We start from the raw sequence: 48,330 nt of genomic DNA, 5'->3' as shown, positions 1-48,330 counted from the left end.
GCACCGGAGTGGTGGGCGCCGGGGTGGTGGGCGCCGGAGTGGTGGGCGCGGGCGACACGATGGTGCCGTAGCGCACGGAGTAGTGCGACACCGCTTTGCCCGACGGGTGCGTGATGGTGAGGGTGTGAACCGGCTTCCCGAGATCCGCCGTGACCGGTCCGTTGCCCTGCTGAGCACTGCCGGCCTTCACGCAGTAGCCGACGATCATCTTCCCGGCAGGGGCGTGGACGGTGACCGCCATCGGGTCGCCCTTGGTGTCGATCTTCCCGGACGAGAGCGGGGCGCACACCTGGTCCGTGCTGGGCGCCGCCACCGAGGTGGGCGCGAGACTGACGACCGGGACGACGACGGCGGCCGCCGCGAGGGCGGCGAGCGGGGCGATGCGGTTGCGCACGAAGGTCTTCTTCCGAAGGAGGGAGCTTGGTGGAAGAAGCGTCGCAGCGGTCTCGGCCGATCAGGCCTCTGTTGAGGGAACCTTGTGGCGGGAGGGGACAACCTTGTGGTCGTCTTGAGGAACGGCAGGCCCGCCGAGGTGCCGGACGTCCGGGATGAAGGCTGCGGCGAGCGCGGCGAGCAGCATGACGACGCCGATGACGGCGAAGCCGAGGGTGTAGCCGCGCTCCTCCGGGATGCCGCTCGGCAACACGTGGGCGGTCACGATCCCGGCCATGACGGCCGACCCGACGGCGCCTCCGATGGTGCGGATGTTGGCGTTCATCCCGTTCGCGACGCCGGTCTGCTCCGGCGGCACCGAGGCGATGACGACGCCGGCGAGGCTGGAGAAGATCAGGCCGGAGCCGAGGCCTTGGACGGTCGTGGCGGCGTACAGCTGCCAGGTCTCGTCGTGGAGCAGGGCCATGGAGAAGTACGTCGCCGCCGCGGCGAGCGCGCCGGTCACCACGACCACCCGGGCGCCGAGCGTCCGCACGAGCCGGGCGGTGACGAACCCGACGAGGAAGCTCGCGACCGCGGAGGGGAGCAGCAGCCACCCCGACTCCGAGATGGTCGCGCCGAAGCCGTAGCCGGCCTCCTCGGGGGTCTGCAGGAACTGCGGCAGGAAGCCGAACGACGCGAACATGCCGAAGCCGACGAAGCCGGAGACGAGGTTGGTCGTCCACACCCCGCGCCGGCGCATCATCCGCATGTCGATCATCGGCACCGGTGCGCGCGTCTCCGTGCGGACCCAGGCGACCAGCAGCACGACCGCAGCAGCGAGCAGGCCGAGGACGCGGCCGGACGCCCAGCCCCACGCGTTGCCCTTGCTCAGCGCCAGCAGCAGCGAGACGAGCCACCCGCTGAGCAGCAGCGCGGGCAGCACCGGCAGCCGGGCGGCGGTGCGCACGGGCGACTCGGGCACGAACAGCAGGGCGGCGACGGCGGCCGCGGCGGTCGCGAACATCGGGAGCAGGAACAGCCAGCGGTAGCCCAGCCCGTCCACGATCGGCCCGGCCACCACCACCCCGATGCCGAAGCCGGCGGCGGTCAGCGAGGCGATCACGCTCAGGGCGGTCGGCATCCGTCGTCCGAACTCGTCGCGGATGATGCCGAACGACAGCGGCAGCACGCCGCCTCCCGCGCCCTGCACCACGCGCGCCGCGATCAGCCAGCCGATGCTGGGCGCGAAGGCCGCCATGAGGGACCCGACGACGAGCGCGCTCATCGTGATGACGAGCATCCGCACCTTGCCGACCACGTCGCCGATGCGGCCGAGCAGGGGAGTGCAGATCGAGGCGGAGAGCAGGTACGCCGTCAGCACCCAGGTGACGGTCGCCTGGTCGGTGTCGAGCTCGACCTGGATCCGGGCGAGGACCGGCACGATCAGCGACTGCAGCAGCGAGAACGACGCCGCGGCCGTGGCCAGCACCGCGAACGTGATCGCGGGCCGGGAGCGTGGTGCTACGGGTCAGCCCAGCTTGAGCGTGGCGGTGATCCGGGTGCCCTCGGAGCGGTCGATCTGGAGGCTCTGGCAGATCGACTCGACCAGCGCGAGGCCGCGCCCGCGCGGGGCGTACATGTCGACCTGCGTCACGGTCGGCTCGGCCTCGCTGCCGTCGTCGCGCACGCAGAGCGTCAGCATGCCGTCCTGCACCCACCAGGAGACGTGGATGGCGTCGTCGTCGGACCGGCCGTGCTCGACGCCGTTGGTGACCAGCTCGCTGACCACGAGCGCCGCGTCGTTGACGATGCGGTCGGGCACGCCCGCCTGCGTCAGGAAGTCGTGGAGCTGGTGCCGCGCCGCGGTGGCGGCGGCCAGCTCGAAGGGGAGCCGGTAGGACCGGACGTCGCCGGTGCTCATGCGGTCCGGTAGGGCATCGCGCACACGTGCAGCACGCGCTGCGCGACGGACCCGTCCTCGGCGACGAGGTCGAGCTCGGCCCCGGCGTTCCTCATGTTCTTGTGGGCGGTGGCGAGCACGCCGATGGCGAGGCTCGGCATGAAGTCGACGTCGCTGAGGTCGACGACGAGGGTCTCGGCGAAGTCCTGGCTGTACTTCTGCAGGACGTCGCGGAACCGGGGGCCGGCGAGCTCGTCGATCGTGCCGCTCACGCGCACGGTGCGGCTCTGCTCGTCATAGTCCGCACTGAAGGGTCGGTCCAACACCCGGTCATCGTAACGGAGGCGGTCGCCGGCCGGGTCGGCCGTGCCCCTCGGCACGCGCGGGGGTCAGTGGAACCGGATGGCGAGGACGGTGGTGTCGTCGTCCTTCTCGCCAGGAACTGCCTCGACGAGGCGGTCGATCCACCGGTCGAGCGGGTCGTCGCCGGGGCCGGTTCCGCCGGCCTCGCGCAGCAGGTCGAGGGCGGCCAGCAGGTCCACCTCGCGCCGCTCGACGAGGCCGTCGCTGAACATCAGCAGCGTCGAGCCCGGCGGCACCTCGACCTCGGCGGCGCGGGCGTGGCCCTCGCCGAGGCCGAGCAGGGGTCGCGCGGTGACGGGCACGTCGCGTGCGGTGACGCCGTCGAAGAGCAGCGGGAGCGGGTGCCCGGCGCTCACGAGCTCGACCCGTCGGCTGTCCGCGTCGACGACGGCCACCAGGGCGGTGGCGACGCGCTCGTCGATGAGCGACGACATCAGCTGGTCGAGGCGGTCCAGGCAGGTGCCGGGGTCGTCGCCGGCGAAGAGGTAGGCGCGCATCGCGGTGCGGATCTGGGTCATCGCCCCGACCGCGCTGACGCCGTGCCCGGCGACGTCGCCCACCACGTAGGCGACGCGGCCGCCGCCGACCTCGACGGCGTCCCACCAGTCCCCGCCGAGCTGGAAGGTCGAGGCCGGGAGGTAGCGGGCGACGACGTCGATGCCTTCGACCTCGGGCAGCTGCTCGCGAAGGATCGAGCGCTGGAGGGACTCCGCGACCGCGATCTGCTCGCGCGAGCGCTGGAGCATGAGGCCGTTGACGTGGGTCTGGAGCGCTGTCGCAGCGTCGGCCTGCCAGGCCTCCCACGGGGCGCTGTGCCCGCGCACGACCTGCTGCCACTTCTCGAAGGACTTGCGGGGGGAGAGGCGGACCTCGGGCCCCTCCTGGGCGGCGAGCAGCTTGTTGGTGGGGTCGCCGCCCCAGTCGACGACCTGCTCGAGCTCGGGCCGCAGCCACAGCAGCCAGCTGTCGGGGCCGGCGGCGATGCAGAGCGCCCCGGCGGCTACGGGCGCGTGCTCGGCCAGCGCGGGGTCGAGCACGGCGAGGTGGTCGCTGGCCACGACGTCGCCGGTGGGCCGCAGCAGCAGCCGGGCGATGCGGCGCACGACGTCGCCGTCGGGCACCTGGCCGGCGGTGTGCAGCTGCTCGTCGTGGCAGAGCGCGACGCCGCCGGCGTCCATGAGGCGCAGCAGGTCGGGGTCGGCGACGAGCCCGTCGAGCGGGGCGTCGCTCGACGCGGAGAGCCGGGCGGTCATCTTCGCCAGCGTCGACTGCGCGGCGAGCGCGGCCTCGCGCTGGTCGGAGCGCTCCCGCTCGGCGACCATCTGCGAGGCGACCTGGCCGAGGAACTCCGCCGCGGCGCGGGCGTCCTGGCTCGGCCGGTGCGGACCGGAGTAGTGGTGGCAGGCCACCAGGCCCCACAGCTCCTCGTCGACGATGAGCGAGACCGACATCGAGGCGGTGACGCCCATGTTGGAGAGGTACTCGACGTGGATCGGCGACACGCTGCGCAGCGTGGAGTGCGACAGGTCCAGCGGCGCCTCGGTGGCCGGGTCGAGCACCGGGTGGAGCGGCACGGGGGTGTAGCCGATGTCGGCGATGAGCCGGGTCCAGTTGGCGGTGTAGAGCCGCCGGGCCTGGGCCGGGATGTCGGTGGCCGGGTAGTGCAGCCCGAGGAACGGGTTGAGGTCCTCGCGGCGCTCCTCGGCGACGACCTCGCCGTTCCAGTGCTGGTCGAAGCGGTAGACCATCACCCGGTCGAAGCCGGTGATCGAGGAGACCTCGCGCGCCAGCTGGGCGGTCAGCTCGTCGACGGTCGTCGACGCGGCGAGGCGGCCCATCGCGCTGCGCGCGGAGCGGTACGACATCGGGAGGGCGCGGCCGCGCTCGAGCGACTCGATCTCGACCACGAGGCGGTCGCCGGAGGTGTGCACGCCGACGTCGACCGTGCTGCCCGCCAGCGCGCCACCGCCGTCGGCCGGCAGCAGCAGCGTCAGCGGCTCGCGGGCGGTCGCGAGCTCCGCGTGGTGCTGGATCGCGCGGGTGGCGCCGTCGCCGACGAAGTCGGCGAGGGGACGCCCGAGCGCCTCCGCGAGGGGGACGCCGAGCAGCTCCTCGACGTTGGCGGAGACCATCACGGTGGTGCCGGTGGCCGGGTCGACCGCGAGCAGCACGCCGTGGGGTTGGATCGCGCCCGGGATGTGGATCGGCTCGCGGTCGCAGTTGTTGAGGTCGACGCGACCGTACGCCGGGGTGTGCGGCGACACCGTCTCGGTCACGCGGGCTCCATCGGCAGTCGCAGCAGGTCGGGGCCCACTTTACCCGTCGGCGACCCGCGCCGGGCTCACCCCTGCCGGTCTGCTCCCGCGGCCTCCTCGGCCACCGCCGCGAGCACCTCGTCGAGCCGCTCGGCCAGCTCGCGCGGGCCCTCGACGACCTCGACCGCCCCGGCCTCCCGCAGCTCCGCCGCGCTGACCCCGCCGGTGAGCACCCCGACGAACGCCACGCCGGCAGCGTGCGCCGACTCGGCGTCCCAGACGGTGTCCCCGACGGCGAAGGCATGCGTGGCGTCGACCCGCTCGAGGCTGACCGAGAGCAGGTCGGGCGCCGGCTTGCTGGACTCCGCCTCGTCGCCGGCCAGCGTCGAGCGGATCGCCGACGTCCCAGGGACGAGGTCGAGCAGGCGGTCGGTCAGCTCGCGCTCCCCGGAGCTGGCCAGCACGACCCGGAGCCCCGAGGTCCGTAGCGCCTCCAGCAGGTCCTCGGCGCCGTCGAGGGCGACGATCTCGCCGAACCGCGCGTCGAAGTGGTGCGCGTGCCGCGCGCGGACGTCGTCGCCGACCGACCGCTCGACCCTGTCGTCGGTCACCTCCGCCACGAGCCGGTCGCCACCCATGCCGATGGCGCGGTGCAGCCGGTGGGAGGCGACGTCGACGCCCACGTCGCGGAAGGCGGCCCGCCAGCAACCGACGTGGACGTAGACCGAGTCGACGAGCGTGCCGTCCAGGTCGAGGACGACCGAGTCGGGGCGCTCGGGACGGCCGGGGGAGTCAGGGGTTCGCGTGGTCATCTCATGCACGGTGCCCCGCCAGGCGTGCCGGCAGTCAGGCGCGGACCCGAGCGGCCGGGCCGTGTGCGAGCCCCCACGGCGGGGGTACCGCACGAGGACGCCGCTCCCCGCGGCGTACGCACCGCTCGACCACCGGGAGGGAACCCACGTGAGCGACGCCAGCACCGGCCAGGACACCCCGCACGCGGAGGAGCGCAAGCTCGTCGACCTCATGGACGACATGCCGATCGCGATGATGACGACCGTCGACGCCGAGGGACGGCTGCGGTCGGTCCCGATGGCGCGGCAGGAGGTCGAGCCGACCGCGGACCTGTGGTTCATCACCGCCCGCGACACCCAGCACGTGGAGGACCTGCGCGCCCGGCCGCAGGTCGGGCTGACGTTCTCGGCCCGCGACTCCTGGGTCGCCCTGCGCGGGACTGCCACCGTGGTCGACGACGAGGCGAAGCTGCGCGAGCTCTGGAACACCTTCGCGGAGGCCTGGCTCCCCGGCGGCCCGGAGGACCCGCAGGCCGTGCTCATCCACGTCGCGGCGGAGCACGGGGAGTACTGGGACAGCCCCGGCGGCAAGGTCGCCTCGCTGATCAGCTTCGCCAAGACCAAGCTGACCGGCGACACCTACGACGCCGACACTGGCGCCGTGGACCTGTAGCCCGGACCGCCGCGGTCACCGGCCCCGCACGGACGACGAGGCCCGGCGCTCGTGGAGCGCCGGGCCTCGTGCCGTCCGGACGTCGCGATCATCCGGGAGAGATGTGCCGGCGGTCGTCTCCGCAGCCACCAGGGTCTGCGTAAGGCCCCTACGGATGAACCGCCGGCACCCAGGAAGTACCCGGGCGCCGCGACGGCAATCACATCCGATGTCGTTTTCACCCCGACGGGTGAGGGGCCGAGCCGCCGGCGAGCGGACGGGTCAGACAGAGCCGGGGGTGCCGTGCTCCGGCACCGCCTCGAAGAACGGCATGCCGGTGATGACGAGGACGCGGTGGGCGATCGTGCCGGGCGTCGCGACGAGGGCGAGCTCCGCACCGTTCTCCTCCGCCTGGCGCAGGCCGGTGGCCAGCACGCCGACCGCGACGCTCGGGAGGAAGTCGACGTCGCTCAGCTCGACGGTCAGCGGACGGCGGTGCTCGTCGGAGTGCTCCTTGATCGCGCTGCGGAGCGCGGCGACGGCGTACTCGTCGATGGACCCGCCGAGGGTCAGGACCCCATCGGCGTGGGAGGACGAGAATGGCCGTTCGAGCATGGCCCGACCTTATCCGTGGGGCGAGCGGTCCCGAAACCGATGTCCTCACCCCTCGGGGTACTTCGTGGGGCGCGCGGCGGCGGCGTAGTCCGTGACGTTGCGCAGGTGATCGGGCGAGATCCGCCTGCGGAACGTCACGGACTACCCCGGCGGAGCGCTCCTGCCTGTGGACGACACAGGTTTCCGGGGCAGCGGGGCCGGTCACCGGGGCGGCATGACGCTGTTGACCGACGGGCGCCCGGCGCCACCCACGCAGGTGGACCTCCCGATCACGGACGGACCGGGCACCGGGTTCCGCGACTGCCGCGGTGTCTGGCACCGGCTGGACCGCGAGGACGACGGGAGCCGGGACTGATGCTGCTGCCGAAGGCCCGCGGGACGCTCAGCGAGCAGCTGTTCACCGCGCTCCGCGAGGAGCCCGGCACCGCGGTCGTGCTCGACGCCGCCGTCGCCGACGACGCCGAGGACCGGGCGATCGCCCTCTGGGCGTCGTACGAGCTGCACTACCGCGGCTTCGAGGACGTCGACGACCGCTGGGAGTGGAGCCCGGACGTGCTACGCGTGCGGGCAGGCCTCGAGGAGGTGCTCGAGTCCGAGCTGCGGGAGCGGTACGACGCGCACCGGCCCGAGCGCACCAGCGACCGCGTCGAGGACCTCGCCAAGGACCTCTTCGACTACATCGCCGCGCACGACGGGCCGTCGATGGCGCGCTACGTCCAGACCGACGCGACCGAGGCGCAGACGATGGAGCTGCTGCGGCAGAAGTCGGTCTACCACCTCAAGGAGGCCGACCCCTCCGCCTGGGTCGTCCCGCGGCTGCCCACCGGCCCGAAGGCCGCGCTGATGGAGCTGCAGTTCGACGAGTACGGCGACGGCAACCCCGCCCGGCTGCACCAGCACCTGTTCGAGCGCGGCCTCGAGGCCGCGGGCCTGCGGTCGGAGTACGGCGCGTACGTCGACGAGGCGACCGTGCCGGTGCTGGAGTCGAACAACGTCCAGTCGTTCCTCGGCCTGCACCGGCGGCTGCGTGCCGCGTCGCTCGGCCACCTGGCGGCGTTCGAGGCGACCAGCTCGATCCCGTCGCGCCGGATGGCCCAGGGCCTCGAGCGTCTCGGCTTCCCCGACGAGATCGTCGAGTACTACCGCGAGCACGTCGAGGCCGACGCCGTCCACGAGCAGCTCGCCGTGCGTGACATCTGCGTGCCGCTCGTCGAGATGGAGCCGACGCTGGCCGACGACGTGTTCCTGGGCGCCTTCGCCTGCCTCGACACCGAGGACCGACAGGCCCGCGACCTGCTCGAGCGCTGGGGGGTGGACGCGTGAGCGCCCAACCTGCCGACCAGCCCGCCGACCCGACGTCCGACGTCACCGCCGGTCGCCCGGTGGTGGAGGAGCGGCCCACGATCGTGATGTGCCCGGAGGGCCCGATGCTGCTGCGCGGTGACGCGGTCATCGAGGACGCTGAGGGCAACCGCCACCGCACCACCCGCCCGGTCAGCGCGGTCTGCCGGTGCAACAAGTCCGCCACCAAGCCGTGGTGCGACGGCACGCACAAGCTGCTGCCGAAGAAGCTGCGGCCCTAGCGAGTCCGGTAGATCTGGCCGCTGGTGGGGAAGTTTCATCGGCCGGCCGACAAACCTCACGGTGGGCCGATGAAGCTTCATCGGCCCACCAGCAGCTTCAGCGGCCAGCCGATGAAGCTGTCGACTGGCGGCGTCGCTGCGAGGCGGGCTCAGGCCCGGACGAACCGGGCGACGACCCCGCGCTCGAAGACACGGGTGGAGTCGAGGGTGAGGCCGCAGCGCGCGGCGACCGAGCCGGCGAGGGCGTCGACCTGCTCGACGTTGCCCAGCTGGAGCAGCAACGAGGCGCCGGGCAGCAGGTGGGCGGCAGAGACCTCGACGCAGGCGATCGCGACGACCAGGCCGTCGACGCCGCCGTCGATCGCGAGGAGCGGGTCCTCGGGGAAGCGCCCGGTGTCCGCGGCGGGGACCCACGGCGGGTCGGCGACGACGAGCGCGTAGCGCTCGTCGGTCGGCACCATCGTGGCCAGGTCGCCGTTGCGGACCTCGACCCGGTCGGCCAGCCCGGCCGCGGCCGCGTTCTGCAGCGTGTACGCGCACGCGACGGGGTTGGCGTCGACGCAGACCAGTCGCCGGTCGCCGTCGTGCACCGCGAGCAGGCCGATCTGGCCCGCTCCGGAGCACAGCTCGAGCACCGGTCCGGCCGGCGCGTCGGTCAGCAGCTCGGCTGCCCACTCGGACTGGCCGACCGTCCAGGGGCGGGGGCGCAGGACGCGCTCGTCGAAGGTGATGGTCAGGGGTCCGAAGGCGACCTGCTCACCGACGGCGGTGCCGGGGTGGTTCACCGCAGCGTGCCCGTCAGCGCGGGCACGGGGACGAGCTCCGAGGTGGGCTGGTCGGGTCCGGTCGAGGTGTCGTCGCCGCGGAGGATCCCGATGAGGAGGAACGTGCCGCCCACGAGGACCACCAGGGCGAGCACGGCGGCGGCGATCAGGTAGCGGGCACGCCGGTTGTCCACCGGCTTCTTGTCGGTCATGACGGCTCCCCGTCTCGGCACAGGCACATGCCCGCCCTGTGTCCCGAAGCCGCGGCGGCCATGCGGTGCCGTCCGCGCGCGGGGGCGTCCCGGCGTACCTGTGGTGGGATGCACTCATGACCGAGCTGACGCGCCCCGTGCGCATTGCCATCGTCAATGACTACGAGCTGGTCGTTGCTGGCATGGCGGCACTGCTGCAGCCGTACGCGGACCGGGTCGAGGTCGTCGAGCTCGACAGCCGCACGCCGGTCGTCAGCGACGTCGACGTCGTGCTCTACGACTCCTACGGGCAGGTGCAGGGCGACCGGATCGACATCGACGAGCTGCTGCGCGGGAGCGACGCGCGGTTCGTGATCTTCAGCTGGAACGTCCAGCCCGACCTGGTGCGGCGCTCGCTCGAGAACGGTGCGGCGGCGTACTTCTCGAAGGCGGTCAGCGCCGAGGACCTCGTCGGGTTGATCGAGCGGGTGCACCGCGGAGAGACCGTCACGCCGGAGGAGACCACGGCGGAGGACGCCGGCGAGTTCGGGCGCTGGCCCGGCGAGGAGCTGGGTCTGAGCCAGCGCGAGTCCGAGGTGCTGGCCCTCATCACGCAGGGGTTGTCGAACCAGGAGATCAGCGAGCGCGCCTACATCGGCGTCAACACGGTCAAGACCTACATCCGCACGCTCTACCGCAAGATCGAGGTCAACCGGCGCGCGCAGGCGGTGGCGTTCGGCATCGAGCACGGCTTCCAGCCCGACCGCGTCCGGCACGTCGACGGCCGGACCCAGCGCGAGGGCTGAGCCTCGGGACCGGGCCCGGCCGACGGAGGACGCAGGAGCTGGACGAGGGCTCAGCCCGAGACGCGGCCCTCGACGACGTACGCCAGGCGGCGCAGCGACTCGACGTTGCGCCAGCCGAGCTGGAGGTCGCGCAACGGCTTGGGCACGAGCCGACCGGGACCGTCCTCGACGTCCTCCTCGATGGTCACCTCGGTCTCGGTGCCGACGGCGGCGAGGCGCAGCCGAACCCGCGCGGTGCCGGCCGGCCAGCCGCGCGCCTTCAGCTCCAGCAGCGAGGGCGGTCGCGCCTCGAGCACCTCGGTGTTGTCGTCGATGAGCAGCGGCCAGGTGCCGACGGAGTGGTGCAGCTTCGCGCCGACCTGGGGCCAGTGCTCGTCGACGTCGCGCATCCGCGACGCGCCGACCACCCAGAGCGGGTAGAGCCAGCCGTCGCAGAGCACCTCCCAGACCTGCTCGGGCGTGGCGTGGATGAGGCGGGTGTTGGTGCTCACGGGCGGAACACCACCTTGACCATGCCGTCCTCCTTGGCACGGAACTTGGCGTACGCCTCGGGTGCGTCGTCCAAGGGGAGGTGATGGGTCGCGAAGTCCTCGGTGCCAAGGGGGTCGCCGTCGGTGAGCAGCGGCAGGATGTCGTCGCTCCAGCGACGCACGTTGGCCTGGCCCATCCGCATCTGCACCTGCTTGTCGAAGAGCTGGAACATTGGCATCGGGTCGGTCGCGCCGCCGTACACGCCGGACAGCGAGACCGTGCCGCCGCGGCGGACGCAGTCGATCGAGGCGTGCAGCGCGGCGAGGCGGTCGAAGCCCGCGTTGAGCATCAGCGGCTCGGCGATGGCGTCGGGGAGCAGGCCCACGGCCTTGATCGCCTTCTCGGCGGCCGGGTTGCCGTGCGCCTCCATGCCGACCGCGTCGATGACGGAGTCGGCGCCGCGACCGCCGGTGCGGCTGCGGACCTCCTCGGCGAGGTCGTCGACGGCGTCGAGGTCGATGGTCTCCGCGCCGCGGGCGCGGACGCGCTCGAGCCGCTCGGGGACCCGGTCGACGACGATCACGCGGTGGCCCTCGTGCATCGCGATGCGCGCGGCCATGTCGCCGATTGGTCCGGCGCCCATGACGAGCAGGACGCCGTCGTCCGGCAGCTCGGCGTACCGCACGGCCTGGTAGGCCGTCGGCAGCACGTCGGAGAGGTAGAGGAAGCGGTCGTCGGAGGGACCCTCGGGCACCCGGATCGGCAGCGTGTCGGCGAACTGCACGCGGAGGTACTCGGCCTGGCCGCCGGGGACCTGGCCGTAGAGCTTGCTGTAGCCCAGGAGGCTCGCGCCGGTGCCGTGCTCGCGGTTCTGCGTCGTCTCGCACTGGCTGTGCAGGCCCTGCGAGCACATCCAGCAGGTGCCGCAGCTGACGTTGAACGGCACGACGACCCGGTCGCCGACCTTGAGGTCCTTCACGCCGGGGCCGACCTCCTGGACGACGCCCATCGGCTCGTGGCCGACGACGTCGCCCTTGGTCATGAACGGCGAGAGCGGCTCGTAGAGGTGGAGGTCGGATCCGCACAGCCCCGTCGAGGTCACCTTGATGATCGCGTCCGTCGGGTCGACGATCGTCGGGTCCGGCACCTCGACCACCTGCATGTTCTGCGATCCCTGCCAGGTCACTGCTCTCATCCGGTGCTCCTCCTCGCCGGCCGCGCGGGCCGGTTCGTCCGTGGGTGCGTCTCGACCGTCCGGTGACCCGCGGCGTCACCGGCCACACGGGGCGTCCGCGGGTCGGTGGGGGAGAGCCGCTCTCGTCCTTTGGGGTGAGATCGCGGACCGCGCCGCCGGGGCACCAGCGGACGGTGACGCTCCTCGACCCTGCCCCGGCGACCTCGGCTCGCCGTCGCCACGCGCGCGCGGAGCGACCCGTGACGGTGGCTTCCGTGCCGTCCGGGCACGTCTACGTCCGGCACCTCGCGCCCGAGGCGGGCCCCGGCCCCCGGCGGTTGCCCGACCCGCGGCCGAAGGGCCGTCCGGCCGATTCGCAGGTCTGGTGGCCGCCCGCGATGCTCAAGGCCGACTGGGTGCGGGAGCACGACTTCGACCTGCTGCACCTGCACTTCGGGTTCGACGCCCGCAGCCCCGAACAGCTCACCGAGCTTGTGCGCGCGCTGCGCGAGACCGGCCGGCCGCTCGTGCAGACCGTTCACGACCTGCGCAACCCCCACCACGAGGACCGCACCCTGCACGACGCCCAGCTCGACGTCCTGGTCCCCGCGGCCGACGAGCTCGTCACGCTCACGCGCGGCGCTGCCGAGGAGATCGAGCGCCGCTGGGGCCGGACCGCGACGGTGGTGCCCCACCCGCACGTCGTCGACCTGCGCACGATGGCGATCGCGCAGGACACCCGTGCCCGCCGCCGCACCGACGCCTTCCGGGTCGGTCTCCACGTCAAGAGCCTGCGCGCCGGGATGGCGCCGATGACGATCCTGCCGGCGCTGGTCGAGACGGTCGCCGCGCTGCCGGGCGCGGTGCTCCAGGTCGACGCGCACCACGACGTGATGGACGAGGACGGCGCACGCCGCGACGACCGGCTGGCGACGTGCCTCCGTGGTCTCGAGCGCGACGGCCTCGTCGACCTGCGCGTCCACGACTACTTCACCGACGCCGAGCTGTGGGCCTACCTCTCCTCGCTCGACGCCTCGGTGCTGCCCTACCGCTTTGGCACCCACTCCGGCTGGCTCGAGGCCTGCCGCGACCTGGGCACCACCGTCGTCGCGCCCACCTGCGGCTACTACGCCGACCAGGGGCCGGTGCTGTCCTACGTCCACGCCGAGGAGTCGTACGACGCCGACACCCTCGCGCAGGCGGTCCGCACCGCCTACGAGACGCGGCCGCGGCTCGGTGCCTCGATCGACGAGCGTCGTCGGCAGCGGGCCGAGGTGGCCGTCGCGCACGACCGGGTGTACGCCGCGGCGCTGGAGAAGGCGGGTCGTCGGTGCGCATCTGCCTGATCGCCTCGAGCCGGTTCCCGGTGGCCGAGCCGTTCGCCGGCGGGCTGGAGGCCATGACCCACGCCCTGGCACGCGAGCTGGTGGACCGCGGTCACGACGTGTCGCTGTTCGCAGGACCCGGCTCGGACCCGGCGCTGCCGGTGGAGCTGCTGGACCTGCCGGAGTTCGAGCCGAGCGAGGTCGCGATGGACGACGTCAACGCGCCGTCGCGGCACTGGATGACCGAGCACCACGCCTACCTGTCGCTGATGCTCTCGCTCGCCGAGGGCGAGGACCGCACGTTCGACGTGGTGCACAACAACAGCCTCCACCACCTGCCGGTCGCGATGGCCCGGTCGCTCTCGGTCCCGGTCGTGACGACGCTGCACACCCCGCCGCTGCCGTGGCTGGAGTCGGCGATCGCGCTGGCGCCGGACGCCTCCTCGTTCGTCGCGGTCAGCCGTGCCACCGCGCAGGCGTGGGCGCACGTCGCGGAGGCCGCGGCCGTGCACAACGGGGTCGACGTCACGTCCTGGCGGCCCGGACCCGGCGGCGGCCCGGCGGTGTGGACCGGTCGCCTGGTGCCGGAGAAGGCGCCGCACGAGGCCGTCGACGCCTGCCGGCTGGCGGGCGTGCCGCTGCTGCTGGCCGGGCCGATGTCGGACCCGGCGTACTTCGAGGAGCAGATCACTCCCCGGCTGGGGGAGGGGGCGACGTACGTCGGCCACCTCGACCACGCCGCGCTCGCGGGTCTGCTGGGGCACGCGTCGGTGGCGGTAACGACGCCGGCGTGGGACGAGCCCTACGGCCTGGTGGCGGCCGAGGCGATGGCGTGCGGCACCCCGGTGGCGTCGTACGCCCGCGGCGCGCTGCCCGAGGTCGTGGCTCCGGAGGCCGGCGTGCTGGCGCGGCCGGGGGACGTCGAGGACCTGGCGCGGGCCGTGCTGGCCGCCCGCGGGTGCGACCGGGCCGCCGTCCGGCGCCACGCCGAGCTGCACTGCTCGCTGACCCGGATGACCGACGAGTACGAACGGCTCTACGCCGACCTGGTCGACCGCGCGCTCGCTGCATGACCGGGGTCGGCTCAGGGATCGGCTACTACGTCCACCACGTCGGCCGCGGCCACCTGCACCGCGCCGGCTCGATCGCGGCGGAGCTCGCCCGCGGCGGGGTGGAGGTCACCGGGCTCTCGACGCTGCCGGAACCTGCCGGCTGGCCCAGTCCGTGGGTGCAGCTCGCGCGCGACGACGAGGGTGTCGACCCCGCTCGTGACGCCGTGACCGCCGGCGGCCGGCTGCACTGGGTGCCGCGCCACGCCGCGGGCCTCCGCGACCGGTCGGCCGCGATCTCGGCATGGATCGGGGCCACGGCGCCCCGGGCGATGGTCGTCGACGTGTCGGTCGAGGTGTGCCTGCTCGCCCGGCTGCACGGCGTGCCCGTCGTCTCCGCGGTGCTGCCCGGCGTCCGCGACGACGCACCGCACCTGCTCGGCGCCGACGTGGCCGACGCCCTGCTGGCGTTCTGGCCCGCCGAGGCGACGGCGCGCGGCATGGTCCGGCCCGCGGCGCTGGCCGATCGGGTGACGGCGGTCGGTGGCCTGGCGCGGTACGCCGTCGCGGATCCGGCCCCGCGCCGGAAGGGGGCGCCGCGGGTCACCTACCTGGCCGGCTCCGGCGGTCACGACCTCGACCCGGTGCTCCTCGCGGAGGCCCGGAGGGAGACGCCCGACTGGGAGTGGACCGTGCTCGGCGGCACCGCACCCTGGGTCGACGACCCGCGCTCCGCGATCGCCGAGGCGGACGTCGTCGTCACCCACGCCGGGCAGAACGCGCTCGCCGAGGTGGCCGCGCTGCGCCGGCCCTGCGTCGTGGTGCCCCAGGACCGCCCGCACGACGAGCAGCACACCACCGCGCGGGTGCTCGACGCCGGTCCGTGGCCGGCGGTCGCGCGCGAGACGTTCCCGGTGACCGGGTGGGCCGCGCTGCTGGACGAGGCGCGCGGGCTCGACGGCGCCGCGTGGGCCGGTTGGTGTGACGGCGGTGCCGCCGCCCGCGCCGCCGAGGTGGTACGCCGCGTGGCCCTCGGGGGAACCGGGTGAGCATGCCCGGCACGTCCAGGACGGCGGGTTCCGTCGTCGACAGGTCTCCCGCCGGCGGTGGCCGCCCGGTGCGGGTCGGCGTGGTGACGGTCGCCCACGGCCGGCACGAGCACCTGCGCCACCAGCACCGCGCGCTGGCCCGGTCCGACCGGCTGCCCGACGACTACGTCGTGGTCGCGATGGGCGACCCGGAGATCACCTCTCGTGTGGTGGACGGGTTGCCGTCGCGGGTGGTGCCGATCGCCGTCCCGCCCGACGGCCGGCTCCCGCTGGCCGCCGCCCGCAACCGCGGCGCCCGCGAGGTGATCCATGCCGGCGCGGACGTCGTGGTCTTCCTCGACGTCGACTGCCTGCCCGGGCGCGAGCTCGTGGCGGCGTACGCCGACGCAGCGCAGCGCGGGGCCGGGGTGCTCTGGTCCGGCCCGGTCACCTACCTGCCGCCCGGGCGGGGCGGGGCGGACCTGGACCGGCTCGACGAGCTCGACGACCCCCACCCGGCGCGGCCCGCGCCTGCACGCGGGGAGCTCGTCACCGGCGCCAACCCGGACCTGTTCTGGTCGCTGTCGTTCGCGGTCTCCGCCGAGGGCTGGGCGCGGGTCGGCGGCTTCTGCGAGGAGTACACCGGCTACGGCGGCGAGGACACCGACTTCGGCCGCTCGGCCGTCGCCGCCGGGCTCGACCTCGGCTGGGTCGGCGGCGCCCGGGCCTACCACCAGCACCACCCGGTCGAGAGCCCGCCGGTGCGCCACCTCGACGACATCCTGCGCAACGGTGCGCTCTTCCACGAGCGGTGGGGGGAGTGGCCGATGCGGGGGTGGCTGTCGGCCTTCGAGGAGCAGGGGCTCGTGCGGCGCACCGCCGACGGGTGGGCGCGCGCCTGAGGCGGGTGGGTACCGACCCCGCATGGCGAACCCCACCGACGACCTCCGCTCGCTCGTGCTGGTGTGCACCCTGAAGAAGGGCGGCGAGGACTCCAGCTCCGAGCTCATCGGCACCCAGGTGCTCGACCGGCTGGCGGCCTACGGCGCGCCCGGCGAGGTCGTGCGCGTCGTCGACCACGACGTGCGCTTCGGCGTCACCACCGACGAGGGCGACGGCGACGAGTGGCCGACCCTCCGCGAGAAGATGCTCGCCGCCGACGTCCTCGTCGTCGCCACGCCGATCTGGCTCGGCCAGCCGTCGTCGGTCTGCAAGATGGTGCTCGAGCGCCTCGACGCCGAGCTCGGCGAGACCGACGACGAGGGGCGGATGCTGACCTACGGCAAGGTCGCCGCCGTCGCGGTCGTCGGCAACGAGGACGGAGCGCACCACGTGGTGGCCGAGTGCCTCCAGGCGCTCAACGACACCGGCTTCTCGATCGCCGCGAACGGCAGCACGTACTGGGTCGGCGAGGCGATGCAGGCCGTCGACTACGCCGACCACGACGAGACGCCCGAGAAGACCGCCGGCACCAACGACACCGCCGCCAAGAACACCGTCCACCTCGCCCGGCTGCTCAAGGCCGCGCCGTTCCCCGCCTGAGCCGTCGGGCGGTTCGGGCGGTTCGGGCGGTTCGGGCGCAGGAAAGGCAGGGAAGCACCAGCATCCCAAGTTCACTTGGGATGCTGGTGCTTCTCTGCCATCGCGATGGCCGAGGAGCGGGCACGAAGGCCGGGGAGTGGCGCCTCCGGGCTCGACCCGACCCGGACTCGGGACCGGCTCAGCCGCGCAGCTGCGGGAGCACCTCGGCGCCGTAGGCGCGGATCATGTCGAGGTAGTTCGGGCCCATGTTGGCGACGTACACCTCGTCGTAGCCGGCGTCGACGTACTGCTGGAGCTGCTCGACGTGGCGGGCGACGTCCGGGCCGGCGACGATGCTCTCGGCGGTGGACTCGCGGGTGACCAGCTGCGAGGCCTGCTCGAAGTGCTTCGGCGAGGGCAGCACCTGGGCGAGCTCGCCGGGGAGGCCGGCGTTGGCCCAGAGCCGGTGGGCGTGGTCGACGCCCTCGTCCTCGGTGGCAGCCCAGGCGACCTTGACCCCGCCCTGGGCGGGCTTGCCGCCGGTGGCGTCCTTGAACTCCGTGATCGAGTCGGCGTCGGGAGCGGTGCTGATGAAGCCGTCGCCGATCGCCTTCGCGGTCTGCAGCGCCTTGGGCCCGAAGGCGGAGACGTAGACCGGCACCGGCTGCTCGGGGAGCGTGTAGAGCCGCGCGGTGTCGACCGAGTAGTGCTTGCCCTGCCGGGTCACGGTGGCGCCGGTCCACAGCTCGCGCATGACGTCGACGGCCTCCTCGAGCATCTCGAGGCGTACGTCGAGCGAGGGCCACGGCCCGCCGAGGATGTGCTCGTTGAGGGCCTCGCCGGTGCCGACGCCGAGGGTGAACCTGCCGTCGAGCATGACCGACGCCGTGGCCGCGGCCTGGGCGACGACCGCCGGGTGCACGCGCACGGTGGGGCAGGTGACCGCCGTGGTCACCGGCAGCGAGCAGGCCTGCGACAGCGCGCCGATCACCGACCAGACGAACGCGCTCTCGCCCTGCTCGTCGTTCCACGGGTGGAAGTGGTCGCTGATCCACAGCGCCTCGAAGCCGGCCTCCTCGGCGGCGACGGCCTGCTCGACGAGCTGCTGCGGCGTGTACTCCTCGCAGGACAGGAAGTATCCGAAGCGCATCTGGGGGTCTCCTCCCGGGTCGTGGTGGGGCGGGGGAGAGGTACCCCGGGACCCGTGCCGGCACCCGGCTCTCCGAGGGGTCGGTGCTTGCGACCCGCTCCGGTGGGCACCGGACCCGGAGCGCGGATCCCCCGCCGCGCGAGGACGGTCCCCCCGCCGTCCGTGCCGTGCCCGACCCTGCCCGGAGGCCCGGATGGAGCTGCTCGACGACCGGTACGAGCTGCGCGCCCTGCTCGGACGCGGCGGCTCGGCCGAGGTGCACCGCGCCTGGGACCGCGTGCTGCAGCGCGAGGTGGCGGTCAAGCTGCTCCTCGCGCCCAGCGCGCCCGAGGAGGACACCACCGCACGGTTGCGGTTCGCCTCCGAGGCGCGGGTGCTGGCCCGGCTCGACCACCCCGGCCTGGTCCGGCTCCTCGACGTGGGTACGTCGGCAGGCCGGCCGTACTTCGTGCTCGAGCTGGTCGACGGCGGCACCGTCTCCGCCCTCCTGGCCGCCGCGCCGCTGGACCCGGCGCTCGTCGCGCGGGTCGGTGCGCAGGTCGCCGACGCCCTGGCGCACGCGCACGCCCGCAACGTCGTGCACCGCGACGTCAAGCCTGCGAACGTGCTGCTGACCGCCGCCGGCGACGCCAAGCTCGCCGACTTCGGGATCGCGCGCCTGCTCGGGGAGGGCGTCGGCGTGACCCGCACCGGTCACACGGTCGGCACCATCGCCTACCTGGCGCCCGAGCAGGTTCGCGGCGAGGGTGTCGGCCCGGCCGTGGACGTCTACGCGCTCGGGCTGCTCCTCCTCGAGGCGCTGACCGGCGCCCGGGCGTTCCCGGGGACGTCCAGCGAGTCGGCCTTCGCGCGGCTGCACCACGGCCCGACCATCCCGCTGTCGCTCCCGTCCGGCTGGCCGCGGCTCCTGGCCGCGATGACGGCCGGCGACCCCGGCGAGCGACCGCCGGCCGCGGCCGTCGCCACCGCCCTGCGCGCGCTTGCGACCGGCCGCCCGGTCACGGCACCGCTGCCCGGGCCGGCTCCGACCGTCGACACCGCGACCGCCGAGCCGCTCACCCGGTCCGTCCGGCTCGCGGGCGCGCCCGCCCGGCGGCGTACGGCGCGGTGGGTGGGGGTGGCGGCTTCGCTGGTGGTCGGCGCGGTCGCCGGGATCGGGACGATCGGGTCGCCGGAGCCGGCCGTCAGCGACGACGGGCCGACGCGGTCCGTGCCGGCGCGCATCCAGCCGGCGTCGGTGCTGTCGCGCGCGCCCAGCCCGGAAGCCGACCGCGCCGAGCGGGATCCGGCCCCGGCTGTCGCGGGACGCGACGCGCGCGGCGGGCCCGGACGCGAGGCCGGGAGCAAGGCAGAGCCTCAGGCGAAGGACCAGGCGAAGGACCGGGCGAAGGGTGGACCGGGGAGCAAGGCGAAGGGGAAGTCGAAGGGGAAGGCCCGGGGCAAGGCGAGGGGCCACCACAAGGGCGGTGGCAAGGGCGGTGGCCGCGGACGCGGTCACCGTTGAGCGCGAGTGACGGACGTCACGAGCGGTCACTGGTCCGTCATGGGAGAGGGAGATCGGATGACCAGTGGAGCGAAGACGAACGAACGACATCGGCACGACCCCGGTCTGTGTCCGCGCTGCGGGGAGGCAATGCTCCCGCGGCTGACCGGGACGGCGCGGTCCGTCGGCGAGGACGGGCCACTGTGTGCGGAGTCGCCGGTCCGGATGACCTGCCCGACCTGCGGCTGAGCGTCGGCCGGTCAGATCACGCGCCGGGCCAGACCACGGGCCACCCGTGCCTCCGCGTCGGACACGGCGCGCTGCAACCGCGTGAGAGGAAGGCGTTCGATCCGTAGGTCGACGGTCGGCTTGCTCCGGGCGCCCAGGCTCTCCTTGAAGCGCTCCAGGCTGCGTACCTCGCCCGACTCGCCGAGGTCGTAGTCGGCACGACCGGCCTCGCAGGCATGCTGGATCGCGAGGTGCTGCAGGAGCAGGTTCGCGCGCAGCGGGCCCGCGACCGGCTTGTGGCTGTAGCCGCGCCAGTAGGCCGCGTGCCGACCGTGGGCGAGGGTGATGATCGCCGCGACCGGCTCGCCGCCGGCGGAGGCGACCCAGGTCCGGCACCCATCTCCCAGCGCGGACGTGACGGCCGTGAACTTCGCCAGCGGTTCGCGGCGGCGAGCGAGGGCCAGCGCGAGGACTCGCGACACCCCCGATTCCTCGGCGCGGCGTGCCGTCCACCGGAGGTAGAGCTCGTAGAACGCCGGCACCAACCCGGGGCCCGAGGTCCACTGGACCTCGAGCCCGGACCGCTCGGCCTTGCGGATGCCGCGCCGGGCCGAGGGGGCGAACCGCCTCGCCAGGACCTCCGGGAAGCCTCCGGACAGGTCCAGGACGTGCGTCCGTCCTGGTAGGTGACGGACGCCGACCGGGGCGGACTCCCAGGCAGCAGCGCTCGCGTGGCCCGCTCGGAGCCGGGTGCTCAGTGCCGACGAGCGACGGAGGTCGTCGAGGACGGTCCGCACGTCGCTGGGTCGGAGCCCTCCGTCGGCGATCAGCCCGCCCGGCCCGTAGGTGCCGGGGAAGGCGCCGTCGAGCGCCACACCGGGGAGCAGGGTCCGGCGCACGACCGGAAGGACGATCCGCCGTCCGTCCGGGAGCGTGTACAGGCGGCTGGCGTCGGTGCCTCCGCTCGCCTGCAGCACGGCCGCGAACCAGGACGGAGTCTGCTGGACCATGCTCTGCGGATCCGCGGCGAGCACCTGGGACCACACGGCGCGCGGCGCGGGTGACTGCACGTGCACGCGGTGAGCCCCGTCCATGTCCCTCACGATATGGAGGCGCGCCGCCCCGCGACAGGTGTCGGCTCCGGACCGGGTCAGCCACCGGGCGCGCGCCCGGGACGAGCACGGCCGCCGAGCTCGCCCAGTCCGGCCGCCAGCCGACGCCGGGTGCGCGCGGCCTCCGGGATGGCCCGGGTCATCCACACGTGGAACATCGCAGGCACCTCGTGCACCCGCAGGTCGACACGCTCGCCGGGGCCGCCGTGGCTGCCGCGGACCCGGTCCGCGAGGGCGTCGACCGCCGGGCGCAGGATGTCGCGGTCGCCGATGTGCAGGTGGATCGGCGGCAGCCCGTCGAGGTCGTCGCGCAGCGGGTCGACGAGCGGGTCCGTCGGGGGACGGCGTCCCGACCACCAGCGGGCCGCGGCACGCAGGCCGGACTCGGCGAGCATCGGGTCGGTCGCCTCGAGGTCGCGCACGGCGTCGTCGTCGAGCGTGGGGTCCAGCCACGGGCTGAGCGCGACGACCCGGTCCGCCTGCGGGCCGCCCTCGTCGCGCAGGCACCTGGCCAGGACGAGGACGAGCGCGCCACCGGCCGAGTCACCCATCAGCACGAGCGGCAGGTCGTCGGCGGCCGCCTCGCGCGCCAGGTCGAGCAGACGGGGGAGCGCGTCGTCGACGGTGGCGTCCGGCGCGAGCGGGTACGCCGGCACGACGACCTCGGCGGCGGCGGAGCGGCCGGACAGCGCGCGGACCAGTCGCCAGTAGTCGGGCGTCAGCGGGTGGACGTAGCCGCCGCCGTGCACGTAGAGCACCCGTGCCCGCGGGGCGGTCGACCGCGGCCGGACCGTCCAGGTGGTCATCCCGTGGCGCTGCCCGCCCTCCCCGGCGGTCGCCACACGTCGTACGCATCGGGTCAGGCGGGTCGGCGGCGCGTCGCCCTGGCGCTGGGCCTCGCGCGCCTTCGCGAGCGTGTGCTCCTCGCCCTCGAACGCCTGCTTGTCGCGTCGCGCCCGCATGCCCAGCACGTAGAGCCGGGTCCACGGCGTCGGCGCCCGGCCGTCGACCTCCCAGTGCACCGTCATGTCGATCCGTTGTCCGACTGCGCCGCCCGCAAACGAGGACCGGCTCCGACCTGCATCGCTGCTGGTCGGAGCCGGGGGTGGTACGCCATCAGGGACTCGAACCCCGAACCCGCTGATTAAGAGTCAGCTGCTCTGCCAATTGAGCTAATGGCGCCCGGTGAAGCGACCACTACGTTACCAGCGGCCGGCCGGCGGGAGAAATCGGGAGGCGGCGGTCAGCGGGCGGCGAGCACGGCCTGCGCCGCGTTGTGCCCGGCGATGCCGGAGACGGCGCCGCCGCGGCGGGCGCCGGAGCCGCACAGCAGCACCGAGTCGACGTCGGTCTGGACGCCCCACTGCTGCGCCGGGGTGTCGAGACGGGAGCGGTTGGCGGCCCAGGGCCAGTCGAGGTCGCCGTGGAAGATGTGACCGCCGGGCATGGCCAGGTCGCGCTCGACGTCCTGGGGGATCTTCGCCTCGATGCAGGGGTTGCCGGCGGCGTCGCGGGCCACGCAGGACTCGATCGGGTCGACGAGGTGCTCGTCGAGCGAGGCGATCGCGCGGGCGACCGCGGTGGCCTTCGCGTCGGGGTCGGCGTCGAACAGGGTCGCCGGCGTGTGCAGGCCGAAGTAGGTCAGCGTGTGCGTGCCGTCCGGGACGTCGCCGAGGATCGAGGGGTCGGTGAGGGAGTGGCAGTAGACCTCGCCGGGGAGCACGGTCGGCACCTGTCCGGCCGCGGCCTCGGCGTGGGCGCGCGCCAGCTGGCTGTAGTCCTCGGCGAGGTGCAGGGTGCCGGCGAACGCGACGGCCGGGTCGACGCCGGAGCGCAGGCGCGGGAGCCGGTCCAGCAGGACGTTGATCTTCAGCTGCGAGCCGACCGGCTTGGTCGCCGGGTCCTCTGGCTGGCCGAGCAGGATCCGGAGCACCCACGGCGCGACGTTGGCCAGGACGGTCCGGGCCTCGACGGTCCGCAGGCGCTCGCCGTCGTGCCAGTCGACCTCGGCGCCGCCGGCGTGCGCGCGGATGGCGCTGACGCCGGCGCCGGTGCGGATCGTCGCGCCGGCCTCGGTCGCCGCCCGCGCGAGCGCGTCGGTGACCGCGCCCATGCCGCCGACGGGCACCCGCCACTCCCCGGTGCCATTGCCGACCAGGTGGTAGAGGAAGCAGCGGTTCTGGACCAGCGACGGGTCGTCGAGGGACGCGAAGGTGCCGATGAGCGCGTCGGTGGCAACCACGCCGCGGACCGTGTCGTCGCGGAAGCGCCGCTCGACGGCCTCCCCCAGCGGACGGGTGACGACGTCGCGCCAGGTGCCCGGGTCGACCTGGTCGCGGACGGCGCGCTCGGTCGGCAGCGGCTCGAGCAGCGTCGGGGCGACGACGTGGGCCAGGTCGGTGACGTCGGCGTAGAACTCGCGCCACGCGGCGTACTCGTCGTCGGAGCCGGTGAGGGCACGGAACGACGCGGCGGTCGCCGGACCCTCCGGCCGCTCGACCAGCAGCCCGCCGGGCCGGCCGTCGCGGATCACGGGGGTGTAGGAGGCGGTCGACCGCGAGACCAGGGTGACGTCGAGCCCGAGGTCGGCCATGAGCGCCTCGGGCATGAGCGAGACGAGGTAGGAGTAGCGCGAGAGCCGGGTGTCGCGACCGGGGAACGCTGCCGCGGACACCGCCGCGCCTCCGGTGGTCGCGAGCCGCTCCAGCACCAGGACGGACAGCCCGGCGCGTGCGAGGTACGCCGCCGAGACCAGCCCGTTGTGGCCACCACCGACCACCACGACGTCGTACGTGGTGCCGGTCAGGTCCGCATCTCCCGAGGTCACCGGCCCAACCTAGGCCATGGCCCGCCGCCACCCGGCGGTCCGCCCCGTACGCCCGGGGAGGGCCGCGTCGCTCCGGACACGGGCAGGTCACGAAACGCCGGTCCGGCTGCGAGGCGCGGACTGGTTGGTGTTTCATCTGTCCCGGAAAGTCCGCTCGGGGAGGGGTGGGGCCGTGAGGCTGGACCCGGCGCTGCGGGTCGGAGGCCTGCTCGTTGCGCTGGTCGCGAGCGGGTTCCTTGCTGTGCACGCAGCCCCGGACGAGGGGCACGTCATCGGGATCTGGCCGGTCGGCGTCGCCTCAGCCGTCCTCATCGAGGCGAGGCGTCGGTGGGCGCCGGTCCTGCTGGCGGTCGTCCTCGTCGTCGCCGTGGGCACGATCTGGCTCGGCGGACGGCCCGGTGCGGTGGCCGTCGGCTACGGGGTGGGGATCACGCTCGAGACCGCCCTGGTCCTCGCGGTGCTCGCCCGCGGTCGCGGTGGGAGCGACGCTCGGCCGAGCCTGAGCAGCGACGCCGACCTCGGGCGCTACTTCGCCGCCTGCGCCGCTGCCGGAGGGGTCGCCGCGGCCGCCGGAGCGCTCACCTCGTGGGTCACCGGGTTCGGCCGACCGGAGACGGTCGCGCTGGCCCTGGGCACCGCGCACCTGGCCTCGCAGCTCACGCTGCTGCCGTTCTTCATGCGGCTGCCCCGGCACGGGTCGGTCGGCGGTCGGCTCGAGCGCGTCGCCCAGTGGCTGGCGATCCTCGTCATCACCCCGCTGGTCTTCTACCCCCAGGACCTGCCCTCGATGGCCTTCATGGTCGTCCCGCTGCTCGCATGGGGCGCGCTGCGGATCCGCCCGATCGAGGCGCTCGCGCAGATGGGCGCGCTCCTCTTCTTCGCGATCCTCATGACGACCTACGGCCGCGGGCCGTTCGCCGCGGTCCCGGAGGTCTTCGACCTCTCGCCGGACGCGCGAGGGGTGCTGCTCGCGGCGTTCGCCGCGACCTGCGCGCTGATCGTCGTCCCGCTGATGATCCGGGTCGGCCAGCACATCGTGACCTCGCGCGAGGCGCGCAGCGAGCGCGACAAGGTGCAGAGCATCGTCGACGGCGCGACCGGCATCGCGATCGTCGGCGCGGACGCTGAGGGCAGGATCACCCTGTTCAACCCCGGTGCGGAGCGGTTGCTCGGCTACCGCGCCGAGGAGGTGCTCGGCCGCTCGACGCGCATCCTGCACACCATGCGGTGGGTCGTCGAGAAGGCCGACGAGCTGGGGACCGCCCGCGACTTCGACTCGGTCTTCGGGGAGGTCGTGGGCGCCGAGCACGCCGGCACGCACATGCGCTTCCTGCGCAAGGACGGTGTCGAGCGCATGCACTCCGTGACGCTGACCCGCATCGTCGACGAGCGCGGGGACGCCATCGGCTACGTCAGCACCTCCGAGGACGTCACCGACCAGGTCGAGGCCCAGGACCGGCTCCAGGACGCGCTCCAGACCGAGCGGCAGGCCGTCGACCGGCTCCGCGAGGTCGACCGGGCCAAGGACGCGTTCGTCTCCTCGGTCAGCCACGAGCTCCGCACGCCGATCACCAGCATCCTGGGCTACCTCGAGCTGCTCGGCGACGGTTCGTACGGCTCGCTCGAGCCGGCCCAGGCCCGCGCCCTCCAGCGCGTCTCCGACAACAGCGACCGGCTGCTCGGGCTCATCGATGAGCTGCTGACGCTGTCCCGGCTCAGCGAGGACGGGCTCGCGCTCAGCTCGCGCGCCTTCGACCTCCGCGAGGTGGTCCAGGAGGGGTACGACGTCGTGGCCCCGGCGTGGGCGCAGCGCCGGCTGGACGTCTCGCTCGACCTGCCGACGGAGCCGGTGCCCTTCGTCGGCGACCGCGACATGCTCGAGCGGGTCGTGGTCAACCTGGTCGGCAACGCCGTGAAGTTCACCCCCGAGGGCGGCTCGGTCTCCGTCGACCTCGGCGTGGTCGACGCCGGTCCGGACGTGCCCGAGGGCGGCGAGGTCCGCATCGACGTCCGCGACACCGGCATGGGGATCCCGCAGCAGGAGATCCAACAGCTGTTCTCGCGCTTCTTCCGCAGCTCCATCGCCCAGCAGCGGGCGATCCCGGGGTCGGGCCTGGGCCTCTCCATCACCCGCGCCATCGTCGAGAAACACGGCGGCGTCATCGACGTCGAGTCGGCCGTCGACCACGGCACGCTGTTCCGCGTGCGGATGCCCGTCTGCGCCTGAGCACCCCGCTCGCTAGGGTCCGGGCTCATGGGCCGCACCTACCGCGACGCGTGGGGCGTCCCGCACGTGCGCGCCGCCTCGGTCGCCGACCTCGCCCATGCGCAGGGCGAGGTCACCGCGCGGGACCGCGCCTGGCAGCTCGAGCACCTGCGCCGCCGGGCCACGGGCACGACCGCGGAGGTGCTTGGCGCGCCCGCGCTGCCGTGGGACCGGCTGGCCCGCCGCACGTGCCTCGTCGACGTCGCCCGCCGTGCCCACGCCGGCCTCGCCGACGAGACGCAGGCCTTCGTCGCGGCGTACGTCCGAGGCGTGAACGACGGCCTCGAAGCCGCCCACGGCACGGTCCACGAGCTCGAGCGGCTCGGCATCGACGCGCAGCCGTGGGAGGAGTGGACGCCGCTGGCGGTCTTCCTCGCCCAGCACCTGCTCTTCGCCAGCCTGCCCGGGAAGCTGTGGGCGCACCGCGCACACGAGGTCCTCGGTGAGGACGCGCGGCTGCTCTCGCACGAGGGGCCGTCGGCCAGCGGGTCGAACGCGTGGGCCGTCGGCGGCGACCGCACCGCCTCGGGCGCACCACTCGTCGGCGGCGACCCGCACCGCGTCATCGAGGCGCCGGGCGGCTACATGCAGGTGCGGCTGGCGTGCGAGGACCCCGACGACGCCTTCGACGTGGTCGGCTTCGCCTTCCCCGGCGTCCCGGGTGTGCAGCACTTCGCGCACGCCGGCGACGTGGCCTGGGCGATCACCAACGCCATGGCCGACTACCAGGACGTGTACGCCGAGCGGCTGCGGCGCGCGGCCGGCGCTCCCGGGGAGGCGGGCGTCGAGGCCCTCGGCCCGGACGGTTGGGAGCCGGCGATGGCCCGGCAGGAGGCGATCGCGGTGCGCGGCGCGGCCGACGAGCCGGTCGAGGTGGTCGTCACGCCGCGCGGGCCGGTCTTCGAGGGATCGGTGGAGGAGGGCACCGGGCTGTCGGTGCGATTCGCCTCCGACGTGCTGGGTGACCTGGGGCTGGACGCGCTGCTGCCGCTGCTGCGCGCCCGGACCGTGGACGACGTCGACGCGGCGCTCGACCGGTGGGTGGAGCCGGTCAACAACGTGGTGGTCGCGGACAGCCGCGGCGCGGTCCGCTACCGGCTCGCCGGGCGCATCCCCCTGCGACCCGACGCCAACCGGCGCGGGATCGTGGACGCCGCCGACCCGACCACCGCCTGGGCGGGCTGGCTCGAGCCGCACCCGCGCCACGACGTACCTCCCGGCGGGCAGGTGGTCACCGCCAACGAGCGCCGCGGCCCCGAGAGCGAAGCGGTCGGCACCGCGTTCGCCGCCCCCCACCGTGCGCGCCGCATCGCGGCCCTGCTCGACGGCCGGTCCGGCCTCACCGGTGAGGACTTCGCCGCGATCCACGACGACGCGCTGCTCCTGCCGGCCTTCACCCTGCGCGAGTCCCTGGTGGCGGGCCAGGAGACGTCGCCGGCGGGTGCCGCGGTCCGCGACGCGATCCTCGCGTGGGACGGCCGGATGACCGCGGGCTCGGCCGGGGCGGCCGCCTTCGCGGCCTGGCGCTCCGCCCTGGTCCGCCGGATCACGGCCGAGCCCGTGCTGGCGCCCTTCGCCGACCCGCGCCACGACCTGGTCTTCCTGCCCTGGATGGACCCCGTCGGCCGGATCGGCCACGCGCTCGAGACGCTCGCCGCCGCGGGCACGCCGTTCGGCCTGGACCTGAGGCGGATCGCCGGTGACGCGCTGGACGACGCGGCCGGCCACCCCGCGACCTGGGGCGCCACCCACGTCGCCACGCCGGTGCACGCCTTCGAGGTCGCCGACGACGACCTCGAACCACCACCGCTCCCGCGGCTGCCGGTCGACGGCGACAGCGACTGCGTGCGGTGCACGGGCTCGGTGCCCGGGTGGACCGACGAGTGCTACCGCGGCTCGGTCGCCCGGTACGTCTGGGACCTCGCCGACCGCCAGGCCAGCGCCTGGGTCGTACCGCTCGGTGCCGCCGGCGACCCCGCCAGCCCCCACGCCCGCGACCAGCTGCCGCTGTGGGCCGCCGGCCGCCTGGCCCCCGTGGTCACCGACTGGGACCGCCTGACCGAGGAGACCCGCCCGTGACGTCCGCGTCGTTCCGTCTCGACCGCTTCGACCCCGCCCGCGACAGCGACGTCCTGCACTCGTGGGTCGTCGAGGACCGCGCGCAGTTCTGGATGATGCAGGACCACACCCTCGACGAGGTCCGCGAGATCTACACCTGGCTCGACGAGCAGCCGACCCACCACGTGTGGTTCGTCCGCGACGGCGACGACACCCCGGTGGCACTGCTGCAGGACTACGAGCCCACCGCCGAGGAGGTCGGCTCGACGTACGACGTCCGCCCGGGCGACCTCGGCGTGCACTTCATGCTCGCGCCGGCCACGTCCGTGCGCCACGGCTTCACCGCCGAGGTCGTCGAGTTCCTGCTCGCCGAGCTCTTCGCCGGCCCCTCCGTGCAGCGGCTCGTCGTCGAGCCCGACGCCCGCAACGACAAGGCCGTCGCGCTGGTCCGCCGCCTCGGCTTCGAGCTCGGACCGGTCGTGCAGCTCTCCACCAAGCCCGCCCAGCTGGCCTTCCTTCCGCGCGCCGCCGCCGGTCGCTGACCGTCCCCGGCCGGAGCCTCGCTGGGCGCGGGCGTCGTTTCATCAAGGTATGCAGGCGAACCGTCGCTCCCCACGGTGGATCCACCCAGGGAAGTGACGGTTCAGCGACGTACCTTGATGAAGCGACGCGGCCGTCGCGACCCCACCGCAGGAGTCAGTTGGCGGCGACGCCGTGGTGGGCGCACCAGACGACGGCCTGGGCACGGCGGTCGACGCCGATCTTGCGGTAGGCGGCGCGGACGTAGGTCTTGACGGTGTTGATGCTGACGTAGAGGCGCTCGGCGATCTCGGCGTTAGAGAGGCCGGCGGCGACCAGCCCGAGCACCTCGAACTCCCGCACCGTCAGGCCCTGGGGGAGCGAGAGCAGCTTGGCGTCGACGTGCCGCGTCGAGGGGCTGCCGCCGGGCGCGCCGCGCGCGACGCGGGCGAGCAGCTGGATCACCTCGGTCGCCGAGGCGTCCATGCGTACGACGCCGGCGACGCCGTGCTCGAGGGCGGCCGCCGCGAGCGCCGGCTCCTGCGGGCGGGCGAGCGCCACGACACGGGCGTTGCTGCGGACCAGGTGGTCGAGGTCGCTGCCGCCGGTGGCGTCGACCGGGTCGAGCCCGGCTGCGTCGTACAGCACCACGTCGAGCCCGGCCAGGTGCCCGTCCGACGCGGACGCATCGCACACGGTCACGCGCGAGGGGTGGCGCCGCAGCATCGCCGACAGGCCGGTGAGCACGAGCTCGTACGGGCTGATGATGCCGACGGTCAGCGGCGTGGTCGACATGGCCCGCCGGTGCCCACCCGCCGGAGCGGCATCCCTGTCGAGATGGGTCAGAGACCGAGTCGCGCCAGCACCCGGTCGGTCGCGCGGCCGTCCTCGAGCGCGGTGTAGCGGGCGCGGAACGCGGCGTACCGCTCGGCGTGCTCCTTCTCGACCTGACCCAGGTCGCCCAGTGCGGCGAGCAGCTCGTCCTCGGTGCGCAGCACGGGCCCGGGAGCCTCGGGCAGCAGGTCGAAGTAGAACCCGCGCACGGAGTCCTGGAAGCGCTCGAGGTCGTAGGCGTAGTGCAGGATCGGCCGCCCGGTGATCGCGAAGTCGAACATCGTCGAGGAGTAGTCGGTCACCAGCACGTCGGCGGCGCAGTAGAGGTCGCGCACGTCGGGGTGGTACGACACGTCGTGCACGCCGGGCGTGGCCGCGATCCGCGACCGCCCGGTGACCATGTTGTGGGCCCGCACGAGCAGGACCTGGTCCGGCCCCAGCGTCGCCGCGAACCGCTCGACGTCGAGCCGGAGCGCCACCTCGGGCCGGTCCTCGGCGAAGGCCTCGTCGTCGCGCCACGTCGGCGTGTAGAGCACGACCGTGGCCGAGCCCGGGATGCCGAGCTCGGCGCGCACCCGGGCCCCCACCTCGCGCGCCGCGGGCAAGGACAGCAGGTCGTTGCGCGGGTAGCCGGACTCGAGCACCTCGCCGTCGTACCCGAAGGCGCCTCGAAGCCGCGGCGTGCTCACCGCGTTGGGGGAGAGCAGGAGGTCCCACTTCGCGACGTCGTGGTCGAGGCGGTCCAGCCGACCCTCGGGCGCCCACAGCACGTCGCGGTGGATGCGCTTGAGCGGCGTGCCGTGCCAGGTCTGGACGTACGTCGTGCCCGCCGGCTTGGTCCACTCCACCTCGGTGTGGGTGTTGGCGATCAACAGGTCGGCCGACTCAAGCGCCCCGCGCGCGGCGGGGGAGTCGATGTCGACCGTCGTGACCCCGTCGGGGAACGCCGCGAGGTGCGCCTGGTCGGCCAGCCAGACGTGTTCGTGGCCGGGGCGGTCGTGCACCTGCTCCCACAGGGCTCGCGGGTTGTCGGAGAAGCGGCCGTGGAAGCTGTTCCAGACGATCCTCACGCAGGCACCTCCTCGGCCCGGGGCCGGCTCTCGTCGAGCAGGGCGACCAGGTCGGCCCACCCGTCCACCACCTCGAAGGCACCCGCTGCCAGCAACGCCTCGCGGCGCTCGGCGCGCTCGGCCTCGGGCACGAACACGAGATTGCCGACCGTCGGGATCCCGGCCGCGACGGCGGAGCGTGCGCCGGAGACGGCGTCCTCGACGGCGAGCGCCTCGTGCGCGCCCAGCCCCCGCTGCTCGAGCGCGTGCAGGTAGACGGCCGGGTCCGGCTTGCTGGTGGGTGTCGGCAGGGAGTCCTGGGCGCTGTAGCGCGTGGCTGCCGGCAGCAGGTCGTCGAGCTCCGCCGCGGTGAAGCACGCGGCCAGCCGGCCGAGCGCACTGGAGCTGACGACGGCCAGCTCGAAGCGCTGCGCCAGCTGCCGCAGCGCCTCGGTCACCGCCTCGTCGGGTCGCAGCGTGGCGGCCAGGTGCCGCGTGACCACGTCCTGCTCACGGGTGACCCAGCGCTCGAGGTCGTCGCCGTCGAGCTCGACGTCCAGCTCGGCGGCGAGGTCGGTCGCCAGGCTGCGGAAGTTCCGGCCGAGGGCGGCCGCCTGCAGGTCCGGGGCGGCCCACCGGCGGTCGGACCCGAGGTGCGCGAGCAGGTCGTTGGTCACGCCTGTCGATGCTGCGAAGGCAGGCTCCTCGGAGGCGAAGAGGTTGCCGTCGGCGTCGAGCAGCAGGGTCCGGACCGCACGCAGGTCAGGAGGCTGCGGCACGCGCACCCACCTCCCTGTCGGTCACTGCTCGTTGGAGCGCGGCGACGAACGTCGGCCGCGTGGCCAGCCGCTCGAAGCCTCCGGCGGCTGCGAGGAAGGGTCGCACGTCGTGCGCCGCGCGCGAAGCCGGGCCCAGCAGGTCGGCGAGCGCCGGGTCGGCCAGCTCGTCCGCGAGCTCGGCCGAGCGGGCGCGTCCCTCCTCCAGCGCGAGCGCGGCCCGACGCAGCTGGTCGATCCAGGCCGCCACGACGTCGGTGAGCCGTGCGTGCGGGCGCCCCTCGAGGACGGCCCGCTCGAGGGAGGGGAGGACGTAGTTGCGCACCCGCACCGAGCCGCGTCGCCGCAGCCGGCCGAGCGGGTCCGCGATCGCCGGGTTGCGCAGCCGGTCGAGGACCTCGCCGAGGTACGACGGCAGGTGCAGGCCGGGGACGGGGTCCAGCAGCGGGCAGACCTCGTCGGCGAGCATCCGCTCGACCAGGGCACCGGTCGCGGGGTCCGCCATCGCCTCGTCGGTGGTCCCGTGCCGGGTGGCCGCACCGAGGAAGCCGAGCGCGACGTGGCCCGCGTTGAGCAGCCGCATCTTGGCCTCGACGTGGGGGCGGACGTCGGTGACCAGGTCGACCCCCGCCTCGGCGAGGGGCGGGGCGTCCCCGACGAAGGAGTCCTGCACGACCCACCGGCTGAAGGGCTCGGTGACCACGGGTGCCCGGTCGTGGACGCCGAGGTCCTGCCGCAGCATCCGGCGGTGCTCGGGCGCGGTGGGCGGGGTGATCCGGTCGGACATGGAGGACGGGAACGCCACGTGCTGCTCGATCCAGGTCGCCAGGCGGGGGTCGAGCGCCTCGGCGGCCTCCACCACGCAGCGGCCGGCGGCGGCGCCGTTGCCGGGCAGGTTGTCGCAGGAGAGCACGGTGAACGGCGGCCGGCCGGCACGTCGTCGCGCCTGCAGCGCCCGGGCCACCAGCTCGAACACGGTGGGCGGCGCGCCCGGCGCCGAGGTCGCGCAGGCGTACGTCGGTGCCGTCACCGTGAGGGTCACCAGCCGCGTCCGCGGGTCGGCCAGCGCGGCGACTGCCGCCGCGGTCTCGGTCGGGCCGCCGGCGGGCAGGTAGTCGCGGAGCACCCCGACGACCCGCGCCCGTGGCTCGCCGGCGCCGAGCTCGACCACCGTGTACAGGTGGTCCTGGGCGGCGAGCTCGTCGCGGTGGCTGTTGCTGCGCAGCCCGATCCCGCGCACGCCCCAGTCTCGGTGGCCGAGCTCGGCGAGGCGGTCGAGGTAGACGGCCTGGTGCGCGCGGTGGAACGCCCCCACGCCCAGGTGCACCACGCCCGCGCGCAGCGAGCTGACGTCGTACGTCGGGCGGGCGACGGAGGGCGGCAGGGTCTGCAGCGTTCCCAGGCCGAGGCGCAGGGCAGCGGCCGGCGTCGGCGTGCCGCGGGGGAGCGCGCGGGTCGGGGTCGGGCGAAGCACGTGGTGAAACCTCCTGGCGACGGGACCCGGCACGGGGAGGTGCGGAAACGACCTATACCCCGGATCGACACCTTTCAGACATCAGGCGTTCCAGCGCGGTTCGCCTCGAGCACGCAGCAGCCCGGACCGACGGCTGGCCACCCGCGCGACGGGCACCGGGGGTGCATGTCGAACGAGCACCCCGACCACCGTCCCGAGTCCGGCCGCCTGCCCTCCACCAACCACCCGCTGGGCGGCGAACCCCGCCGTCGCGCTCCCGCGATCATCGCCGTCGTCGGCCTCGTCGTGGTGGTGGCGATCATCGTGGCCCTGCTGACCTGGACCCGCTACAACACCTGAGCGGCAGTCGCTCTCCCGGCGCTCGCCGCTCCAGCAGCGGAGGTGCAGTCCCGGGGATGCAGCGAGCCCCTGACCGGTTCGTGCAGGTCAGGGGCTCGCACCATGCCTTGCGGCACTGGGGTGAGTAACGGGACTTGAACCCGCGACATCTGCGACCACAACGCAGCGCTCTACCAGCTGAGCTATACCCACCATGTCCTCCGAGAGCTCGGAGGCCGCGAGAAGCATACGGGACTCAGGCGCCCGCCGCGGAATCCGGGTCGGCGAGGCCGGCGAGGGCGCCCGCGTGCTTGGCGGCGATCGTGCGTGCGGTGTCGGAGTCCGGGCCGGGCTGCGGGACGAAGACCGCCTCGCGGTAGTAGCGCAGCTCCTCGATGCTCTCGCGGATGTCGGCGAGCGCGCGGTGGTTGCCGCGCTTGGCGGGCGCCTGGTGGTAGGCGCGGGGGTACCACCGGCGCGAGAGCTCCTTGATCGAGCTCACGTCGACGATCCGGTAGTGCAGGAAACCCTCGAGCTCGCTCATGTCGCGCGAGATGAACGCGCGATCGGTGCCCACGGTGTTGCCCGCGAGCGGCGGTCGGCTGCCGCTCGGGCAGTGCTCGCGCAGGTAGGCCAGCGTGCGCTCCTCGGCCTCGGCGAGCGTGACGCCCTTCTCCAGCTCCGCGAGCAGCCCGGAGCTCTCGTGCATGCTGCGCACGAAGTCGCCCATCTGCTCCAGCGCCTCGTCGGGCGGGCGGATCACGATGTCGACGCCCTCGCCGAGCACGTTGAGCTCGAAGTCGGTGACGAGCGCCGCCACCTCGATCAGCGCGTCCGCGCGCAGGTCGAGGCCGGTCATCTCGCAGTCGATCCAGACGAGTCGGTCGTTCACGAGGGGCCACCCTACGGGCAGCCACCGACGACGGCGCCGCCGGCGACTTGGCCCCCCGCTCCGGCCCGGCGGAGGATGCGGGGATGCGCGTCACCCCTGAGTTCGTCGCCGACCTGCCCAAGGCGGAGCTGCACGTCCACCACGTCGGCTCCGCGTCGCCGCGGATGGTGGCCGAGCTCGCCGCCCGCCACCCCGGCAGGGTGCCCAGCGACCTCGACGAGCTGCGCCGCTTCTACGAGTTCCGCGACTTCGCGCACTTCATCGAGGTCTACCTGGCCGTCGTCGACCTGGTGCGCACGCCCGAGGACATCCGCTACCTGACCTACGAGGTCGCCCGGGAGATGGCCGAGGGGCAGTCGTTGCGGTACGCCGAGCTCACGTGCACGCCGTACACCTCGGTGCGGCCCCACGACCCCGAGCCCGGCATGGCGATCGAGGCCTACACCGAGGCGATCGAGGACGCCCGCGTGGCGGCCGAGCGCGACTTCGGGCTGGTCCTGCGCTGGATCTACGACATCCCCGGCGAGGCCGGGCTGCCCAGCGCGGACGCCACGCTCGGTTTCGCGCTGGACCACGCCCCCGACGGCCTGGTCGGCTTCGGCCTGGGGGGTCCGGAGGTCGGCGTGCCGCGCCCGCAGTTCCAGCCGCACTTCGACGCCGCCCGCGCGGCGGGCCTCCACTCCGTGCCGCACGCGGGGGAGACCACCGGCCCGGAGACCGTCTGGGACGCGCTGCGTCTCCTCGGTGCCGAGCGGATCGGTCACGGGACGTCCGCGGCGCAGGACCCCGCCCTGCTCGCCCACCTCGCCGAGACCGGCGTACCGCTCGAGGTGTGCCCCTCCTCCAACATCGCCACGCGGGCCGTCGCCGACCTCTCCGAGCACCCGATCACCGCGTTCCGCGACGCCGGGGTGACGGTGACGGTCGCGTCCGACGACCCGCCGATGTTCGGCACGACGCTCAACCGGGAGTACGAGGTCGCTGCCGAGCTGCTCGACCTCGACACCGACGGGGTCGCCGACCTCGCGCGCACGGCCGTCCGCGCCTCCTTCGCCGAGGACGCCGTCAAGACGCGGGTCCTCGGCGAGATCGACGCGTACGTCGCCGACGGCACCCGGCCGCGATGACCTAACCGCAACCAGGCGCCCGCGGGCCCGGACGGTCCTATGCTGGCCAGCATGTCCGTGCAGCCGATCCGAGTCGCGGTGGCGAACGACTACGAGCTGGTCGTCGCCGGTCTCGCCGCGATGCTCGCGCCCTTCGGCGAGCAGGTCGAGGTCGTCGAGATGGACAGCGGGCTGCCGGTCGCCAGCGAGGTCGACGTCGTCCTCTTCGACACCTTCGCGCAGGGCGAGGCGGAGCACGTCGACCTCGACGGGCTCCTCGACCGCCAGGACACCGGCGCCAAGGTCGTCGTCTACAGCTGGAACACCGATCCCGACGTCGTCGACCGCACGCTGCGGCGGGGGGCCGCGGGCTACCTGCACAAGGCGGTGGGGGCGGAGGAGATCGTCGCCGCGCTGGAGAAGGTCCGCGACGGGGACGTCGTGCGGCCCGACGGCCACGCCGAGGGAGCACCGGACCTGCTGACCGACGGCGCCTGGCCGGGCAAGGAGCAGGGCCTCAGCCCTCGGGAGTCGGAGATCCTCGCGCTCATCACCCAGGGCCTGTCCAACCAGGAGATCGCCGAGCGCACCTACCTGTCGATCAACTCGATCAAGACCTACATCCGCACCGCCTATCGCAAGGTGGGGGTGACCCGCCGCGCCCAGGCCGTCGGCTGGGGGATGAGCCACGGGTTCGCGCCCGACAAGGTCCGCCGGGTCGCGTCGGTGGACTGACCGCCGCCCGACGGGACACCGGGCGCGCATGGACCTCAGCCTGCGCCTCCTCCGTCACGGGTACGACGCCGTCGCCGCCGACCGCGCCGCGCACGGCGTACCGCCCGACGCCGGCACCCACGCCACCCGGCTGGTCGGCCACCGGGCGGTCGTGGTGCGCAGCGAGCCGGGGGTCCGGTTCTTCTACGACGAGTCCGCCGCGGAGCGGAAGGGCGTCGTCCCGCCGCCGCTGGCGTGGCTGCTCTTCGGGCGCGGCGCGCTGCACGGCATGGACGGCGAACCGCACCGCGACCGCAAGCGGGCGATGGTCGACGTCCTCTCCGCCGACGGGCTCGGCCCGCTGGTGGGCCGCGTCGCCCAGGAGCTCGACGAGGCCGCCGCGACCTGGCCCGGGCGCGAGGTCTCGGTCCACCCGACGCTCGTGTCGGCGTACGGCCGAGCGGTCCTGGGCTGGGCCGGCCTCGACCTCGACGACGACCGCGCCGACACGGTCGCGCGGCGGCTCTCGCAGCAGGTCGACGGCTTCGGCTTCGCCGGCCCGGCCTACGTTCGCGGCTGGGCCTCCCGGTTGTGGTGGGACCGGTACGCGACCGGGCTGGCGGCCGACCTGCGCGCCGGGCGCGCCGGCACCGGAGCGGATGCCCCGGCAGCGCGGCTCGTGCGGAGCATCGACGCCGACGACCGCACGGCCGGCGTCGAGCTGGGCAACATCCTGCGCCCGACCATCGCGGTGTCGTGGCTCGGCACCTTCGCCGCCCTGCGGCTGGCCGACCTGCCGGCGTGGCGCGAGCGGCTCGCCGACCCGGGGGAGGAGCTGGCCCGGATGGCCTTCGCCCAGGAGGTACGCCGGACGACGCCCTTCGCCCCGGTGCTCGCGGCGCGTGCCACGCGGCCCGCCACGATCGACGGCGTGCGCGTGCGACGGGGCGACCGGCTCGTCCTCGACATCATGGGCATCGACCACGACCCGGCCCGGTGGGAGGCGCCGCACGAGTTCCGTCCGGAGCGGTTCCTCGAGCACGCGCCCGGCGCGTTCGACCTGGTGCCCCAGGGCGGTGGCCACCCGGCCGGCCACCGCTGCCCGGGCGAGTCGCTGACCCTGCGGGTGCTCGAGGCGACGCTGCGGGTGCTGGCGGGGGTGCCCTACGAGGTGGCGGACCCGGCGGTCGACCTGACCCGGATGCCGACGACGCCGCGCGGCGGGTTGGTCATCAGGGTGCCGGCGGGTGCTCCGGGCCGATCTGCTCGCGCATCGACTCCAGGATCCGCGTAAGCACGCGGGAGACCTGGACCTGGCTCACGCCGAGCTCGTCGCCGATCTCGCGCTGGGTCTGGTCCTCGTAGAAGCGCAGGTAGAGCACGCGCTTGTCCCGCTCGGACAACCCACGCATGACCGGCGCCAGGACGGCGCGCGCCTCGGCGGCGCCCTCGTCGGGCTCCTGGGGGAGCACCTCGCCGAGGCTGGTGCCGGCGTCGTTGCCGACCGGCTGGTCGAGGGAGGTCGGCTGGAAGCAGCCCAGGCCCTGCAGCGCCTCGCGGTGCTCCTCGGGCGTGATGCCCAGCTCGGCCTCGACCTCCTCGGCGGTCGGCTCGCGGCCGAGCTCCTGCTCGAGCCGGTCGGTGGCCATGGTCAGGTCGCGCTGCAGCTCCTGGACGCGCCGCGGCGGACGGACCATCCACCCCTGGTCGCGGAAGTGCCGCTGGATCTCCCCGCGGATGGTGGGGACGGCGTAGGTCAGCAGGTCGTCGCGCACGGTCGGGTCGAACCGGTGGACCGCCTTGACGAGTCCCTCGTAGGCGACCTGCTGGAGGTCCTCGAGCGGGATGCCGCGACGGCGGTAGCGGTTCGCGACGGCGTCGGCGACGCGTTGGTTGAGGAGCACGACCTCGGAGAGGAGCGCGTCGCGCTCGCTGCCGGTCGCCTCCTGCGCCCGACCGAGCAGGTCGGCGGTGCGGCGTGAGCGTTCCTCGCGCGACACCGTGCGGTGGTCGATGCCGAGAGCGGAGTGGGAAGTGTGCATGGGCGGTCCGCCTCCTTCCGAGTGGGGTGCGATCCGCGGCCCGTGTCCGGGCACGCACTCGACGTTGCCCGGAACCGGTCTGGTCCACCACCACCCCTTGGGGTGTGTTGTCGCCCACGCGGCGCTCAGCGCCGGCCGGCGCCCCACCCGACCAGGGCCCACACGGTCTTGCCGTCCTCGGTGGGCCGACTGCCCCAGTCGTCGGCCAGCACGGTCACGAGGCTGAGCCCGCGCCCGGACTCGTCCTCCGGGGTCGTACGACGGCGGCGCGGCCGCGCGAGCTCGGGGTCGCGGACCTCCAGCAGCACGGCCTCGCCGAGCCGGCGCAGCTGCACCGTCGCCGGCGGCTCCGCGTGCACCAGCGCGTTGGCCAGCAGGGCGTCGACGATCTGCACGGCGTCGGCGGCCCGGTCGGCCGGCACCGACCAGCGCTCGAGCTGGTCGGCCACGGCCCGGCGCACGTCGCGGACGCCGGCCAGGGTGACCACCTCGAACCGGGCGACACCGCCCACGGGGTCAGCCTGCGCGCGCGCCACGACCATCGCGACGTCGTCGTCGACGCCCGAGCCGGTCAGCGCGGTGACCACCTCGTCGAGCAGGCGGGAGGCCGGCAGCGTCGTCCGCGGCGCCACGGCCGAGCTGAGCCGCTCGAGGCCCAGCTGGAGGTCCTCGCCGCGCCGCTCGACCAGGCCGTCGGTGTAGAGCAGGAGGACGTCGGCCGGGCCGAGGTGCACCGTCGTCGGCGCGAGCCCGTAGTGACCGGCGCCGAGCGGCGGCCCGACCTCGCGCAGGAGTGACAACCGGCCGTCGGCGTGCGCGTGCACCGGTGGGAGGTGCCCGGCGTTGGCGTAGGTCAGGGTGTGGTCGGAGGCGTCGAACACGGCGTACACGCACGTGACGATCTGGTCGCCCGCGAGGTCCTGCACGAGCGGGTCCAGGTGCTCGAGCACGTCGGTGGGGGAGAGGTCGAGCTTGGCGAAGGCCCGCGTCGCCGCGCGCAGCTGGCCCATGACCGCGGCCGCGCGGACGCCCCGGCCCATGACGTCGCCGATGACGACCGCCGTGCGTCCGGCACCGAGGTCGATCACGTCGTACCAGTCGCCGCCGACCTGGGTGCCGACGACCCCGGCGCGGTAGTACGTCGCCACCTCGAGCCCCGCGACGTCGGGGTCCGTGCGCGGCAGCAGGCTGGCCTGGAGGTCCCGGGCGATGTGGCGCTCGCGCTCGACGACCTCGCGCTCGGCCTCCGCGGCGACGAGCCGCTGCTGCAGCGCGCGCTGGTCGGTGATGTCCTGGAAGGAGCCGCGCACCAGCCGGCTGCCGTCCGGGCCGACGGCGGGCTCGCCGAAGGACTGGAAGAGCCGGACCTCGCCGGACGGCGTCACGATCCGCACCTCGTAGACGATCGTCTGGCCCTCGGTCGCCGCCCGCAGCCGGTCGAGCACCAGCGCGAGGTCCTCGGGGTGGACGAGCTGGGTGATGGTCGCGCGGGCGCCGCGCTCCTCGGCGTCCTCGCGGGTGAGCCCGAGCATGTCGAAGAACGTGCGTGAGCCGGTGATCGAGTCGCGGTCCAGGTCGACCTCCCAGCTGCCCAGGCGTGCGAGCCGCTGGGCCTGGTCGAGCAGCTCGCGGCTGCGCTCGAGGGCCACCCGGACGCGGTGCGCCCGGTCGAGCTCGAGGTTGACCCGCACCCGGGCCAGCAGCTCGCGGGCCGAGAACGGCTTGACCAGGTAGTCGTTCGCGCCGGCCTCGAGCCCCTCGAGCGTGCCCTCCTCGCCCGCCCGCGCCGACAGCATGATGACGGGGACCGAGGCGAGCGCCGGGTCGGCCTGCATCCGCCGCAGCAGCCCGAAGCCGTCCAGCTCGGGCATCATCACGTCGGTCAGCACCAGGTCGGGCACGTCCTCGGCCATCTGCACCAGGGCGTCGAGCCCGTCGACGGCCATCCGGACCTCGTACGCCGGCGCCAGCAGGTCGTGGATGTAGCGGCGCATGTCCTCGTTGTCGTCCACGACGAGCACCCGGCCGCGCCGGTCCTCCGCGCCGGCCGCCCCGGAGCTGAGGGCCCCCTCGACCTCGCCGGTCGTGCCGCCGGAGGAGCCGCCTGCGGGTCCGTCAGGTGCGCCGTCCGCGCCGGGGAGCCAGCGGAAGCTCTGCTCGACGAAGGCCCGGGCCCGCTCGCCGGCGCTCGCGTCCAGCGGCTCGTCGGCGGCGTGGCGGACCCGGTCCTCCGGCAGGTGCGCCCAGCCGAGGGGGAGCGTGACGGTGAAGGTCGTGCCGCGGGCGGGGCCCTGGGTCCGGCTCGTCGCGCCGACGCGACCGCCGTGCAGCTCGACCAGCTCGCGGACCAGGGCCAGGCCGATCCCGGTGCCCTCGTGGGTGCGCGATCGCGTGCCCTGGACCCGGTGGAAGCGCTCGAAGAGGCGCGGCAGGTCGGCGGTCGGGATGCCGCTGCCGGTGTCGGTCACGTTGAGCACGGCCCGGCCGTCCTCGGAGCCCAACCGCACGGTGATGCCGCCCTCGAAGGTGAACTTCAGCGCGTTGGAGACGAGGTTCAGCACGACCTTCGCCCACGCCTCGCGGTCGACGTACGCCGTGAGCGGGCCGTCGCAGTGCAGCGTCAGGTCCAGCCCGCCGCGCTCGGCGGCCGACTCGAACATCGCCACCAGCTCCGCGGTGTAGGCGCACAGGTCGGTCGCGACGAAGTCCGAGGCGTCCCGCCCGGACTCCAGGCGGGAGAAGTCGAGGAGCGTGTTGACCAGCTGCAGCATCCGCTGCCCGTTGCGCGCGATGACGTCGAGCCGAGCGCGCTGCCCGGGCGGCAGCGGCTGGGCGGTGTCCTCGAGCGCGTCCTCGGCCGGCCCGAGGAGGAGGGTCAGGGGGGTCCGCAGCTCGTGGCTGACGTTGGTGAAGAAGTCGGTCTTGACCTGGTCGAGCCGGGCGAGCTCGGCCGCGCGCTGCTTCTCGTGCTCGATCGCCCGCGCGTCCCCGATGGCCGCCGACAGGTGCGCCGCGAGCAGCTCCAGGAAGTCGCGGTAGCCGCCGTCGAGCGGGCGGTACCGGTTGAGGCCGACGACGAGCGCGCCGTACGGCGTGAGCTGTCCCGGCTGCATCAGCGCCGTCACGTAGGCGCGGGTGGGCGGCTCGGACCAGGCGCCCGTCGGCAGGTCGGGGAACAGCTCGTCGATCGCACCCACCACGACGTCCTCGCCGCGCCAGGCGCTGTGCAGCGGCCACACGGCGTCCGGCGCCGTCACCTCGATCACCGGCGGGGCGGCCGGGTGTTCCCGCGAGATGCCCGTCAGGCCGCGGCGGTGGGCGACGGCCCCGTCCTCGCCGAAGAGGTACACCACGACGAACGGTAGCGAGGCGGAGTTGCCCGCGAGGTGCTCGCAGGCCGCGGCCACCGCCGCGGCCTCGCTGCCCGCGGCGCCGACCCGGATGCCGAGGTCGCGCAGGGTGGTCATCCGGCGGGTCGAGACCACCTCCTCGGTGTCCTCCGTGACCACGCACAACATCCCCGCGATCGAGCCGTCGTCGTCGGAGAGCGGGCTGTAGGAGAAGGTGTGGTAGGTCTCCTCGACGTAGCCGCTGCGCTCGAGGAAGAGCAGCAGCTTCTCGTCCCACGTCGCCTCGCCGGTGGACATCACCCGCTCGATGCGCGGGCCGATGTCGGGCCAGATCTCCCGCCAGACCTCCGAGGCGGGACGCGCCAGGGCCCAGGGGTACTTCGTGCCCAGCGTGTCGCGGCGGTAGGCGTCGTTGCAGAAGAACGTCAGCTCCTCGCCCCACGCCATCCACATCGAGAACTTCGAGCTGAGCATGATCCGCACCGCGTTGCGCAGGCTCAGCGGCCAGGTGTCCGGCTCGCCCACGGGCGTGCGCGACCAGTCCACCTCCAGGAGGTCGTGCCCGATCCGACCGGAGGCCCGCAGGACCTCCGTCATCGAGGCCCCGGCAGGGGAGGCGCTCATCGGCCGACCGCGTCGCGGGCCGTGGCGTACGACGCGAGCACCCGGTCCAGGCCCGTCAGCTCGAGGATGCGTGCGACCGGCGGCTGGATGCCCGCGACCGCGAGCGAGCCGCCCAGGCCGCGGGCGCGCCGGTGGGCGGCCACGAGCGCGCCCAGTGCCGAGGAGTCGATGAACGGCACCTCGGTCAGGTCGACCACCACGCGGACGTGGCCGTCGACCATGAGCTCGTTGAGCACCAGCCGGAAACCGCCCACCGTCGCCAGGTCGATCTCGCCCCGGCCGACGACGACGGCGTGCCCGTCGTGGTGCTCGACGCGCAGGCTCAGCTGCTCCTCGCTCGAGGCGTCGTCGGACGTCATGGCAGGTCGCTGTCTCCGAGAGGGGGAACGGGCGTCGGCTGGGGGTCGTGCTGGGTCTGCTGGGTGTGGCGGGCACAGTCTCAGGCACCCCGCAGGCGATCCGGTGCTTTTCGGCACCTTTGGGCCCACAAGGGTGAGGTCGCTGGCCGCCCCATCCTGCCAACCAGCGCGTCGCCGGCTTGAACCGACCCGGGGGCCTCGTCCTACGGTCGAAGGGTTCCGGTGGCCGGGACGTCCTCCTCGCGCCCGCCACGAGCGCCCGCCGCGAGGGGTCGAACGCGACGTACCGGGGCGGTGCACGAGCCCACGCACGGGACGCATCGTCCGCCGTGCTCGGCCCGCAGGCGGCTCGGAGGTACGTCGACCCTGCTCGGCCCCGGCTCAGGTGACGAGGTACCACGGCAGCAGCATCCCGACCACGGTCAGCGCCCAGCCCAAGAGGACGAGACCGAAGCCGTGGGTGGTCGGGTCGTCCGCGGTGCGGTGGTCCGCCAGGCGCCGCCGCAGCGCGACGACCGCGCAGACCAGGCCGCCGAGGAGCAGCGGCACGCCGTACAACGTCTGCTCCTGGCTGCTGCCCAGCGTCGCCAGCGACATCCGCTCGACCGCCCCCGGCCGGAGTCGGGACGAAACGCGGTGGTGGCGCCCCCGGCAGGATTCGAACCTGCGACCGGCGGATTAGAAGGCCGCTGCTCTGTCCAGCTGAGCTACGGAGGCGGGGGATCGGATCTACAGTCGGAAGAACCCCCGGGAAAACACCCATGTGATGCGTCCGACATGCCAGACCGACCCGCGGGCCAGTCTAGGGGTCCTGCCAGCGGCCCGTCGCTTCGCCTGCTTGAACCCGCCGGCGACCTGATGGACAGGGACTTCACCGCGGTGACTCCGAACCGGACCTGGATCCGGGTTCGTCGACGTCCCCCCTGGTCGACGTCTCCGCCCCACGCATCGCGCGTGGAACATCGACTCCACCGAGACCGTCGAGCTCGTCGACGAAGGCACCCCCGTCGTGCCCGGTGAGCCTGATCGGACCGGCAGAGCTGGGACGCATCGAGCAGCTCGCCGAGGCGGAGTCGATCGAGCTGGATGGTGGTGCGAGAGCGCATCGACTGCTGCAGCGCCGGGTCGGAGTCGGCGTGGAACGTCACGACAGTCGTCGAGGAGTATCTCGGTGCACCGGGCGCAGGCAGGGACGAGGTCGCGGGTCGATGTCCCCTCGTCACGCCTCGGGATGACCGAACAGTCCGGGAAGGCCGCCGGTGTGGACGAACACGACCGGCTGCCCGGGCGGCGATCTCCTCCTCGCGCACGGCGGCGATGAGCCCTGCCATGGCGCGTGCGGTGTAGGTGGGGTCGAGGATGACGGCTTCGGTGCGTGCGACCAGCTCGAGCGCGTCCCGCGCGGCGGGTGTGTAGTGCTTGTAGCCGTCGCCGGACTGGTCGCGAACGCGCAGCGTGGTCGGGTCGATCACGTCGCCACCGGTCAGGGGCGAGGCGTAGGCGGCGGCCGCCTCGGCTGCATCGGGGCGTGCCCCCACGTCCACTCCCAGCACGCGGTCGGCTCCGAGCACGGCAACCAGGCCGGCCATCGTGCCTCCCGACCCGAGTGCGGTCACCACGTGGCGCACGTCGGGGACCTGGTCGAGGATCTCGGCCGCGCACGTGCAGTACCCGCGCGCGCCGAGGCTGTCGGAACCCCCGAAAGGCACCAGGAAGGGTCGCATCCCGTCGCGGTGCAAGCGCTCGACGACCGTCTTCGCGACGGCCGCCAGCTCGTGCGGTGGCAACGCACCGGCCCACTCGAGGTCCGCGCCGACGAGGTGATCGAGGATCAGGTTGCCCGCCGTCTGCGGTGGTCGCGTGCCGCCGAGCACGAGCACCGCGCGCATACCGATACGAGCGGCCACGGCTGCGGTCAGTCGGGCGTGATTGCTCTGTGGCCCTCCGGTGGTGACGAGCACGTCGGCACCCTCCTGCTGGGCCCGGGCAGCGAAGTACTCCAGCTTCCGGAGCTTGTTGCCGCCGCCGCCCAGGCCCATCAGGTCGTCGCGCTTCAGCCACAGGTCGTCAGCTCCCAGGCCGATGGCCTCGGCGAGGCGCGGCGCTCGTTCGACCGGCGTCGGGAACGTTGCCAGCGGAAGTCGAGCGGGTTGACCGATCATGTGCCGGACTCTAATCAGCACCTCCCGCTCCGGCCGGCCCTCGGCAGCGTCTCCTGTCGCTGAGCCGACCGAGCCACCACGACGACGTACCTGGTGTAGTGGAAGTGGCCGCTGGGGTAGACGACGCGGTCGGTGCAGCTGACCAGGACGAGGCCGGTGTGCTGCAGCCGGGGAGATCTACCGCGCTGTCGGCGAAGGCGCCGAGCCGCAGGGCAGGGCTGTATCTCCAATCCCCAGGGGGCGGGGGACCGAGAGCCTCGACGTCCGACGTCGATCCGCCCCGGAGCATGCCGCATGGGGACGGGCGGCACGTCCGGTGCGGTCAGGGGCGGTCGGGGGCGTCGACCACGAGGGCGGCCACCGTCCGCGCCGTGCCGGCCGACTGCGGTGCGCCGTCGCGCAGCCGCATCGCCAGGTCGCCGGAGAACACCAGCGCGAGCGCGTCGGCCACCGCGTTTGTGCGCGGGCCGGCCACCGGCTCGGCGAGCAGTCGCAGGCGCGCGCGCAGCGACGCCGTCTCCTGCTCGACGGCCGCGGCGAGGACGGGCGGCGGGTCGGCGTACGCCGCCGCGGTGCCGAGGAAGGCACACCACCGTGCTCCGGTCGCGCGGCCGCGGAAGTCGTCGAGCGCGTCGAACACCGCGAGCAGGCGGTCCCGGTCGGTGCGCGCACGCTCGATGGCCGCGTCCCAGACCTCGAGCCACTCGGCGTGCCGACGGTCGAGCGCCGCGGCGACGAGCGCCTCCTTGCTGCCGTAGGCGCGGTAGAGCGTCGCGGGGGAGACCCCCGCTCGCTCGAGGATCCGGTCGACCGGAGCCGTGGCGTCGCCTGCTGCGAAGACGACCTCGTCGGTGGCGTCGAGGAGCCGCGCGCGTGTGCTCTCCCGGGTGCTCACCAGGCCGAGTCTAGGCTGACGAAGTGAAACGATCGTTTTCGTTCGGTGCGCCGCGGGCAACGGCGCTCGTGGTGATGGGCACGTGCCTGATCGCCGGGACCTACGGACTCGTGCGCCTGGCCTACGGCTTGTTCCTGCCTGACATCCAGGCCTCGGTGCCGCTGGGCTCCGCCCTCGCGGGCTACGTCTCGTCCGGCGCGTCGGCGTCGTACTGCCTGGGCGCGGTCGTCGGCGTCGTCGCGGCCGACCGCCCCCGCCTGCTGGTCGTGGGGGCCTTCGCCACCGCGTCGGTCGGCGCGCTCGGCATCGCCCTGGCCCCCGGCGTGGCCCTCCTCGTCCCGGCGGTGGTGCTCGCCTCTGCCGGCGCGGGTCTCGCGTCTCCCGGGATGGTGGGTGTCGTCGCCCGCGCCTTCGGGCCGGACCTGGTCGACCGGGCGCAGGCGACCGTCAACTCCGGCACCGGCCCCGGGCTCGTCGGCGCCGGCGTGCTCGCGCTGGCCGTGCCGGACTGGCGGGCCGGCTTCGCGATCAGCGCGGCACTCACCGCCGCCGCGGGGATCGGGGTGCTGCTGCTCGACCGAGCGGGCGCGGACGTGGCAGGTGCCGACCGTGGCCGCCTTCGTACGTCGCCGGGCGGCCGGCGGTGGCTGGGCGCGCTCGGACGCCCGCTCGCCGGGGCCCTCCTGCTGGGCGCGGCGTCGGCGACGGTGTGGACCTACGGCCGCTCCCACCTGGTCGGGGCCGGCGCGAGCGACACAGGGTCGGTGCTCGCCTGGATCGCACTCGGGCTCGGGGGAGCGGCGACGGTGGTGACCGCCGGGCCGCTGAGCGCCCGGCCCGCGCCTCGGGCCTGGATGCTCACGACCGTCGGGGTGGCCGTGGCGGTCGCGGGGCTGGCCGCACCCGGGTGGCTGCCGGGGGCCGTGCTCGCGTGCGCGGTGTTCGGGTGGGCGTTCGTCGCGGCGACCTCCGCGCTCATCGCCTGGGTCGGTGAGCTGGCGCCGGGTCGTGCGGCCGCCGGCACCTCGGCCGTGTTCGTCGCCCTGGTGCTCGGTCAGGCGGCCGGGTCGGCGGCGGCAGGAGCGGTGGCGGACGGGGTCGGGCTCGGGGCCGCGTTCGTGGCTGCGGGGGTGACGTCCCTCGCGGCGGCCGCGTGCGGCTGGGGTCGCCGGCCGGTGGTCGTCCGGGAGCCGTCGGACCGCGTGGCGGTCAGCGGGTCGCGCTGACCGTGCAGCCACCCCGGTCCGGGCTCACTTCCACTGGATGCTGGCGAGGGTCGACTCGATCAGCCTGCGCTGCTCCCGCCGGGGGATCGAGGGGGAGAGGTGGAACTCGACCTCCACGGCCAGGCCGGCGTACGGCACCCCGAACACCTCCACCGTCCGGTCGCTGCCGGTCTTCCCCGTGTGGTGGAACATCTCCACGCCGTCGACGTCGACCCGCGGCCGGATGTCGGGCTTGCCGTCGTCGTACGTCCACGTCTTGAGGGCCGCGCGCTCGTAGTCGTCCAGCGACAGGCCGGGCTCGGTCGGGTAGTAGCCGAAGGTCACGTCGGCGCCGATGCCGGGCTCGTAGCCGAGGGCGACCGTGTCGCTGCTGTTGGCCTTGTCGTGCATCCAGCCCTGCGGCAGGTGCGCGGTGAAGGCGTCGGACTCGATCCTCGGGCCGTCGGCCGCCGGGACCGGGAAGGTGGAGGAGGCGGTCGGGTCCTCCGAGGGCGTCGTGGACCCCGGCGCGGAGGGGGTGGACGGTCCACTCGTGGCCGACGTGCCGGGGTCGGTCGTCGGCTCGTCGTCCTCGGACCCGCAGCCGACGAGGAGGAGCGCGAGCGTCACCGTGGTCGGCAGCAGGGCACGTCGGAGGGCAGGACGGTTCGGCATGGCGGGTCTCCCGGGATGCGAGGTCGTGCGGCGGGGGTCACCCTAGCCAGCACGGCCTCGGTCGCCGCGGCGCCTGTGGCGGGGCTCGGCTCGGCCTGGACGCCGATTGGACACCGGTCGGTCCGCCGCGGAGGGTGAGGGCGACGACGATCGTGGACGGACGACGACCGGGGCGTTTTGCCGGGCGCGGGAGCGGGTAGGCAGCACTCCGTCGCAGGGATCGGCCGCCGCGGACGGGGCGCGCTGCTAGAGAAGGAGATGCGGGTGAGCATTCTCGGGTTGGACGTCGCCGGCCTCATCGAGATGGCCGTCGACTCGATCAAGGTCAACCAGGTCATCGAGATCCTCGAGGACTCCATCGAGGACATCAAGGCGAGGCCGGTCGAGGCGATCGCTCCCGGGTCCTTCGGCAACCTGCCGGCAGCCACGGAGCTCGGACACCACACGACGCTCGCGCGCGACACGGTCCTCGAGGCGTTGGAGGACCTGCTCGCCGGTCTCCGGATCTACGCCGAGAACGTCGACAGCTACCGCAAGGACGTCTTCGTCACCGACGAGGAGGTCAGCACCGCGAACGTCCAGCCGCTCCAGGTGGCCACCGACTGCATCGGCGGGTCCATGGCCGACCAGAACAACGCGAGCGCTCCTCAGTGCGTCGCGCCGAGTGGGAGTGAGGACCGATGAAGGGACCGCAGCAGCTGCGGCTGGAGGCGACGCTCGACGCCTCCGCCCCTGAGGACGTCGAGACCCGCAAGAACTCCTGGCGCCTCGCCGCGATCACGCTCGACCAGGTCGCGACCCGGCTCGAGGCCAACGCGGCTCCTCGGGCGCGCGAAGCAATGGAGGGCCGCACCGGCCCGGAGGTCGCCGACGCGTTCACCGTCTCCGCCCAGGCGCTGCGGCGGAAGCAGCAGGAGCTCAAGGACGCCGAGGACGCGCTGACGGCGGCTTCCGAGGCGATCCGCGAGGGCGAGAAGGCCAGGACGCAGCTGCGCGACCTGGTGATGCCGACCGCGCCGTCGCGGAGCCCCGGGTCGACGACCGAGCAGGACGTCCAGGCGCAGAAGGACCACGACACCGCGGTCGCGAACTTCTGGGCGGACTACGAGCACAACGAGCGGGTCGCCCGTGACGCCAACACCCACATGGAGACGACCTTCACCGGCTCCACCGGCGTGATGAAGAAGATCCACGGCATCCCCGACCCGGTCGAGCCGCCGATCGAGCACCAGCCCGGTGGTGGCGGAGGCGGTACGCCGCCGAGCAGCGGTCGTCGGCCGACGCCGTTGCCGCAGCTGCACCCGGGGGACACGCCGACGGGCACCCCGACTCCGACGCCGACCCCGACC

At 74.1% G+C, this 48,330-nt stretch carries 46 protein-coding genes, 3 tRNA genes and 1 pseudogene; 20 read left to right on the top strand and 30 right to left on the bottom strand.

The features are described from left to right. The 6 genes from G6553_RS15530 to G6553_RS15505 form a co-directional block, all read right to left on the bottom strand. Positions 1–394: hypothetical protein (locus G6553_RS15530; RefSeq protein ID WP_207619850.1), on the bottom strand; the 394-nt coding region annotated here is incomplete at its 3' end. Between the two features lie 60 nt (positions 395–454). Beyond that, on the bottom strand, positions 455–1,864 hold the full coding sequence (locus tag G6553_RS15525) for an MFS transporter (protein WP_207619849.1): 1,410 nt from the start codon (positions 1,862–1,864) through the stop codon (positions 455–457). Between the two features lie 39 nt (positions 1,865–1,903). Continuing rightward, positions 1,904–2,296: an ATP-binding protein gene (locus G6553_RS15520; RefSeq protein ID WP_166194865.1), complete on the bottom strand. Its 393-nt coding sequence runs from the start codon at positions 2,294–2,296 to the stop codon at positions 1,904–1,906. Then, entirely contained in the window at positions 2,293–2,601 is a 309-nt protein-coding gene (locus tag G6553_RS15515; protein ID WP_166194862.1) for an STAS domain-containing protein, read from the bottom strand. The genes G6553_RS15520 and G6553_RS15515 overlap by 4 nt, the downstream gene beginning before the upstream one ends. A gap of 63 nt (positions 2,602–2,664) precedes the next feature. Continuing rightward, positions 2,665–4,914 (bottom strand): SpoIIE family protein phosphatase, encoded by a 2,250-nt coding sequence (locus tag G6553_RS22240; RefSeq protein WP_166194859.1) that lies wholly within the window; start codon positions 4,912–4,914, stop codon positions 2,665–2,667. Between the two features lie 65 nt (positions 4,915–4,979). Further along, complete coding sequence (locus G6553_RS15505) at positions 4,980–5,705, bottom strand: HAD family hydrolase (RefSeq protein ID WP_166194856.1); 726 nt, start codon at positions 5,703–5,705, stop codon at positions 4,980–4,982. Positions 5,706–5,853: 148 nt separating this feature from the next. On the opposite strand from G6553_RS15505, the gene G6553_RS15500 reads away from it, so the two are divergent. Beyond that, complete coding sequence (locus G6553_RS15500) at positions 5,854–6,357, top strand: pyridoxamine 5'-phosphate oxidase family protein (protein WP_207619848.1); 504 nt, start codon at positions 5,854–5,856, stop codon at positions 6,355–6,357. A gap of 261 nt (positions 6,358–6,618) precedes the next feature. Here the strand turns inward: G6553_RS15500 and G6553_RS15495 are convergent, their stop codons facing one another. Continuing rightward, positions 6,619–6,951, bottom strand: a complete 333-nt coding sequence (locus G6553_RS15495; RefSeq protein ID WP_166194853.1) for an STAS domain-containing protein — start codon at positions 6,949–6,951, stop codon at positions 6,619–6,621. A gap of 354 nt (positions 6,952–7,305) precedes the next feature. Here G6553_RS15495 and G6553_RS15490 point away from each other — a divergent pair, with 354 nt between their 5' ends. After that, complete coding sequence (locus G6553_RS15490; protein WP_166194850.1) at positions 7,306–8,274, top strand: iron-containing redox enzyme family protein; 969 nt, start codon at positions 7,306–7,308, stop codon at positions 8,272–8,274. Beyond that, the gene (locus tag G6553_RS22235; RefSeq protein ID WP_347565744.1) at positions 8,271–8,534 is read left to right on the top strand and encodes a CDGSH iron-sulfur domain-containing protein; all 264 of its coding nucleotides are present in this window, start codon (positions 8,271–8,273) and stop codon (positions 8,532–8,534) included. Before G6553_RS15490 ends, G6553_RS22235 begins: the two co-directional genes overlap by 4 nt. Before the next feature lie 149 nt (positions 8,535–8,683). On the opposite strand, the gene G6553_RS21325 is transcribed toward G6553_RS22235, so the two are convergent. Further along, the gene (locus G6553_RS21325; protein ID WP_347565743.1) at positions 8,684–9,319 is read right to left on the bottom strand and encodes a class I SAM-dependent methyltransferase; all 636 of its coding nucleotides are present in this window, start codon (positions 9,317–9,319) and stop codon (positions 8,684–8,686) included. Continuing rightward, positions 9,316–9,510 (bottom strand): hypothetical protein, encoded by a 195-nt coding sequence (locus G6553_RS21320; protein WP_242680505.1) that lies wholly within the window; start codon positions 9,508–9,510, stop codon positions 9,316–9,318. The genes G6553_RS21325 and G6553_RS21320 overlap by 4 nt, the downstream gene beginning before the upstream one ends. Before the next feature lie 116 nt (positions 9,511–9,626). Here G6553_RS21320 and G6553_RS15475 point away from each other — a divergent pair, with 116 nt between their 5' ends. Beyond that, on the top strand, positions 9,627–10,295 hold the full coding sequence (locus G6553_RS15475; protein WP_166194844.1) for a response regulator transcription factor: 669 nt from the start codon (positions 9,627–9,629) through the stop codon (positions 10,293–10,295). A gap of 50 nt (positions 10,296–10,345) precedes the next feature. On the opposite strand, the gene G6553_RS15470 is transcribed toward G6553_RS15475, so the two are convergent. Together G6553_RS15470 and G6553_RS15465 are read right to left on the bottom strand one after the other, a co-directional pair. Continuing rightward, complete coding sequence (locus G6553_RS15470) at positions 10,346–10,786, bottom strand: SRPBCC family protein (RefSeq protein WP_166194841.1); 441 nt, start codon at positions 10,784–10,786, stop codon at positions 10,346–10,348. After that, positions 10,783–11,961: a zinc-dependent alcohol dehydrogenase gene (locus tag G6553_RS15465; RefSeq protein ID WP_166194838.1), complete on the bottom strand. Its 1,179-nt coding sequence runs from the start codon at positions 11,959–11,961 to the stop codon at positions 10,783–10,785. Before G6553_RS15465 ends, G6553_RS15470 begins: the two co-directional genes overlap by 4 nt. Positions 11,962–12,215: 254 nt before the next feature. On the opposite strand from G6553_RS15465, the gene G6553_RS15460 reads away from it, so the two are divergent. From G6553_RS15460 to G6553_RS15440, 5 genes are read left to right on the top strand one after another with little or no spacing between them, the layout of a single operon-like run. Then, complete coding sequence (locus G6553_RS15460; protein WP_347565742.1) at positions 12,216–13,286, top strand: glycosyltransferase; 1,071 nt, start codon at positions 12,216–12,218, stop codon at positions 13,284–13,286. Next, the gene (locus G6553_RS15455; RefSeq protein ID WP_347565741.1) at positions 13,271–14,338 is read left to right on the top strand and encodes a glycosyltransferase family 4 protein; all 1,068 of its coding nucleotides are present in this window, start codon (positions 13,271–13,273) and stop codon (positions 14,336–14,338) included. The genes G6553_RS15460 and G6553_RS15455 overlap by 16 nt, the downstream gene beginning before the upstream one ends. Beyond that, entirely contained in the window at positions 14,335–15,363 is a 1,029-nt protein-coding gene (locus G6553_RS15450; protein ID WP_166194835.1) for a UDP-N-acetylglucosamine--N-acetylmuramyl-(pentapeptide) pyrophosphoryl-undecaprenol N-acetylglucosamine transferase, read from the top strand. The genes G6553_RS15455 and G6553_RS15450 overlap by 4 nt, the downstream gene beginning before the upstream one ends. Before the next feature lie 2 nt (positions 15,364–15,365). Continuing rightward, the gene (locus tag G6553_RS15445; protein ID WP_207619847.1) at positions 15,366–16,244 is read left to right on the top strand and encodes a galactosyltransferase-related protein; all 879 of its coding nucleotides are present in this window, start codon (positions 15,366–15,368) and stop codon (positions 16,242–16,244) included. Positions 16,245–16,266: 22 nt separating this feature from the next. Beyond that, a complete protein-coding gene (locus G6553_RS15440; protein ID WP_166194831.1) occupies positions 16,267–16,884 on the top strand; it encodes an NAD(P)H-dependent oxidoreductase in 618 nt (205 codons plus the stop codon). A 178-nt stretch (positions 16,885–17,062) separates the two neighbouring features. Here G6553_RS15440 and G6553_RS15435 read toward each other — a convergent pair whose 3' ends face one another. Beyond that, positions 17,063–18,013: a TIGR03557 family F420-dependent LLM class oxidoreductase gene (locus G6553_RS15435; RefSeq protein ID WP_166194828.1), complete on the bottom strand. Its 951-nt coding sequence runs from the start codon at positions 18,011–18,013 to the stop codon at positions 17,063–17,065. Between the two features lie 193 nt (positions 18,014–18,206). Between G6553_RS15435 and G6553_RS15430 the strand changes: the two genes are divergently transcribed. Next, positions 18,207–19,517 (top strand): serine/threonine-protein kinase, encoded by a 1,311-nt coding sequence (locus G6553_RS15430; protein ID WP_166194825.1) that lies wholly within the window; start codon positions 18,207–18,209, stop codon positions 19,515–19,517. A gap of 239 nt (positions 19,518–19,756) precedes the next feature. Here G6553_RS15430 and G6553_RS15425 read toward each other — a convergent pair whose 3' ends face one another. The 4 genes from G6553_RS15425 to G6553_RS15410 form a co-directional block, all read right to left on the bottom strand. Beyond that, the gene (locus tag G6553_RS15425; protein ID WP_166194822.1) at positions 19,757–20,818 is read right to left on the bottom strand and encodes a GNAT family N-acetyltransferase; all 1,062 of its coding nucleotides are present in this window, start codon (positions 20,816–20,818) and stop codon (positions 19,757–19,759) included. 56 nt (positions 20,819–20,874) lie between these two features. Then, a complete protein-coding gene (locus tag G6553_RS15420; RefSeq protein WP_166194819.1) occupies positions 20,875–21,864 on the bottom strand; it encodes an alpha/beta hydrolase in 990 nt (329 codons plus the stop codon). A 78-nt stretch (positions 21,865–21,942) separates the two neighbouring features. Beyond that, positions 21,943–22,018, bottom strand: a tRNA-Lys gene (locus tag G6553_RS15415). A 61-nt stretch (positions 22,019–22,079) separates the two neighbouring features. Then, positions 22,080–23,663, bottom strand: a complete 1,584-nt coding sequence (locus G6553_RS15410; RefSeq protein WP_347565740.1) for an NAD(P)/FAD-dependent oxidoreductase — start codon at positions 23,661–23,663, stop codon at positions 22,080–22,082. 172 nt (positions 23,664–23,835) lie between these two features. Here G6553_RS15410 and G6553_RS15405 point away from each other — a divergent pair, with 172 nt between their 5' ends. Genes G6553_RS15405 through G6553_RS15395 form a run of 3 tightly spaced genes read left to right on the top strand, consistent with a single transcriptional unit; the run spans position 23,836 to position 28,529 of the window. Continuing rightward, complete coding sequence (locus G6553_RS15405; RefSeq protein ID WP_166194816.1) at positions 23,836–25,890, top strand: ATP-binding protein; 2,055 nt, start codon at positions 23,836–23,838, stop codon at positions 25,888–25,890. 27 nt (positions 25,891–25,917) lie between these two features. Next, on the top strand, positions 25,918–28,008 hold the full coding sequence (locus G6553_RS15400) for a penicillin acylase family protein (protein WP_166194813.1): 2,091 nt from the start codon (positions 25,918–25,920) through the stop codon (positions 28,006–28,008). Then, the gene (locus G6553_RS15395) at positions 28,005–28,529 is read left to right on the top strand and encodes a GNAT family N-acetyltransferase (protein WP_166194810.1); all 525 of its coding nucleotides are present in this window, start codon (positions 28,005–28,007) and stop codon (positions 28,527–28,529) included. Before G6553_RS15400 ends, G6553_RS15395 begins: the two co-directional genes overlap by 4 nt. Before the next feature lie 154 nt (positions 28,530–28,683). Here G6553_RS15395 and G6553_RS15390 read toward each other — a convergent pair whose 3' ends face one another. Genes G6553_RS15390 through G6553_RS15375 form a run of 4 tightly spaced genes read right to left on the bottom strand, consistent with a single transcriptional unit; the run spans position 28,684 to position 32,639 of the window. Continuing rightward, a complete protein-coding gene (locus G6553_RS15390) occupies positions 28,684–29,301 on the bottom strand; it encodes a response regulator transcription factor (RefSeq protein ID WP_166194807.1) in 618 nt (205 codons plus the stop codon). Between the two features lie 47 nt (positions 29,302–29,348). Next, a complete protein-coding gene (locus tag G6553_RS15385) occupies positions 29,349–30,410 on the bottom strand; it encodes a CDP-glycerol glycerophosphotransferase family protein (protein WP_166194804.1) in 1,062 nt (353 codons plus the stop codon). After that, positions 30,407–31,168 (bottom strand): HAD-IA family hydrolase, encoded by a 762-nt coding sequence (locus G6553_RS21315; protein ID WP_207619846.1) that lies wholly within the window; start codon positions 31,166–31,168, stop codon positions 30,407–30,409. The genes G6553_RS15385 and G6553_RS21315 overlap by 4 nt, the downstream gene beginning before the upstream one ends. Then, a complete protein-coding gene (locus tag G6553_RS15375; RefSeq protein WP_207619845.1) occupies positions 31,152–32,639 on the bottom strand; it encodes a mannitol dehydrogenase family protein in 1,488 nt (495 codons plus the stop codon). Before G6553_RS15375 ends, G6553_RS21315 begins: the two co-directional genes overlap by 17 nt. A 165-nt stretch (positions 32,640–32,804) precedes the next feature. Here G6553_RS15375 and G6553_RS15370 point away from each other — a divergent pair, with 165 nt between their 5' ends. Next, on the top strand, positions 32,805–32,978 hold the full coding sequence (locus G6553_RS15370; RefSeq protein WP_166194798.1) for a hypothetical protein: 174 nt from the start codon (positions 32,805–32,807) through the stop codon (positions 32,976–32,978). A gap of 116 nt (positions 32,979–33,094) precedes the next feature. Here the strand turns inward: G6553_RS15370 and G6553_RS15365 are convergent. Together G6553_RS15365 and orn are read right to left on the bottom strand one after the other, a co-directional pair. Then, a tRNA-His gene (locus tag G6553_RS15365) sits at positions 33,095–33,170 on the bottom strand. 43 nt (positions 33,171–33,213) lie between these two features. Continuing rightward, positions 33,214–33,816: an oligoribonuclease gene (gene orn, locus G6553_RS15360; RefSeq protein WP_207619851.1), complete on the bottom strand. Its 603-nt coding sequence runs from the start codon at positions 33,814–33,816 to the stop codon at positions 33,214–33,216. A gap of 116 nt (positions 33,817–33,932) precedes the next feature. Between orn and G6553_RS15355 the strand changes: the two genes are divergently transcribed. The 3 genes from G6553_RS15355 to G6553_RS15345 are packed head-to-tail and all read left to right on the top strand — an operon-like array spanning position 33,933 to position 36,963. Continuing rightward, positions 33,933–34,976, top strand: coding sequence for an adenosine deaminase (locus tag G6553_RS15355; RefSeq protein WP_166194792.1), 1,044 nt, complete (start codon positions 33,933–33,935; stop codon positions 34,974–34,976). Positions 34,977–35,027: 51 nt separating this feature from the next. Then, the gene (locus G6553_RS15350; RefSeq protein WP_166194789.1) at positions 35,028–35,690 is read left to right on the top strand and encodes a response regulator transcription factor; all 663 of its coding nucleotides are present in this window, start codon (positions 35,028–35,030) and stop codon (positions 35,688–35,690) included. A gap of 28 nt (positions 35,691–35,718) precedes the next feature. Continuing rightward, positions 35,719–36,963, top strand: a complete 1,245-nt coding sequence (locus G6553_RS15345; RefSeq protein WP_166194786.1) for a cytochrome P450 — start codon at positions 35,719–35,721, stop codon at positions 36,961–36,963. Here the strand turns inward: G6553_RS15345 and G6553_RS15340 are convergent. From G6553_RS15340 to G6553_RS15310, 7 genes are all read right to left on the bottom strand, one after another. Then, positions 36,902–37,711 carry a sigma-70 family RNA polymerase sigma factor gene (locus G6553_RS15340; RefSeq protein ID WP_166194783.1) on the bottom strand — a complete coding sequence of 270 codons (810 nt, stop codon included), beginning with the start codon at positions 37,709–37,711 and terminating at the stop codon, positions 36,902–36,904. The genes G6553_RS15345 and G6553_RS15340 overlap by 62 nt on opposite strands. Before the next feature lie 125 nt (positions 37,712–37,836). After that, positions 37,837–41,685: a SpoIIE family protein phosphatase gene (locus G6553_RS15335; protein WP_166194780.1), complete on the bottom strand. Its 3,849-nt coding sequence runs from the start codon at positions 41,683–41,685 to the stop codon at positions 37,837–37,839. After that, positions 41,682–42,044: an STAS domain-containing protein gene (locus G6553_RS15330; protein WP_166194777.1), complete on the bottom strand. Its 363-nt coding sequence runs from the start codon at positions 42,042–42,044 to the stop codon at positions 41,682–41,684. The genes G6553_RS15335 and G6553_RS15330 overlap by 4 nt, the downstream gene beginning before the upstream one ends. A gap of 381 nt (positions 42,045–42,425) precedes the next feature. Next, positions 42,426–42,641 (bottom strand): hypothetical protein, encoded by a 216-nt coding sequence (locus tag G6553_RS15325; RefSeq protein ID WP_166194774.1) that lies wholly within the window; start codon positions 42,639–42,641, stop codon positions 42,426–42,428. Between the two features lie 43 nt (positions 42,642–42,684). Continuing rightward, positions 42,685–42,761, bottom strand: a tRNA-Arg gene (locus G6553_RS15320). Next, positions 42,752–44,206, bottom strand: coding sequence for a pyridoxal-phosphate dependent enzyme (locus G6553_RS20740; RefSeq protein ID WP_207619844.1), 1,455 nt, complete (start codon positions 44,204–44,206; stop codon positions 42,752–42,754). Before G6553_RS20740 ends, G6553_RS15320 begins: the two co-directional genes overlap by 10 nt. A 322-nt stretch (positions 44,207–44,528) precedes the next feature. Next, positions 44,529–45,101 carry a TetR/AcrR family transcriptional regulator gene (locus G6553_RS15310; RefSeq protein ID WP_166194771.1) on the bottom strand — a complete coding sequence of 191 codons (573 nt, stop codon included), beginning with the start codon at positions 45,099–45,101 and terminating at the stop codon, positions 44,529–44,531. 23 nt (positions 45,102–45,124) lie between these two features. Here G6553_RS15310 and G6553_RS15305 point away from each other — a divergent pair, with 23 nt between their 5' ends. Next, a complete protein-coding gene (locus tag G6553_RS15305; protein WP_166194769.1) occupies positions 45,125–46,327 on the top strand; it encodes an MFS transporter in 1,203 nt (400 codons plus the stop codon). A 24-nt stretch (positions 46,328–46,351) separates the two neighbouring features. On the opposite strand, the gene G6553_RS15300 is transcribed toward G6553_RS15305, so the two are convergent. After that, positions 46,352–46,981: a hypothetical protein gene (locus G6553_RS15300; RefSeq protein WP_166194766.1), complete on the bottom strand. Its 630-nt coding sequence runs from the start codon at positions 46,979–46,981 to the stop codon at positions 46,352–46,354. Positions 46,982–47,245: 264 nt separating this feature from the next. Between G6553_RS15300 and G6553_RS15295 the strand changes: the two genes are divergently transcribed. Both G6553_RS15295 and G6553_RS15290 read left to right on the top strand, forming a co-directional pair. Continuing rightward, complete coding sequence (locus G6553_RS15295; protein ID WP_166194764.1) at positions 47,246–47,665, top strand: hypothetical protein; 420 nt, start codon at positions 47,246–47,248, stop codon at positions 47,663–47,665. Next, a pseudogene (locus G6553_RS15290) lies at positions 47,662–48,330 on the top strand (hypothetical protein); the annotation flags it as partial. The gene G6553_RS15295 and the pseudogene G6553_RS15290, both read left to right, overlap by 4 nt.

Source organism: Nocardioides sp. IC4_145 (assembly GCF_011250565.1).
Classification (GTDB): Bacteria; Actinomycetota; Actinomycetes; order Propionibacteriales; family Nocardioidaceae; genus Nocardioides.
This window is presented reverse-complemented; position numbering and strand designations above follow the sequence as displayed.

Coding starts and splice junctions, on each gene's coding strand:
- G6553_RS15505 (WP_166194856.1), bottom strand. CDS start 5,705: ATGACCACGCGAACCCCTGACTCCCCCGGCCGTCCCGAGCGCCCCGAC.
- G6553_RS15330 (WP_166194777.1), bottom strand. CDS start 42,044: ATGACGTCCGACGACGCCTCGAGCGAGGAGCAGCTGAGCCTGCGCGTC.
- G6553_RS15355 (WP_166194792.1), top strand. CDS start 33,933: ATGCGCGTCACCCCTGAGTTCGTCGCCGACCTGCCCAAGGCGGAGCTG.
- G6553_RS15400 (WP_166194813.1), top strand. CDS start 25,918: ATGGGCCGCACCTACCGCGACGCGTGGGGCGTCCCGCACGTGCGCGCC.
- G6553_RS15335 (WP_166194780.1), bottom strand. CDS start 41,685: ATGAGCGCCTCCCCTGCCGGGGCCTCGATGACGGAGGTCCTGCGGGCC.
- G6553_RS15475 (WP_166194844.1), top strand. CDS start 9,627: ATGACCGAGCTGACGCGCCCCGTGCGCATTGCCATCGTCAATGACTAC.
- G6553_RS15420 (WP_166194819.1), bottom strand. CDS start 21,864: ATGACGGTGCACTGGGAGGTCGACGGCCGGGCGCCGACGCCGTGGACC.
- G6553_RS15450 (WP_166194835.1), top strand. CDS start 14,335: ATGACCGGGGTCGGCTCAGGGATCGGCTACTACGTCCACCACGTCGGC.
- G6553_RS15430 (WP_166194825.1), top strand. CDS start 18,207: ATGGAGCTGCTCGACGACCGGTACGAGCTGCGCGCCCTGCTCGGACGC.
- G6553_RS15425 (WP_166194822.1), bottom strand. CDS start 20,818: ATGGACGGGGCTCACCGCGTGCACGTGCAGTCACCCGCGCCGCGCGCC.
- G6553_RS15345 (WP_166194786.1), top strand. CDS start 35,719: ATGGACCTCAGCCTGCGCCTCCTCCGTCACGGGTACGACGCCGTCGCC.
- G6553_RS15435 (WP_166194828.1), bottom strand. CDS start 18,013: ATGCGCTTCGGATACTTCCTGTCCTGCGAGGAGTACACGCCGCAGCAG.
- G6553_RS15465 (WP_166194838.1), bottom strand. CDS start 11,961: ATGAGAGCAGTGACCTGGCAGGGATCGCAGAACATGCAGGTGGTCGAG.
- G6553_RS15325 (WP_166194774.1), bottom strand. CDS start 42,641: ATGTCGCTGGCGACGCTGGGCAGCAGCCAGGAGCAGACGTTGTACGGC.
- G6553_RS20740 (WP_207619844.1), bottom strand. CDS start 44,206: ATGATCGGTCAACCCGCTCGACTTCCGCTGGCAACGTTCCCGACGCCG.
- orn (WP_207619851.1), bottom strand. CDS start 33,816: ATGACCGGCCTCGACCTGCGCGCGGACGCGCTGATCGAGGTGGCGGCG.
- G6553_RS15440 (WP_166194831.1), top strand. CDS start 16,267: ATGGCGAACCCCACCGACGACCTCCGCTCGCTCGTGCTGGTGTGCACC.
- G6553_RS15390 (WP_166194807.1), bottom strand. CDS start 29,301: ATGTCGACCACGCCGCTGACCGTCGGCATCATCAGCCCGTACGAGCTC.
- G6553_RS15300 (WP_166194766.1), bottom strand. CDS start 46,981: ATGCCGAACCGTCCTGCCCTCCGACGTGCCCTGCTGCCGACCACGGTG.
- G6553_RS15370 (WP_166194798.1), top strand. CDS start 32,805: ATGTCGAACGAGCACCCCGACCACCGTCCCGAGTCCGGCCGCCTGCCC.
- G6553_RS15445 (WP_207619847.1), top strand. CDS start 15,366: ATGCCCGGCACGTCCAGGACGGCGGGTTCCGTCGTCGACAGGTCTCCC.
- G6553_RS21320 (WP_242680505.1), bottom strand. CDS start 9,510: ATGACCGACAAGAAGCCGGTGGACAACCGGCGTGCCCGCTACCTGATC.
- G6553_RS15350 (WP_166194789.1), top strand. CDS start 35,028: ATGTCCGTGCAGCCGATCCGAGTCGCGGTGGCGAACGACTACGAGCTG.
- G6553_RS15340 (WP_166194783.1), bottom strand. CDS start 37,711: ATGCACACTTCCCACTCCGCTCTCGGCATCGACCACCGCACGGTGTCG.
- G6553_RS15495 (WP_166194853.1), bottom strand. CDS start 6,951: ATGCTCGAACGGCCATTCTCGTCCTCCCACGCCGATGGGGTCCTGACC.
- G6553_RS15520 (WP_166194865.1), bottom strand. CDS start 2,296: ATGAGCACCGGCGACGTCCGGTCCTACCGGCTCCCCTTCGAGCTGGCC.
- G6553_RS15490 (WP_166194850.1), top strand. CDS start 7,306: ATGCTGCTGCCGAAGGCCCGCGGGACGCTCAGCGAGCAGCTGTTCACC.